Here is a 54,654-nt window from a genome sequence, read left to right on the forward strand (position 1 = left end):
AACCGGGCGGGCAGGCGGGCGGCGAGGCCGTCGCGTTCGAGGGCGAGCAGGCCGGTATCGAGGGCGGCGGCGAGCCGGGCGACGTGGCCGCGCTCGAGCCGTTCGGCCATCGGCACGACGACGACACCGCCATCGGCCTCCGCCAGAAGGCCGCGCTGAACCACAGGCTGGCCAGCCTGCAAGGTCGCCGGCAGGTCGAGGCCGCCGATCAGCCGGTCGTCGGCAATGCCCGGCGGCATCCGCCGGATCGGCCCGGTGAAGTGTTGTCGAAGGGCATCGAGCCAGAGATCGCGTACCGGGCCGGCCCCGGCCCGCAGGACGATGCCGCCGAGGCCGTGCGGGTCGGCGGCGAACAGCGCGGCCGCGCGCAGGGCGTCGTCCCACGCCCTGGCCGGATCGTCCTGCATCGGGTCGCCCGGCAACCGAACCTCCCCGCTGGTGGCGCGCTCCCGGCCGGATGGACGATCAGCGCTTGAACATCGCGTGCTCGACCCGGTCCCCCGCCCGGATGCCGAGCTTGGCGGCGGTGCCGGCATTGAGTTCGAGCACGGCGAGCACCGGCTCGCCCGAGGGGATCACCTTGGTCGAGAGCGGCTCGGTGTCCGGGGCGATCCGGGCAATCGTACCGTCGGAGCGGATGAACACCATGTCGAGGGAGAGGTAGGTGTTCTTCATCCACATGGTGACCGGCATCGGCCGCTCGAAATCGAACAGCATGCCGTGGTCGGGCGCCATGGTGCGGCGATACATCAGCCCCTTGGCCCGTTGGGCATCGTTGCGCATCACCTCGACCTGGAAGGCGTGGCGGCCGCCCTTGGAGACGATGCCCAGGGGCTCGGTCGCGGCCTGCGCGGCGGGTGCGGCATCCTGGGCGCGGAGGGGAGAGACGGGGGGCACCGCCAGCACGGCGAGGCAGGCGGCCAGACGGAAAGCCTTGGACACGGTCGAGAAAACGGGCACGCGGATCACCGTCAATGGGAGGCCGGGAGCGCCCCGTCGACGAGGCGGACTTCCGCCGCCATAGCACCCTTCGAGCCGTCGCCGTAGCGCACCAGCACCTGCTCGCCCGGCTTCAATTCGGCGATGCCGTAGCGGCGCAGCGTCTCCATATGCACGAAGATGTCCGGCGTGCCGTCGCCACGGCTGAGGAAGCCGAAGCCGCGCAGGCGGTTGAACCATTTCACCACCGCGACTTCGAGGCCGCTCGTCGGCGTCACGCTCACATGGGTGCGCGCCATCGGCAGTTCGGAGGGGTGGAGCGCGGTCGATTGATCGAGGGAGATCACCCGGTGTGCCTGCCAGCCGCGGGCACGCTGCACCGCCTCGACCACGATCCGCGCGCCCTCGCTCGCCGCCTGATGCCCGTCGCGCCGCAGGCAGGTGATGTGCAGGAGAACGTCCGCCGAGCCGTCGTCGGGCAGGATGAAGCCGAATCCCTTCGAGACGTCGAACCACTTGATGCGGCCGGCGATCTCCACGAGTTCGGCGGGCTGCTCCACCTCGCTCTCCCGGTAGGCCGTGCGCTCCCGCGGTTCCGCGGTTTGAACCCCGAGCGGACTGAGTTCGTGTTCGTTCGACATGTAAGCAACCCGTGCCGAATCGCGCCGCGCAATTCCGGCTCTACGTTAACAAAGTCACGAATCGCGGGAAGCCCGTTTGACCGGCAATGGGACACGGCAGAGGCGCATTTTCCGGCGGCCATGGCAGTCTTGCCTCATGCGTCGGTGAGACGTCGACCTGAGCCGTTTCGATCTGCCGCAGGAGCGCCGGGCGCGGGCCGCGCACGCGCCCTCCCCTCGTCGCCCTCGCTCGGGAACGGTGATAGGGCGGCCGGGATGACCACGCTCACTTCCTCGCCGCCCAGGTCGGGCCGGCGCATCGACGCCCTCGATCTCGCAAGGGGGACGGCGCTCGCGGCGATGGCCGCCTATCATGCGCTGTGGGATCTCGGCTTCCTGCAGCTCACGCCGCAGAATCTCGCGCTGACGCCCCCGGGGCGCCTCGCGGCCCACGGCATCGCCGGCTCGTTCCTGCTGCTGGTCGGAGTCGGCCTCGTGCTGGCGAATGGCGACGGCATGCGCGGGCGGCCCTTCGCGCTGAGGATCGCGCGCATCGGTGGCGCGGCCCTGCTCATCACCGTGGCGACGTGGTTCGCTTTCCCGCAGAGCTACATCTTCTTCGGCATCCTGCACTGCATCGCCGTCTCGAGCGTGCTGGGGCTGCCCTTCGTGTTCCTGCCGGCCTGGGTGACGGCACTCGCCGCCGGCGCCGTGCTGCTGGCGCCCCACGTCATCGCCCATCCGCTGCTCGACGCGCCGGAACTCTTCTTCCTCGGCCTCGGGCGCACCCTGCCGGACACCAACGATTGGGTGCCGCTGTTTCCCTGGTTCGGTCTGGTGCTGGCAGGGATCGCGCTCGCTCGCCTCGGCCGGCCGCTCCTGGCCGGCTCACGGCTCGCCCGCTGGCGGGCCCGGAACAGGATTGCGCGCGGGGCGGCCTTCGCCGGGCGGCACAGCCTCGCCGTCTACCTCGTCCACCAGCCGGTTCTGCTCGCCCTGTTCACCGGGCTCGTGACCCTGACCGGGCCGCATCCGAAGGCGGGGGAAGCGAGCTTCCGCAAGGATTATGCGGGGCATTGCACCCGCACCGGAGGAGAGATCCGGGCCTGCCGGATCGCCGCCCGCTGCACGGCCGACGCTCTCCGCCGCGAGGGGTTGTGGGGCCTTGGCCAGCCCTACACGGCGGAGGAGCGGGCCAGGGCGCAGAACCTGTCGCAACATTGCTACGAGGCCGCGGAAGGAACCGCGGCCCCGCCATGACGGGACTCATACCAAATCCGGCCGATCCCTTCGGGATGGCGGATCTGGGCTTCGCTCAGGCGCCGCGCGGGCTTCCTGATCCTGCCTCCGGTCTGATCGGCCGGAGTCAGGATCAGTCCTTGGCGCGTTCCACGTAGGAGCCGTCCGCCGTCATGATGACGACGCGGGTGCCGGTGGAGACGTGCGGCGGCACCGAGGTCTTGACGCCGTTCGAGAGGATCGCCGGCTTGTAGGACGAGGAGGCGGTCTGGCCCTTGGTGACCGGCTCGGTCTCGACGATCTCCAAGGTCACGCGCTGCGGCAGCTCGATGGCGAGCGGTACGCCGTTATGGGTCGAGAGGGTCACCGCCATGCCCTCCTGCAGGTAGGGGGCGGCATCGCCGATCACGTCCTCGGGGACCGCGATCTGCTCGTAGTTCTCGGGGTTCATGAAGTGATACCCCTCACCGTCCTGGTACAGGAAGGTGTGCTCCCGGTCCTCGACGAAGGCGCGCTCGACCTGCTCGGTGGTGCGGTAGCGCTCGGAGATCTTCACGCCGTCGGTGATGCGGCGCATGTCGAGCTGGGTGACCGGGGTGCCCTTGCCGGGGTGGATGTTCTCTGCCGTCAGGATGACGTAGAGCTTGCCGTCCTTATCGACGACGTTGCCCTTGCGAAGGGTACTGGCGATCACTTTCACGAGCGTGGACCTTGGCTTGACGAGAACGGCGGCTCTTCACCGGCATATCGGCCGGACGAGCGGAATCATCCGCGAGGCCCTACCCTATCCGCGGCTCGGTTGCCAGCCGGAGGCTGTTTTCGCGTGAGCAACGAGTCCTCGCCCTGGTGGCATCCCGGCATCCATGCGGATCGCCGGCCCCTGCTGCTGACCCGCAACCGCATCCTCGCCGGCCTGCGTAACTGGTTCGCCGCCGGCGATTTCGTCGAGGTCGAAGCCGCCGCGCTTCAGGTCTCGCCGGGCAACGAGGCGCATCTCTCGGCCTTCGCCACCGAGGCGATCCTGCCCGATGGCGGGCGGGACCCGCTCTACCTGCACACCTCGCCGGAATTCGCCTGCAAGAAGCTGCTGGCCGCCGGTGAGCCGCGCCTGTTCAGCCTCGCCCACGTCTTCCGCAACCGCGAGCGGGGGGCGCTGCACCATCCCGAATTCACGATGCTCGAATGGTACCGGGCGGGCGAATCCTACGAGGCGCTGATGGAGGATTGCGCCGCCCTGCTGGCCCTGTCCGCCGAGGCGGCGGGAACCCGGCGCCTGAGCTTCCGCGGGCGCGAGGCCGATCCCTTCGCGCCCTTCGAGCGGCTGACCCTGGCGGAGGCGTTCCACCGCTTCGCCGCCATCGACCTCCTGTCCACGATCTCGCCCGAGGGCGCGACCGACCGCGATGCCCTGGCCGATGCGGTGATGACGCGCGGCCTGCGGGTGGCGCGGGACGATACCTGGGCCGACCTGTTCAGCCGTGTTCTGGTCGGGTTGATCGAGCCGCATCTCGGCCAGGGCCGGCCGACCATCCTGTGCGAATATCCCGTCAGCGAGGCGGCTTTGGCCCGGCCGAGCCCGCGCGATCCGCGGGTGGCCGAGCGCTTCGAGCTCTATGCCTGCGGCGTGGAACTCGCCAACGCCTTCGGCGAGTTGACCGATCCGGCGGAGCAGCGCCGCCGCTTCGAGGCGGAGATGGCGGAGAAGGTCCGGGTCTATGGCGAGCGCTACCCGATCGACGAGGACTTCCTCGATGCCCTCGCCATCATGCCCGAGGCGAGCGGCATCGCCCTCGGCTTCGACCGGCTGGTGATGCTGGCCACCGGCGCCCCGCGCATCGACGACGTGATCTGGACCCCCGTGACCCGAGGCCGGGGACGGTGAGCGCCGCGCTGAAGAGCACGGCCGCGCTGGCCCGTGCCGGGCTGATCGACGCCGCCGTCTTGCCCGTGCTGGAGCGTGTCGCCGCCCGCTACGCCGTCTCGGTCACCGCCGACATGGCCGAGTTGATCGAGCCCGGCCGCCCGGACGACCCGATCGCCCGCCAGTTCGTGCCGCGCGCGGAAGAGCTCGAGACGAACCCACGGGAGCGCGCCGACCCCATCGGCGACGACGTGCATGAGCCGGTGCCCGGCATCGTCCACCGCTATCCCGACCGGGTGCTGCTGAAGCCGCTGCATGTCTGCCCGGTCTATTGCCGGTTCTGCTTCCGCCGCGAGCGGGTCGGCCCCGAGGGTCAGGGCTCGCTGAGCGAGGCGGAATTGGCCGTGGCCTATCGCTACATCGCCGATCACCCCGAGATCTGGGAGGTGGTGGTGACGGGGGGCGACCCCTTCGCCCTCTCGCCCCGCCGCCTCGCCGGAATCGCCGAGGCGCTGGCCGCCATCCCCCATGTGCGGGTGCTGCGCTTTCACACCCGCGTGCCCATGGTGGAGCCCGCCCGCATCGACGAGCGGCTGGTCGCGGCGCTGAAGCGGTTCTCCGGCGCGGTGTTCGTGGCGCTCCATGCCAACCATCCGCGCGAGTTCACGCCGGCCGCCCGCGCGGCCATCGCCCGGCTCGTCGATGCCGGCATCCCCATGGTCAGCCAGAGCGTGCTGCTGCGGGGCGTCAACGACGATGCGGACACCTTGGAAGCCCTGATGCGCGGCTTCGTCGAGAACCGCATCAAGCCCTATTACCTGCATCAGGGCGATCTCGCGCCGGGCACCGGCCACCTGCGCACCACCCTCCCCGAGGGGCAGGCGCTGATGCGGCGCCTGCGCGGCCGGCTATCCGGCCTTGCTCAGCCGCTTTACGTCCTCGACATTCCCGGCGGCTACGGGAAGGTGCCGGTGGGGCCGGGTTATCTCGACGGGGCGGATGGCGCGTGGCGCGTCACCGATCCGCAGGGCGTGGCCCATGCCTATCCTCCCGACCGGGACGAAGACGGGAAACACGACGGATGACGCGGAAGCTGTGGGGGCGGGCAAGCTCCGGGAACGTTCAGAAGGCGCTCTGGGCCCTCGATGAGCTAGGTCTGCCCTACGAGCATATCGAGGCGGGCGGCGCGTACGGCATCGTCGGTGACGCCGCCTATCGTGCGCTGAACCCCAATGGTCTGGTGCCGACCCTGGACGAGGACGGCTTCGTCCTCTGGGAATCGAACGCGATCCTGCGCTACCTCGCCCATGCCTATGGCGGGCCGCTGGCCCTGCCGGCCGAGCCCCGCGCCCGCGCCCTGGTCGATCAGTGGCTCGACTGGCAGGCCACCGCCTTCACCCCGGCGATGCGCGACGCCTTCCTGCAACTCGTCCGCGTCGCCCCCGAAAAGCGCGATGCGGGCATGGTCGAGGCGTCGCGGGTGAATTCCGAGCGCTGCGCCGCCCTGCTCGACCGGCATCTCTCCGACACACCGTTCGTGGCGGGCGCGGGCTTCACCATCGCCGACATCGCGGTCGGCCTGGCGGCGAATCGCTGGTTCCAGCTTCCCCTGGAGCGCGAGGAGCGGCCCGCCATCCGGCGCTGGCTCGGCGTGCTCGCGCAACGTCCGGCTTCCTCGGCGGTTCTGTCGCTGCCGCTCACCTGAGCCTCACTCCGGCGGAAGGTCGAACCGTGACGGACGCCGTGCCTGCCCCAGGACGAAAGAAGACGATGTTCTTCCCGCTCTCGAAGCTGATCTTCTTCGTTCTGACGCCGTCGAACTTCCTGATCCTGCTCGGGCTCCTCGGCTGCCTGCTGCTCTTCACCGAAGCCGGCCGGGAATTCGGCCGGCTGCTCGCCAGCGCCGGCCTGCTCGGCCTCCTCGTCGCCGGCCTCTCCCCGCTCTCGGCCTGGACGCTGATGCCGCTGGAGAACCGCTTCCCCGCCTTCGCCGAGGACGGCGCTCCGGTGACGGGCATCATCGTGCTCGGCGGCGCGGTCGAGGCCGATACCTCGATCGGGCGCGACCAGATCACCGTCAACGATGCGGGCGAGCGGGAGATCGCCCTCGCCGACCTCGCCCGGCGCTACCCCCAGGCCCGCCTCGTCTTCTCGGGCGGAGCCGGCAGCACCCGCGAGGATGCTGTCTCCGAGGCCGAGATCGTCAGCCGCTTCGCCGATACGCTCGGGGTGCCCCGCGACCGGCTGATTCTCGAACAGCAATCGCGCAACACCCACGAGAACGCGGTGTTCTCCGCGCGTATGACGCAGCCGAAGCCGGGGGAGCGCTGGCTCCTCGTCACCTCCGCCTGGCATATGCCCCGGGCGGTCGGCTGCTTCCGCAAGGCGGGCTTCACCGTCACCGCCTACCCGGTCGATTACCGCACCAACTGGCCGCGCGATGCCTATCGCTTCGCCAGCTTCGCCTCGGACGGTCTGTCGGAACTCGATATCGGCGTGAAGGAATGGATCGGGATGATCGCCTACAAGCTCGCCGGCTATACCGACGAGGTCATGCCGAGGCCGTGACGGAGCCTCAGCCCGGCGGCAGGCTCAGGCGGTAGATCCCACGGAAATCGTCAGGGTCCGCCACCGGCTTGCCCTTGCGCAGGATCTGCACCCGCCCTTCCTTGGTCAGCCGCACGGCGACCCGCCGCACCGGCTGCATCAGGGGCCCCCAACCATCCGGATGAGGGCCGCCGAGGGCGCGGGCGACCTCGGAGGGGCAGCAGGTCTTCGCCGATCCGCGCTCGTTCACGAGACGCAGCATCGTCTCCTCGATTACCGCCTCATCTGCCATCATGGTCCTCCTCGGCGAGCAGGGCCGCGCGGATCGGCGAGGCGAACTGGCGTCGCCACATCACCCAGACCACGCTGGCGGTTGCCAGCATCATCACCGGCGCGCTCACGAACCAGCCGAGATAGGCCAAGGCGAACAGGAAGGCACGCTGCCCTTTGGCGAAATGCGAGCCCGCCGCCACGTTCATCGCGCCGGCCCGCTCGGCGGCACGGCGCATCACCTCGTCGGAGGCGCCCGAGCCCTTGGGCGGCACCGCGCCGATCAGGATGGCGCCGTAATTGAACAGCCGGTAGGCCCAGGCGAATTTGAAGAAGGCGTAGACGAACACCACCGCGAGCCCGGCGATCTTGATTTCCCAGGTCTGCCGGGTGGTGCCCGCGCCGAAGGGTAAAGCCGAAAACAGGTTCAGCACGTCGTCGCCGGAGCGCGACAGCGTCAGCACCGAGCCGAGCGCGATCAGAGAGGTCGAGGCGAAGAAGGCGGTGCCGTTCTGCAGCGAGGCATTGATCGTGGTGTCCACGACGCGGTTGTCGCGGCCGATCATCTGGATTGCCCAGTTGCGCCGCTGCCGGTTCATGATCTGGGTGAGGCTGAGGCGGTCGCCCCGCCGCCGCTGCACGGCATAGGCGTAGCCGACCCAGCACGCGACGAAGAACACGAGCGCCGCGAGGTCGAGCGGGGAGAAGGCGGGGAAGTCCCACATGATCAGGGCCTCGTCTCGCCGATCCGGATCGGAAGTCACGAGCCCGGCGGCTACAATCAGGACGCCCGGCCGGCAAGCCCCGGCGGTTTCTATCTGAGGATCTCGAAACCCTCTGCCTCGGACGGTTCGGCCTGCGTCACCGCGATGTCGTCGACCCGGGCCGCGAAGGGACCGCGCCGGCATTCGGCGAGCAGCGCGTCGACCGCCGCCGCAGGGCCGGAGAACAGGGCCTCGACGGTGCGGTCCGGCCGATTGCGGACCCAGCCGGCGACGCCGTGCAGATCCGCCCGCTTCTTGGTCCAGGCGCGATAGGACACGCCCTGTACGCGGCCGTGGATCACCGCGCGGATGGTCTTTCTGTCGGTGCTCAAGACGAAAAAGTCTCCCGGTTTCCTGCGAAGCCGGGAGCTCTTGCGCTTCCGGCCCGAGCATCGCCCCGGACGCGAAATCCGGGACGACGCTCCAAGCCGTTGTCTGACGCTTCGTCCTGTTCCGAAAGCCGGGAGCCGCCTTTCGGGGCGATGCTTCAGCGGGCGGCGATCGCCGCCGAGGCCGGCGCGGCCTCGACCCGGCTCGCGGCCACTGCCTGCGGACGGTAGGTGAGGTACCATGCCAGCGAGATGAACAGCACGCCGCCGACGAAGTTGCCGAGCGTCACCGGGATCTGGTTCCAGGCCCACCATTGCTCGAAGGAGATGGGGGCGCCGAGCATCATGCCGGCGGGGATCATGAACATGTTCACGACCGCGTGCTCGAAGCCCTGGGCGAAGAACAGCAGCACCGGCAGCCAGGCTCCGAAGATCTTGCCGAAGGTCGAGGTCGACATCATCGCCATGGTCACGCCGAGGCAGACCATCCAGTTGCACAGCATCGCCTTGACGAAGCAGGTGATCATGCCCGCCGTGCCGAGATTCTCGTAGGCGAGGGTCTTGGCCTGGGCGATGTCGAGAATCTTCTTCGCCACAGGGTTGGCATCGGCGCCGGTGTGCCAGAAATTCGTCAACGCGATCACGAGCAGCAGCGCGTAGAGCAGGCTGCCGATCAGGTTGCCGAGGAAGCTCCAGCCGAAATTGCGCATCATCGGCTTGAGGCCGATCCGCCCTTCCATCGAAGCGAGGGCGAGAATGCCAAAATTGCCGGTGCAGAGTTCGAGCCCGAGGCAGACGATCATCACGAAGCCGACGGGGAAGACGAGGGCGCCCGCGAAGGGCACGCCGGTCTGCACCGCCGCGGTGACGGCGAGGCTGGTGGCGATGCCGAGGATGGCGCCGGCCATCATGCCGCGCACGAGCATGTCACGAACGGACAATTGCGCCCGTACGACGCCGGAATCGCTCATGGCCTTGGCCATCTCGACCGGTTTCACGAAATCCATGGAGACCTACCCTGACGCGATGACTTTTCTTGGTCTTCATCGACAGAGCAGGTTCGGTGCCAACTGGGCGCAAGAGACTTGCGCGCAACGCGGATCAGGCCGGAGCACGGCGCTGCCAGCCTCGGATCTCCTGAAGATAGGGGCCGGGCAATTGCGCCGCCTGACCCGCCGCCAGCACCGCTTCGAGATAGCCCGGCCGCGGCAGCCCGGCGGCTTGGCTGCGGCCGAGATAGATCAGGGCGCGCTTCACCCCGGTCTCGGTGACGATGGGCTGGGTGGCCTTCACGTAGAGGCCGCCGGCGACGCCCTCGTAGCGGTCGAGGGCGGGCACGTCGGAGAGCGCAAGCTCCCACAGCACGCCCCAGACGACGGCGCCGGGGGCGCGCACGACGGAGGCCCAGCCCTCCTTCATGATGATGAAGCGGTGCCGCTGCAGCCGCCCGCGCCCGATCAGCTTCGAGGCCGGACAACGCTGGGCCATGGCGGCGGCGTCCATGTTGGCGCCGTAGGCGAAGTAGAGCGGCATTCTTTTGAGACCGGCGGGAGCCCCTCGCGGCTGAGGGGATTTCCGCGCGTATAAGGGCGGAGGGTGCCGGAGAGGGCGGTCGGCCGTACCCGGTGCCGTCGCGGTGCTTCGGCGAGAGCCGTCAGGCAAAGCGATCCGTGCGCGCCGTCATTTCCGACGGGCGCGGCAGGACCGCTTCGCTCACAGGGGAATCGCGCCGATCAGGCGAATTCCAGGATCACCGCATCGACGGCGAGGCTGTCGCCTTCCTTGGCGGCGATCTTGGAGACGGTGCCGTCGCGCTCGGCGCGCAGCACGTTCTCCATCTTCATGGCCTCGACGATGGCCAGCGGCTCGCCGTTCTTCACCTCCTGGCCCTCGGTCACCATGATCTGCTTGACCAGTCCGGGCATCGGGCAGAGCAGCTGCTTGCCGGAGCCGGCATTCTCCTTGACCGGCATCAGGGCGGCGAGTTCGGCCTCGCGGCGGGTGAAGACCCGGGCCTCGGCCGCCGCGCCCGCATGCTGCAGGAACACGCCGTTGAGGAGCGGGCGCACCTGGATCGCCACGGTCTCGTCGCCGACCGTGCCGGCCCAGACCGGATTGCCGGGGCGCCAGTCGCTGCGCACAGGCACCGCTTTGCCGTCCTCACCCGTCACCAGCAGGGCATCCTCCGCCGTATCGACGGTGACGTCGAAGCGCTGGCCGGAGAGCACCACCACGCGCTCGCGTTGGAAGCTGAGCAGGCTCGGATCGCGCATCTGGCCGGAGATGCCGCGCTTGCGGATGTTGAGCTTGTGGTCGATCGCCGCCGCCACCGCCGCCAGCCGCAGGGCCACCGGGCCGACCGGCTCGGGAGCGGTGAAGCCCTCCGGGAACTCCTCCTTGATGAAGCCGGTCGAGAGCCGGCCCTCGCGCCAGCGCGGATGGGCCATCAGGGTGGCGAGGAAGGGGATGTTGTGGCGGATGCCCTCGATGGCGAAGGCGTCGAGGGCCGTCGCCTGCGCCTCGATGGCCTCGATCCGGGTCGGCGCCCAGGTGACCAGCTTGGCGATCATCGGATCGTAGTGGATCGCGATCTCGCCGCCCTCCTCCACGCCGGTATCGTTGCGCACGATCGCGTCGCCGAGCGGGCCCTCTTCCGGCGGCAGGTAGGTGGTCAGCCGGCCGATGGAGGGCAGGAAGTTGCGGGTCGGATCCTCGGCGTAGACGCGGCTCTCCACCGCCCAGCCGTTGAGCTTCACGTCCGATTGCGTCAGCGGCAGCGCCTCGCCGGCGGCGACCCGGATCATCAGCTCGACGAGGTCGAGGCCGGTGATCATCTCGGTGACCGGGTGCTCCACCTGCAGGCGGGTGTTCATCTCGAGGAAGTAGAACGACTTGTCCTGGCCGGCGACGAACTCGACGGTGCCGGCGGAATCGTAGTTCACGGCCTTGGCCAGGGCGACGGCCTGCTCGCCCATCTTGCGGCGGGTCTCCTCGTCGAGGAGCGGCGACGGGGCCTCTTCGATCACCTTCTGGTTGCGGCGCTGGATCGAGCACTCGCGCTCGCCGAGATAGATCACGTTGCCGTGCTTGTCGCCGATCACCTGGATCTCGATGTGGCGCGGATCGGTGATGAACTTCTCGATGAAGACGCGGTCGTCGCCGAAGGAGGAGGAGGCCTCGGACTTGGCGCGGGCGAAGCCCTCCGCCACCTCGTCGGCCGATTCGGCGATGCGCATGCCCTTGCCGCCGCCGCCGGCGGAGGCCTTGATCATCACCGGATAGCCGATCTCGTTGGCGATCTGCACGGCATGCTCAGGGCTCTCGATCACGCCGAGGAAGCCCGGCACCGTCGAGACCTTGGCCGCGGCGGCGGCCTTCTTCGATTCGATCTTGTCACCCATCGCGGCGATGGCGCCGGGATTGGGGCCGATGAAGACGATGCCGGCCTCGGCGAGCGCCTTCGGAAAGGCCTCACGCTCGGAGAGGAAGCCGTAGCCGGGATGGACCGCCTGGGCGCCGGTCTGCTTGCAGGCGTCGATGATCTTATCGATCAGGAGATAGGATTGGGCGGCCGGAGCCGGACCGATATGCACAGCCTCGTCGGCCATCGCCACGTGGACCGCGTCGCGGTCGGCGTCGGAATAGACGGCCACCGTCTTGATGCCCATTTTTTGGGCCGTCTTGATGATGCGACAGGCGATCTCGCCCCGGTTGGCAATCAGGATTTTATCGAACATCGCAGCCGCTTCTTGAGGGAGACTGTGCTGGCCTGCCCCTCCCGAAGGCAAGCCTGATCGCTTCCCGATAAAGCACTTGCGCGGGAGACGGAAGCTGTGCCGCATTCCCCAAAAGGCCAGCGTCGATGAATTCCGGTTGACGCACCCTCAATTCGAATTTCTGCCCCGGCCGGATGTTGCCTCGACCGGTCCAGTGCCGGCGTGGGGCAATCCTGAAACCGTATTCATCATGCAGCGCAGGGCAGGCGTCCGGCGCGGAGCGCGGTGGGCTTGCAGGTCGCGCTGCGGGCCTTCAGGGCAAAGGCGATCAGCATCTCGTCGCTGGTCTCGGCCTCGCGCACGATCTCCATGGCGATGCGGCTGCCGAGGGCGGTCGGACCCTTGCGGCCGGCGATGGAGGCGGCGAGCCACGCGGCCATCTCGCGGGTGATGATGCCGGTCGGGCGCTCACCGTAAACCGCGAAGTTCACGACTTCGGCGGTGACGAAGGCGGCGAAGCCCTCATGGGTGTCGGCGACGGCGCGGTCGAGGGCGAGGAGCAGGTCGGCGTCGGCGCGGCTGACGATCCCGTCGGGCAGGATCTCGCGGGCGAGTTCCCGGACATCGTCCTGGGTGAGCTGGCCGGCATCGACGATGCGGGTGCAGAACAGTTCGAGCGCAGTGTTCGTCATGGTCTGAAGCCTCCCCGGCTCGTTGTCGCCGGTGTTTGTCCGTGTCTGTACTGACATTACGGTCCGGCAACGCTCGAACAGGTTAACGGCTAAATCTGAACCCGTGTTCAGGTAAACGGCTGCTCACGAATGAGCCTTTCGGAAATCTTGCCGCTTGAAAGTAAGACTCTCTTCAGCGCGATTGTTTCCGAAACGCACAGCATGGCGGGGGCCGGCAGCCGAGGCCGGCCGCGCCGGTGCGCAATGCCGAGATCCCCTTTCAGAAGCCGGGATCTGGTCCATGGCGTCGTCCCGCCCCGTTGCGTCCGGCAGGCAAGCGCGACAAGCTCAGGGAAAGAAACGCGGGGACGAGCCGATCTAGGATCGTCGTATCGCGCGAGAGCATCTTCGGGCGGGGTGGTCGTCAACCCGGGCGAAGACAAAGCGTCAAAGCAACAGCTTGGGATGTCCTCCGCGATCCGGTGATCGCGGAGTGCGGTCCGGGCGGGAGGAACGGCCCTGAGCACCCTGTACGTCACCCATCCGAGTGCGCTCGATCATGCGGTTCCGGCCGGCCATCCGGAGCGGCCGGCCCGTATCCAGGCGGTGGAGCGAGCCCTGGAGCAGGAACGCTTCGCGGCCCTCGTGCGCTGTCACGCGCCGAAGGCGGAGGCGAGCGTCGCCGAACTCGTTCACCCGGCCTCCTATGTCGAGAGTCTCGTCGCGGCCTCCCCCGTGGAGGGATGGTTTCAGATCGATTCCGACACGCTGATGTCACCGGGCACGCTCGACACCTGCCTGCATGCCGTGGGCGGCTCGGTCCATGCGGTCGATGCGGTGATGAAGGGGGAATGCGCCAACGCCTTCGTCGCCATGCGCCCCCCGGGGCACCATGCCGAAGTCGCCCGCGCCATGGGCTTCTGCCTGTTCAACCACGCGGCCATCGCCGTGCAGCACGCGCGCAAGGCGTTCGGGGCCTCCCGCGTCGCACTGGTCGATTGGGACGTCCATCACGGCAACGGGTCGCAGGACATCTTCTGGGCCGAGCGCGACGTGCTGTACGCCTCGACCCACCAGATGCCCCTGTTCCCCGGCACGGGGGCGGCGGGCGAGCGCGGCGACCACGACACCATCGTCAACGTGCCGCTCAAGGCCTTCGACGATGGCGAGGTGTTTCGCGAGGCGTTCGAGCAGCGGATCCTGCCGCGGCTCGATGCCTTCGCCCCTGATCTCATCGTGATCTCGGCGGGCTTCGACGCGCACAAGCTCGACCCGCTCGCCAATCTCCAGCTCGACGAGGCGGATTTCGGCTGGGCGACGCGCCGGCTGATGGAACTGGCCGACCGCCACGCCAAGGGCCGGGTCGTGTCGATCCTGGAGGGCGGTTACAGCCTCGACGGGCTCGCCCGCTCGGTCGCGGCGCATGTGGACGCGCTGATGGGGCGGTGAGACCGCACCGCCCCGGAGGTTTCGTTCAGCGCTGCGACAGGATCAGCGTGATCAGCACGGCGGCGGCGCTCACGAACATCACGCTGCCGAGGATGATTCCGGCCACCGCATTGGCGGAGACATAGGTTCCGGCGACACGGCCGAGGATCGGCACGATTGCGTGCCGATCCTGTCGGCTGCCGGGATGCCCACAGGAGGGGCAGGCGAGAGCCTTCTCGGAAATGCGATGATCGCAGGCGGGACAAGCGACGAGGACCATGCGTGCTCCTTTCCGCGGCGGCGGCCGGAGAACCGCCTCCACAACGAGCTGGGAACGGTCGCGCTTGCGCGCAAGGGCCTTTGCGCCCCCGAGCGGCCGGAAAGCGGCCCTCACCTCCCCTCACGCAAGGCTTCGTCCCATCGCCGCCCACCCTCAGATGACCTCAGAGAAATTTCTGAAAGTCTTAATCAATCTGCATCACTGGAATTAGGACGTTCGTGCAAGAATTTGAAATATAATTCACTGGTCTGCAACAATGCTTGGTTCTATCTCCATTAAGCGCAAGCTCATCGCGTGCTTCGGGCTGATGTTCGCTCTCGTCGCAGCCCTGACGTGCCTTTCGTTCTACCAGATTCGTGTCATCAACGATGCTGGCGAGGATCTCGGCGGAAATCGGCTTCCGGCCACGCAGGCGCTCGGCCGCATCCAATCCCTGGCACTGCGGATCCGCGTCAATGGCGGCCGCCTCCTCTCCTCCAAGACGCCGGAGCAGCGCGTGGCTGCCCTGACCTCGCTCGACGAGCGCCTGGCGGAACTCACGGCGCAGAAGGCCGCCTATCTGGCACTGCCCGCGACGCCGGAGGCGCTCGCCCTGTTCGCGGCATTCGAGCAGCAATGGTCGGCTTATATGGCGCTCCACGCGGAGACGGTCGCCCAGGCGGATCGCGGTGATCTCGCGGGGGCGAGCACCCGCTACGACACCGTGATGTCCGATGCGATCCGCAAGGTCATCGCCACCTTGGGCCAGATGACGGATTTGAACGACACGCTCGCTATGGCGAGCCGCGAGCGGGCGCGGGAGGCGAACGAGCGTGCGCAGATCCAGCTGCTCGGCTTCCTCGGCCTCGCCATGCTGCTCTCGGTCGCCGCCGCCCTGCTGCTGATCCTCGAAGTCAGCCGGCCGCTCGGCCGGATGACGGCGGCGATGCATCGTCTCGCCTCCGGGGATACCGCGACCGACATCCCCGCCATCGGCCGCCGCGACGAGATCGGCGGCATGGCCGGAGCCGTGCAGGTGTTCAAGGACAACATGATCCACGCGCAGGCCCTGGAGAAGGAGGCTGCCCTGGCCCGGGCCGGCGCGGAGGCGCAGCGCAAGGCGGTGATGGCCGAGCTGGCCGACAGCTTCGAGCGGGCGGTGGGCGGCATCATCGGCTCGGTCACGAGCGCCGCGACCGAGCTTCAGGCCACGGCCGAGAGCATGACGGCGACGGCGAACCACACTGCGCGCCAGTTCTCGACGGTCGCGACGGCCGCCGAGGAGACGGCGGTGAACGTCAACACCGTCGCGAGTGCCGCCGAACAGCTCGGATCCTCGGTCGAGGAGATCGGCCGTCAGGTCGAGGGGTCGGCCGGCCTGTCCCAGGCCGCCGTGGCGGAGGCCGATCAGACCGCCCTGCTGGTGCAGGAACTCAGCGCCGCCGCCGCCCGCATCGGCGACGTGGTGGCGATGATCTCGACCATCGCCGGCCAGACCAACCTGCTCGCCCTCAATGCCACCATCGAGGCGGCCCGTGCCGGCGAAGCCGGGCGCGGCTTCGCGGTCGTGGCGGCGGAGGTGAAGGAGTTGGCGAACCAAACCGCGCGGGCAACCCAGGACATCGCCGATCAAATTGCCCGCATTCAAGGCTCGACCGGCCAAGCGGTCAGCGCCATCGGCGCCATCGCCGCGCGGATCCAGGAGATCAGCGGCGTCGCCACCAGCATCTCGGCCGCCGTCGAGGAACAGGGGGTGGCGACGCGGGAGATCGTGCGCAATGTCAGTCAGGCGGCGAGCGGGACCAGCGCGGTGACCGCGAACATCGCCGGCGTGGCCGAGTCCGCCGACGAGACCGGCGCGGCGGCGAGCCAGCTCCTCGCCTCCGCCTCCGATCTGTCGCGCCAATCCGTCCATCTCGACGAGGAGGTCCGGCGTTTCCTGGCCACGATCCGCGCCGCCTGACCGTGCGCTCCGCCCGGCCGGAGACGGCCGGGCGGATTGTCAGCCTTCCAAGGGCTCCTCGCCGACCAGCTCGATGCCGAAGCCCGACAGGCCGACATAGGAGCGCGAGGAGGAGGACAGGTTGCGGATCGAGACGACGCCGAGATCGCGCAGGATCTGGGCGCCGAGACCCACCTCGCGCCACTGGCGCACGCGCTGCGCCTCGGCGCCCTCGTCGGCGTAGCGGTTGAGCGGCACGCCGGCCGTGCCGTCGCGCAGATAGACCAGGATGCCCCGGCCCTCCTTGGCGAAGCGGCGCATCACCGCCTCGATCTGGCCGCCGCCCTCGATCACGTCGGCGACGACGTTGGAGCGGTGCAGGCGCACCGGCATGTTGCGGCCGTCGCCGATGGCGCCGTGCACGAAGGCGAATTGCTGGATCGGTTCGAACGGCGTGACATAGGCGTAGCCCGTCATCGCGCCGAACTCGGTCTTCACCGGAAACGAGCCGACCCGCTCCACCAGCCGGTCACGGGCCTGGCGGTAGGCGATCAGGTCGGCGACCGAGACCCGCTTGAGCCCGTGCTGCTCCGAGAACGCGTCGATCTGCGGCCCCTTCATCACGGTGCCGTCGTCGTTGGCGAGTTCGCAGATCACGCCGACCGGGGGCAGGTTCGCGAGCCGGCACAGATCGACCGCAGCCTCGGTATGGCCGGAGCGCATCAGCACGCCGCCGTCGCGGGCGATCAGCGGGAAGACGTGGCCCGGCCGCACGAAGTCGCCCGCGCCCATATTGCCGTTGGCGAGCGCCCGCACGGTGTTGCAGCGCTGCTCCGCCGAGATGCCGGTGGTGAGGCCGTGGCGCACATCCACCGTGACGGTGAAGGCGGTGCCGAGCGGCGCGTCGTTCGAGGCCACCATCGGATCGAGATGCAGCCGGCGCGCCTCCGCCAGGGTGATCGGCGCGCAGACGATGCCGCAGGTGTTGCGGATGATGAAGGCCATCTTCTCCGGGGTGCAGAGCGAGGCGGCGACGACGAGATCGCCCTCGTTCTCACGATCGTCGTCGTCGGTGACGACCACGATCTCGCCGCGGGCGAAGGCCTCGATGGCCTCGGTGACGCTGCAATGGGGCACGGGCTTCGTCTCGTTCAGCAGTTCCAGAAAGGCGCCAGGGAAGGCGGCCGGCGGCTTCAGCCGACCTGCCCGCGATGGCGGAGATAATGATCGGCCAGCACGCAGGCCATCATCGCCTCGGCGACAGGCACGGCACGGATGCCGACGCAAGGGTCGTGACGACCCTTGGTGACGAGGTCGATCTCCTGGCCGTCCCGGTTCACGCTCCGGCGCGGCGTCAGGATCGATGAGGTCGGCTTCACCGCGAAGCGCACCACGACCGGCTCGCCCGAGGAGATGCCTCCCAGGATGCCGCCGGCATGGTTGGCGAGGAAGCGCGGGCGCCCGTCATTGCCGGCGCGCATCTCGTCGGCATTGTCCTCGCCGCGCAGGGCCGCCGCCGCGAATCCGTCGCCGATCTCGACGCCCTTGACCGCGTTGATCGACATCATCGCCGCCGCGAGGTCGGCGTCGAGCTTGCCGTAGATCGGCGCGCCGAGACCGGGGGGCACGCCCTCGGCCACCACCTCGATCACCGCGCCGACCGAGGAGCCGTCCTTCCGGATTCCGTCGAGATAGGTTTCGTATTCGGCGGCCCTCTGGGCGTCCGGGCAGAAGAAGGGGTTCCGGTTCACCTCTTCCCAATCCCAATTGGCCCGGTCGATGGCGTGCGGGCCCATCTGCACCAGGGCGGCGCGGATGGTGATGCCGGGGATGACCTTGCGGGCGACCGCGCCGGCCGCGACACGGGCGGCGGTTTCCCGCGCCGACGAGCGCCCGCCGCCGCGATAATCGCGAAGGCCGTACTTGGCGTCGTAGGTGTAGTCGGCGTGGCCGGGGCGGTAGCTGTCGCGGATCTCCGAATAATCCTTCGAGCGCTGATCGGTGTTCTCGATCATCAGCGCGATCGGCGTGCCGGTGGTGAGCTGGCGCCCGCCGGTGCGGTCATCGGCGAAGACTCCGGAGAGGATTTTGACCTGATCCGGCTCGCGGCGCTGGGTGGTGAAGCGCGACTGCCCGGGCTTGCGGCGGTCGAGCTCGGCCTGGATCTCCTCGGCCTCCAGCGGCAGGCCGGGCGGGCACCCGTCCACGACGCAGCCGAGGGCGACCCCGTGGCTCTCGCCGAAGGTCGTGACGCGGAACAGATGGCCGAAGCTGTTGTGCGACATGGTGAGCGTGCCTTAGCGCGGGATGCCGGCCCGCACAAACCGGACTCTCGCGGCGGTCATTAGCTCCGCCCAAAACGCATACCTCATCCACGGCATTGCCAGATTGTAGCCCATAGGCTACATTTCAGCATGCCGGAAATCGTCCGCACCCGACACTTCGCCGAGTGGCTGAGCGATCTTCGGGACGCTCGTGCAAAGGCGCGGATCGCGGTGCGGATTGATCGTCTCGCGCTCGGCCATGAGGGTGATGCAAAAGCGGTCGGAGACGGTGTTTCCGAATTACGGATCGATTACGGGCCCGGCTACCGCGTTTACTTCACGTATCGCGGAAAGGCTCTCATTCTGCTGTTATGCGGTGGGGACAAGGCCAGTCAAAAGCGCGACATCATCCGGGCCAAGGCGCTCGCTGCGACGCTGGAAGGAAGCGAACGATGACGGAACTCGGCCCCTACGATTCGGCTGAATTCCTCGACACGGACGAGGCCGTTGCCGAGTATCTCGCTGCGGCCATTGAGGAGGGGGACGCCGTCCTATTCCGCCGCGCGCTCGGTGTCGCGGCACGGGCGCGCGGCATGACTCAGATCGCTCGTGAAGCGGGTCTGTCGCGGGAAAGCCTGTACCGGGCCTTGTCGGATGACGGCAACCCGAGCCTCGATACGGCCCTTCGGGTTCTCAACGCTCTCAATGTCCGGCTGACGGCCTTTGCCGTCACGCCTCAGTGAGGTCCAGCCCGCCCCGCGCCTTCAAGGCGCGGTAGGCCGCGATTCCTGTGGCGAGGTCGGTACGCAGGCGCCGCTCGTCGCCGAGGGCGTCGAGATCGTAGCTCAGGCCGAGGATATGCGCCGCCTCGTAACCTTCGGGCAACTCGCCGACGCTGCCGAGGCCGATCTCCGTCACCGGCAGCTTGTCCGCGAAATCGGACAGGCGCGCCCGCAACCGGTCGCCGCTCGCGCGCAGATGGCGGCCGGCTTGCGCTCCATGCTCGCGGATCGCCGCCACAGTCCCTTGAGCCAGGGAGAGATGCACCGCCTCCCGATGCGCGGGGAACAGGTAGACGAGGTAGAAGCCCCGCGTCGCGCTCGTCGTCACCGCCGGGTCGAACACCGCGAGCCAGGGGACGGCGGCCCAATGCGTGCCGCGGCCGGGGCTTCCCTTGACGAGGAAGGGGCCTCCGAGCGGATCGAGCGCCCGGCGCAGCTCGTCCGGCGCACCCCTGCGGATCACATGCGCCAGGGGATGGCCGGCGGGCGGATCGAGGCGGGCGAGCGGATAGCCCTCGACGATGCGGCGCAGGGCGTGGCCGAGGCTCACGGTTCGGAGACGATCCCGCCGGTGACCGGTGCGGCGACGCCCGTGGTCGTCGGAAAGGTGAGCGGCAAGCCGTCGAGGGCACGCAGGGCGAGGTAGGCAAAGGCTTGCGCCTCCAGAAAATCCGAGGACCAGCCGATCGCGTCGGCGGTCGTCACCTCGGCCTTGAGGAGCCGCTCCAGCATCGCCATCAGCGTCCGATTCTTCGCGCCCCCGCCCCCGACGATCCATCGGGTCGGGCGTTCGCCGGCGAAGGCGAGGCTTCGGGCGACCGCGTGGGCGGTGAAGGCGGTCAGCGTCGCCGCCCCGTCCTCGATCGTGAGATAGCCGGCGAGTTTGTGAGAGAACCAGTTCCGATCCAGTGATTTCGGCGGCGCGCGCAGGAGTAGCGGGTGGCCGAGCAGATTGTCGAGCAGCGCCTCGTCCACCGTGCCGCGGGCGGCGGTGTCGCCGCCGTCGTCGAAATCCCGGCCGGCGCGCTCCTTCATCCAGTCGTTGATCGGCCCATTGCCCGGCCCGGTATCGAAGGCGAGCATGCCGCCGTTCGCATCGATCAGGGTCACGTTGGCGAGCCCGCCGATGTTGAGGATGCCGAGCGGACCGGTAAAGCCGGCGGCCTCCGCCAGGGCCCTGTGGAACACCGGCACCAGCGGGGCGCCCTGGCCGCCCTGGGCCACGTCGTTGGCGCGCAGATCGGACACGACGCGGATCCGCAGGCGCTTCGCCAGGGCCGCGCCGTCGCCGATCTGGACGGTCAGGCCGAGCTTGGGCCGGTGGATCACCGTCTGCCCGTGGAAGCCGACGACGTCGATCTCCTCGGGGCTCAGGCCGTTCCGATCCATGAAGCTTTCGACGGCCTCGGCATGGGCGCGGGTGACGAAGTCCTCCGCTTCCGCGAGGCGGCCCGGCCGGTCGGCGCGCGCCCGGATGCCCTCGGCATCGCGGGTCGCCTCGCGCAGCAGCGCCTTCTCGGCCTCGCCGTAGCCGCGATAGCCTGTCGGCCCGAGGGGCGCGACGAGACCGTTGGCGGATTTCACGACGCGCACGCGCTCGCCGTCGCTCTCGATCAGCGCCACGTCGATGCCGTCGAGGGAGGTGCCGCTCATCAGGCCGATTGCGCGCCTCATCGCCATGCCAGCCGTCTCCGGTGTCCTTCCCCGTGCCTTTCGTGGCCCGCCCTGCTAAGAGCGCGCGCGAGCGCTGGCCCATACGGGGGCTAGCATGCCGGGCGCGCCCCTGTCGCGCCGCTTAAAAAAGCCCGAGACCGAGCCTGACGATGACCGCCGAGAGCTTCGCGCCGAAATCCGACTTCATCCGGGTGCTGCAGGAGCGCGGCTATATCCACCAAGCCTCCGACCTCGCCGGCATCGACGCCCTGGCGGCGGAGGGTGGGCTCACGACCTATACCGGCTACGATTGCACGGCGGCCTCGCTCCATGTCGGCCACCTGCTCTCGATCATGATGCTGCACTGGCTGCAGCAGACCGGCGGCAGGCCCGTCGTGCTGATGGGTGGCGGCACCACCCGCGTCGGCGACCCGTCCGGCCGCGACGAGACCCGCAAGATCCTGACCCTGGAGCAGATCGAGGCCAACAAGGAAGGGATCAAGAAGACCTTCTCGCGCTTCCTCTCCTTCGGCGAGGGCGGCGGCGAGGCGGTGATGGTCGACAACGCCGAGTGGCTGACCAAGCTCAACTACATCGAGATGCTGCGCGACATCGGCCGGCATTTCTCCGTCAACCGCATGATGTCGATGGACAGCGTCCGGCTTCGGCTGGAGCGCGACCAGGAACTGTCGTTCCTGGAATTCAACTACATGATCCTTCAGTCCTACGACTTCGTCGAGCTGAACCGCCGCTTCGGCACCCGCCTGCAGATGGGCGGCTCGGATCAGTGGGGCAACATCGTCAACGGCATCGACCTCGGCCGCCGCATGGGCACGCCGCAGCTCTACGGCCTGACCTGCCCGCTGCTCACCACCGCCTCCGGCGCCAAGATGGGCAAGACCGCCGCCGGCGCCGTCTGGCTCGATGCGGGCATGCTCAGCGCCTACGATTACTGGCAGTTCTGGCGGAACACCGAGGATGCGGACGTCGCCCGCTTCCTCAAGCTGTTCACGCTGCTGCCGCTCTCCGAGATCGACCGGCTCGCCGCGCTTCAGGGCGCCGAGATCAACGAGGCCAAGGCGATCCTGGCCACCGAGGCGACGCGGCTGATGCACGGCACCGAGGCCGCCGAGCAGGCGGCCGAGACCGCCCGCAAGACCTTCGTCGAGGGCACGCTCGCGGCGTCGCTGCCGAGCGTCGCCGTCCCGCGGTCGGTGCTGGAGGCCGGTCTCGGCGTGCTCACCGCCTTCGGCCCGGAGCATGCCAAGCTCGTCCCCTCGACCAGCGAGGCGCGCCGGCAGATCAAGGGCGGCGGCCTGCGGGTCAACGACGTGCAGGTCAGCGACGAGAAGGCGGTGCTGGGCCTCTCCGACCTGACGGCGGAGGGTGTGATCAAGCTGTCCTTCGGGCGCAAGAAGCACGTGCTGCTGCGGCCGGAATAGGCCGGGGCCGGCCTTCCGGCCCCACGCCAGCCCCTCCGGGCGCCGGCCGACGATGGGGCTACTGCCCCTCCTGAGACCCGCCATTGGCGAAGGCGTCGCCGCCGCCCGCGCCGAACAGCTTGCGCAGGAAGCCGGGGGCCACCGCCGAGAGCGGGTTCACGCTCACCGTCGGCTTCGCGATCGGTCCCGACACGGCGAAATTGACCGCGAACAGGCCCTCGTTGCTGCCGCCCGCCAGCAACGGGCCGAACAGCGGAACCTGGGCCACCACGTTGTTGAGCCCGTAGAGCGGCACGAAGGTGCCGTCGATCTGGGTGCGCTCCTTGGCGGTGTCGAGCCATCCGCTCGCGGTGAAGCCCATGGCCGGGTTGGAGATCGCCGCATCGGTGAAGCTGACCCGCGAGCCGGTGCGGGTGAAGTTCGCCCGCATCTTGTCGAAGCCGACATCGTTGGCATTGGCCGCCGCCCGCCGTCCGTCCGCGGGCGGCGGCGCCTGGGCGACGATGCTCGACAGGGCGGGCTCGTTGCGCAGGGCGAAATCCTTGATCTGCACCACGCCGGCCTGCGGGCCGTCGGTGAGATAGACGTTCAGCATCAGCCGGCCACCATACATCCGCTTGTAGATGTCGAGGAAGCGCAGCGTCGCGCCGGAATCGGCGGATTCGAGGGTGAGCAGCGGCTGCCCGCGCTCGGCCCTGACCACGGCGTTGAGCGGAGACGCGCCGAAGCGGCCCTTGAACTGGGCGCTGCGCAGGTCGCCGCTCTTGAAACTGGCTTTGAGGGTCGCGTTGGTGAGCGACTCACCGTTGAAACCGGCGAGGATGCTGGCGGCGACGTCGGCCTCGATATCCTTGCCCGCATCCTTGCCGCCCTTCTCGTCCGGGCCGGTCATGCTCTTGAGGAAAGGGCGCGCGTCGATCACGGCGCCCTTCACCGCCACCTTGTAGGACGAGCCCGCCCGGTCGAGGCTGACCCGCATGTCGTCCCCCGGCGAGAGCTTGAAGGTGGTGAAATCGGCCCGCTCCAGATTGCCCTCGGCCGAGATCGTGGCGCTGCCCCGCGCCTGGGCGGTGCCCGCGTCGAGGGCGATGTCGCGCAGTTCCATTAGGCCGCCGGCGGCCTCGGTCAGGGTGAGGCCGAGGCGCGCGGCCTTGCCCGAGGGTTTGCTCCAGCCGGGGACGAGCCCGTTGATCGAGGCCCGGGTCAGGTCCGCCTCGATCCGGGCCGGCGCCTTGCCGGCGGAAGCGGGACGTCCCACCGGCACCACCACCCGAGCCGGGATGACGCCGCCGAGCTGGGGCGCCGTGGGCAGGCCGCGCTTGGCGCGGAAGGCGTCGTCGAGGCTCGCGGTCACCACGGCCTCGCCTGGGCTGCCGGGCTTGGGCTGCTTGAGATCGATCGCGATCGGCGCGCCGAGCAGCCGGCCGTCGCCCTTCAGGGAAAAGCCGTTGCGGTCGTAGGACAGGGCGAACCGGCCCGCCTCGAAACGATCCTTGCCGAGCGCCTTCTCCATGCTGAGGTCGGTGAGCGTGCCGGTGAGCGTCACCGGCATCTCGGCGAGGTCGGGGACGTGCTTGAGGTCGATCGGCACGTCGATACGCAGATCCGCCCTGCCCCTGATCGCGGCGGGATCGATGTCGGCGCCGGTCAGACCCTTGAACATGCGGGTTTCGAGGAGGGCGGCCAGCGAATCGGCGCTGCCGGAGAGGCGCAGGCCGAGCTGGGCGAGCACCTTCTCCGGTTGCGGGTCGCGGATCAGGAAGGAGGCGTCCGAGATCGTCAGCACCCGCGTGTCCGACAGGCGGATCTCGGCGGTGGCGTTCTGGATCGTCGTGGTGCGCCCGGTGACGAGGCCGGAGACCCGGCCGCCGCTCAGGGGCGGCGCGTCCTGCGAGATGGCGAGCACCGCGTCCGACATCGCGAAGCTGGCCTTGAGCGCCTGGTCCGGCATCGGATCGCCGCGGGTGGCCGCGGCGAGTTCCGGGCCGCTCATATCGACCTGGATGTCGGCCTGCTCGAGCCGCCCGCTGCGCAGCTCGGCGACGAGATAATTGCGCACGGCCGGCGCGATGTTGTCCGGCCAGAGCCGCAGGGCGGTGCGGCCATCGGTGTCGCTGGCGGCGATATGCAGGGTGAGGCCGTCATCGTCGGCGGTCGTGCCGACCGTGCCGCTGAGGCGGCCGTTCACGCCCTTCCCGGTGAGGGTGATCGCATCGATGTTCACGCCGCCGTTGCGGCCGCTGAATCGCCCCGTGACCTCACCGATGCGGAAGGACGGGTCGGTTCGGGCGGCGCCGCGCAGCAGCACGTCCCGCCCGTCGATCGCCAGGGTCCACGCCTCCTCTGCGCCGTGGGGGCCGATGGCGAAGGCGCCGGTGAAATGGGCGTCGTTGCCGCCGCCCTTGTAGTCGATGGCCGAGATGTCGAGGGCGCGCCGGGTCTCGTCCCAGCTCGCCTCGGCGCGCAACTGGTCGATGACGACAGGGTTGAAGTCCTTCTCATCGATGAGGAACAGGCCCTCGCCGGTCTTCACCTCCGCCTTCATCGTCTCCAGGCGCCCGCCGGCCAGCACCACATCGGCCTTGGCCGACAGCTTCAGGTCGGTCTCCACCGGTAGCTTCGAATGGCCGGAGAGCAGCAGCAGATCGCTGACGGGCAGGTCGTCCAGGGTGATGACGCCCGCGCGCCGCCCCTCCCCCGCCTCGTGGACGCGGCCGCCGAAGCGCCATTCACCGTTGGGTCCGTCGATGCGCAGCTCGAACACCCGCGCGCCGTCATTGGCGCCGCGGCGGAACAGGCCGTTCACCCGCTCGAAGCTGGCTTGGTGGCGGGCATCGTCGACCAGCGTCAGGCGCCCGTTGGTGATCCGCGCCCGGTCGAGGGCGCCGATGACGCCGGCCGGGTCGAGAACCACGCCGAAGATCGAGGCGACCGCCGCCGAGACCGGCGAGACCGTGCCGCGGGTGGCGTCCACGCTCGGCAGGGTGTGCGGCTTGGCCGCGTCGGCCTGGGTCGGCGCCGAGGCGGCGAAGGCGATCGAGCCGTCGTCATGGACGAGGGCGGTCATCTGGATGTCGCGGAACTCGATGGAGCGCGGCTGCACCGAGAGGCGCAGCAGGGCCCAGGTGTCGAGGCTGACCACCGCCAGGGGTGCGCGCACCACCAGGGCGCCTTCCGGATTGTAGACGTCGAGTCCGCCGACCCGCAGGGCGAGGGAGGATTCGGAATCGAGTTCGAGGGCGCTGTCGCGCAATTCCACCCGCCAGCCTTCGCCGAAGCGGCCGGCAACCGCCTCCGACACCTGACGGGTCAGGCCGTCGACGCGGACCGGCCCCTGCGACAGCCGCAGGACCAGAAGCCCGCTGCTCAACCCGACGAGGAAGACGAGGAGCATCGCGCCCCACAGGAGCGGGCGCCGCCGCCGCGGCGCCTTGCAGGGAGGCGGTGCCTTCTCCACCGCCGCCTGGAGCAGGGTCCTGGCCGTTTCCTGATCCATCACTCGTTCGCTGCTGCACCCGTTGGGTCGGGCGGAGGTCGGTTCGCCGCGGCGTTCTTTCCTCAGGATTCGGCCTCTCCGGCATGGCGTGTCCGGAGCGATGCGTGCATCAGTTCAGGCACACCATCAATCGGCCGAAAGGAAGGCGAGATGCCGCTTGAGCCCGGCGATGCCGCTCCACTATTCTCGTTACCCGGAGCTGGGGGTGAGACCATCTCCCTGGAAACTCTGCGCGGTCACAAGATCGTGCTTTATTTCTACCCCAAGGACGACACCAGCGGCTGCACCCTGGAGGCACAGGGTTTCAATGCCCAGGCTGAGGCCTTCGCCGAAGCCGGGGCGCGGGTGATCGGCGTCTCGCCCGATTCCGTGAAGAGCCACGACAAGTTCCGGGCGAAGTACGGACTGACCTTTCCCCTGGCTTCCGACGAGACCAAGTCGATGCTCGAGGCCTACGGGGTCTGGGTCGAGAAGAGCATGTATGGCCGCAAGTATATGGGCGTGGAGCGCACCACCCTGCTGATCGACCGCGAGGGCGGCATCGCGCGGATCTGGCGCAAGGTGAAGGTGCCGGGCCATGTCGAGGAGGTGCTGGAGGCGGTTCGCGCCCTGGCCTGATTCCGTCTCTTGGCGTCCCGGCTCTCGTCCGGGCTGCCGGAATTCAGTCTCAGCCTTCCTTAACCCTAATCGAGTGTGATCGTCGGACGTCCTCGAACGTCCGACGCGTCATGCCATCGACTGCCTGGGCCGGCCGCGCCACCGGCTTCCGCCTTCCCTCCGAGCGACTCCTCGTCCGTCTCCTCGGCATCGGTTTCGCCCTCGCCATCCTCTGGGCGGGAGCGGCGAGCTATTACCTCGTCTTTCACGACGAGATGCTGGCCCGCTTCGTCTCGCGCCAGAGCGCGATGCAGTTCGCCTACGAGGAGCGCCTCGGCGCGCTGCAACGGGCCCTCGACCGGTCGGCCCTGGACCGTCAGGCTGCCCGGGGCAGCCTTGAGAGCCGTCTCGCGGCGCTCGCGGAGCGGCAGAGCCTGATCGAGGCCCGCCAGGGCCAGATCTCGGGGCTCGTCGGTGCGGTGGCCCCAGTCGAGACGGTCCAGCCCCTCTCGTCGGCGGCGGCCGAGTCGGCGCCGCGCCACTTGAAGCCGTTTCCGACGCCGGACCTTCGCAAGAGCGCGGATGACCGGGCCGAGGCCGCCGAGCACGGATCGGCCGTGCGCCTGACCCGGCTGGAGCAGGCCCTCGACCGGGTCGCCACCGCGCAATCCCACGCCGTCGCCGAAGTCGCGCGCCGGGCCGGATCCAGTGCCGGACGCTTTCGCGATCTGATCGCCCGCACCGGTCTCTCGCCGGCAAGGTTCGAGTCGCAGGCGGCAGGAACCGGTGGCCCACTGGTGCCCCTGAACGGTGATGCCTTCGACCGGGGCCTGGCCGATGCCCGGCGGCAGATCGAGGAGGAGACGCATCTGCGCCGGGTCGCCGCCGCCCTCCCCTTCCGCCAGCCGATCCCCGGTGATCTCGCTTTCACCAGTGCCTTCGGGGCGCGACTCGATCCGTTCACCCGTGGTTATGCCCTGCATACCGGCGTGGACATGCGCGCCGAATCGGGGGCTCCGGTTCGTGCCACCGCCGCCGGCCGGGTGACGGCGGCCGATTATGCCGGCGGCTACGGCAACATGGTCGAGGTCGATCACGGCCGCGGGCTCGTCACCCGCTACGCGCATCTGTCGGGCTACGCCGTCTCGGTCGGCCAGCGTGTCGAGGCGGGGACGGTGGTGGGCTTCGCCGGCTCGACCGGCCGCTCCACCGGCAGCCACCTGCATTACGAGACCCGCATCGACGGCGAACCGGTCGATCCGCAGCGTTTCCTGCAGGCCGGGGCGCAGCTGGTTTTCGCGGATTGAGGCCGCTCGGCCTCACGCCGCCATCGCAGCCCCCGTCATCGCTTCGTCTTCGTCTCGCGTTACCTGAGGCGGATCCCGACACAGAGCCGGGATCCGAACTCAGCTCCGGCCTCAGTCGATGTCCTCGACCGCCTCGCTGCCGCCATAGACGCGCTGCGCCAGGGAGGCTTCCATGAACGGGTCGAGGTCGCCGTCGAGCACCTCGTCCGGGTCGGTCGATTGCGTGCCGGTGCGCAGATCCTTCACGAGCTGATAGGGCTGCAGCACGTAGCTTCGGATCTGGTGGCCCCAGCCGATATCCGTCTTGGCGGCAGCCTCGGCGTTGGCCTTCTCCTCGCGCTTCTTCAGCTCCAGCTCGTAGAGGCGGGCGCGCAGCATGTTCCAGGCGGTGGCCCGGTTCTTGTGCTGCGAGCGCTCCTGCTGACAGGCCACCACGATGCCGGTCGGGTTGTGCGTGATGCGCACCGCCGAATCGGTCGTGTTGACGTGCTGGCCGCCCGCGCCCGACGACCGGTAGGTGTCGATGCGGCAATCGGATTCCTTGATCTCGATCTCGATCCGGTCGTCGATCACCGGATAGACCCACACGCTCGCGAAGCTCGTGTGCCGGCGCGCATTCGAATCGTAGGGTGAGATGCGGACCAGCCGGTGCACGCCCGACTCGGTCTTGAGCCAGCCATAGGCGTTGTGGCCCTTGATCAGGAGCGTGGCGCCCTTGATCCCGGCCTCTTCGCCGTCGGTCATCTCGACGATCTCGACCTTGAACTTCCGCCGCTCGGCCCAGCGGGCATACATGCGCTGGAGCATGTTGGCCCAGTCCTGGCTCTCGGTTCCGCCGGCGCCGGCATGGACTTCGAGATAGGTGTCGAAGCCGTCGGCCTCGCCGGAGAGGAGCGTCTCGACCTGACGGCTCGCGGCCTCCTTCTCGACCGCCTTGATGGCGGCCTCGCCCTCGGCGATGGAGGCCGCGTCGCCCTCCATCTCGCCGAGTTCGATCAGGGTCGCGGCATCCTCGAGATCCTGCTCGAGCTTCTTGATCGCGGTCACGGCCTCGTCGAGCTGCTGGCGCTCGCGCATGACCTTCTGCGCGGCCTCCGCATCGTTCCAGAGGTCGGGGTCTTCGGACGCGGCGTTCAGCTCCGCGAGACGTTTATCGACTGTATCCCAGTCAAAGATGCCTCCTCAGCAGCCCTATAGACTGCTTGGCGGCATCCGAGGCCTGTTCGATCTCGGCGCGCATCTGGTGTGAAACTCGTATGGCGGTGTGGCCGGGGGTGATACCGGGCGCCTTCCGCCCTGTAAACCGCCGTCCCACGATGCCCGACCTTCGAACCCGCCGCTCTCACCTGCTTCTCGCCACCGCCGCCGTGATCGCCGCCGGTCTCGCCATCCGCCTGACGCCCCTCGGATGGCCGCCGATGGTGGTGAAATATGCCGGTTCGATCCTGTGGGGCGCGATGGTCTACGGGCTCGTCGCTTTCCTGCGCCCGGCCGCAGAGACGGGCAGACTCGTGGCCCTCGCCGGGCTCATCGCCGTCGCCGTCGAGCTGTTCCGTCTCATCCATGCCCCCTGGCTCGACGCGTTCCGCCTCACCCTGCCCGGCCAGCTGCTCCTCGGCCGCCTTTTCTCGGTGTGGAACATGCTGGCCTACGCGGCCGGTATCGCGGCGGCCGCCGGGCTCGATGCGGCGGCCCGGCGCGCCTGAACCCCATCGCTCCAACAGATCGAGAGGTCCCAGGGGACCGTTCCGCTCGCTCAAGAGTTGCCGGCGGTGAGTCGCGGCAGCCTCGGCAACCGGGAGCGGACATGGCGGACAGGCAGGGCAGAACGGTCGTCGTCACCGGGGCGAGCGCCGGTGTGGGGCGCGCCGTGGCGGTGGAATTCGCGCGCCGCGGCTGGAACGTCGCGCTGTTCGCCCGGGGCGAGAAGGGCCTGCGCGGTGCCGTGCGCGCGGTCGAGCAAGCCGGCGGCCGGGCCCTCGCCTTCGCTGCGGATGTCGCCGATGCCGAGGCTGTCGCCCAGGCCGCCGACGAGACCGTGGAGCGGTTCGGCGGCATCGACGTGTGGGTCAACAATGCGATGGTGACGGTCTACGCCCCCGTCCACCAGATGACCGCGCAGGAATTCCAGCGAGTCACCGACGTGACGTATCTCGGGCAGGTCCACGGCACGATGGCGGCCCTCGCGCATATGCGCCCGCGCGATGCCGGCACTATCGTCCATATCGGCTCGGCGCTCGCCTATCGCTCGATCCCGCTCCAATCGGCCTATTGCGCCGGCAAGGCGGCCGTGCGCGGCTTCGTCGATTCGCTGCGCACTGAATTGCGGCATGACCGCAGCCGCGTCCGCGTGACGACGGTGCATCTCCCGGCGGTGAACACGCCGCAATTCGACTGGGCCCGCTCGACCCTGCCGCGCCGCCCGGAGCCGGTGCCGCCGATCTTCCAGCCGGAGGCCATCGCCCGCCATGTCTACCGGGCGGCGCGGGACGCGCCTCGGGAGCTGTGGATTGGAGCCTCTGCCTGGCAGGCGATCCTCGGCAACATGCTGATCCCCGGCCTCATCGACCGCTATCTCGGCCGCTACGGCTATCAGGACGAGATGACGAGCCGCGCGGCGATTCGCGGGCGCGCCGACAATCTCGACGAGCCGGTCGATACCGATCCCGGTGCCCATGGCCGTTTCGATGCGCGTGCGAGCGACCGGGTGGTGGCCGTCGATCCGGTCTGGTTGCGGGCCGGCGCGGTGGTCGCGCTCGGGGCACTTGCAGGCGCTGCCTTTGCGGCTGGCGGGTCAGAGCGGGCTCGACGGCTGAAGCGCGTGGAGAGGGCCAGCTCAGCCCGTAGGGGCTCGAGCCCACAACCCTGAAGGCTTGATGCTGCTGGGATTGAAGATGTAGTAACGTTCCTACATCGTGCGCGGAGAACCAGCGCCATGCCTATCACGACGTTTTCAAGCCGAGAACTGAACCAGCACGTCACGCAGGCCAAGGAGGCGACAAGGGACGGGCCAGTCTTCATCACCGATCGCGGCAAGCCGTCCCATGTGCTGCTGAGCATCGAGGAATATCGGCGGCTGACGGAGCAGCGACGAAACATCGCCGACGCTCTGGCGATGCCTCGCCGAGAGGATGTTGATCCAGAAGACATCGACTTCGAAGCACCGCGCTTGAACATCGCGATCGAGCCCGCCGATCTCTCATGATGTACGTGCTCGATACCAACGTCGTATCGGAGTTGCGAAAGGTCAGATTCGGCAACGCCCATTCCGGTGTCGCCGCTTTCGCTGCGGGAGTCGATGCGGCGGCTCTCTTCGTGTCGGCGATCACGATCATGGAGCTTGAGCTTGGCGTTCTTCTGGCCGAACGGAGAGATGCCAAGCAGGGCGCAAGACTGCGTGATTGGTTGGAGCGGCAGGTTCTGCCCGAGTTCGACGGTCGAACGCTTCCTGTCGATAGAGCCGTCGCGCAGCGATGTGCTCGCTTGCATGTGCCCGACAAGCGTGGCGAGCGGGACGCGCTGATTGCCGCCACCGCGCTTGTCCACGGCATGACGGTCGTGACGCGCAACGTCGCCGATTTCCGTCCGACCGGTGTCGGTCTCCTCAATCCCTGGGACCAGTGACGGCTCAATCCGAGCCGAACCGGCGTCGGACAAAGCGGCGGGGGGCCTGCCGTAGCCGATGGGCTCCCCCGCTCATCTCAGACATCCCTACTCCGCCGCAGCCTTGCGACTCGCGAGGAAGGCCTCGTGCTCGGCCACCAGCGCGCCGCTCAGCGCCTTCTCGATCAAGGCCCGGGTGCCCCCCACGCCGTAGAGGGCGATGAACGAGCCGAAGCGCGGGCCCTGCGCTTCACCGAACAGCACATTGTAGATCGAAGCGAACCACGTCTTCGACACGCCAGGCCGTCCGTCCGGGCTCTTGGCCTTGCCGGACAGGTCCGGGAAATGGCGCCGGCCGACCTCGTAGACGATGGCCTGCAGGGCTTCCGGATCGGTCGAGCCCTCGTGCTCGGCGAGCGTCTCCGAGAGGTCGCGCAGGGCTGCCGCCTCCTCCTCGGTCGGGGCGCGGTACTGCTTCTGCGGGCGCACGAAGTCCCGGTAATAGGCGAGCGCCCGGGTCACGAGGCCGGCGAGCTTCGGATGCGTCTCCGGGCCGACCTGCGGCGCGTAGCGGCGGATGAAGCCCCACAGCACCGCCTCGTCCTCGGCATTGGCCACCGCCACGAGGTTGAGGAGCATGCCGAAGGAGAGCGTCGTGCCGGCCTCGTCGATGGTTTCGACGGCCGGCGGCTCGCCCGCGTGAAGGTGCCAGACCGGATTGCCGAGGCGGTGCTTCGCCTCCTGCCCGGCGAAGCGCCCGAGGAAGTTGTCGTATTCGTCGACGTTGCGCGGAATCACGTCGAAGAACAGGCGCTTGGCCTCGCGCGGCTTGTTGTACATGAACAGGGCGAGCGACTCAGGGGTGGCGTAGGTCAGCCACTCGTCGATGGTCAGGCCGTTGCCCTTCGACTTCGAGATCTTCTGGCCCTTCTCGTCGAGGAAGAGCTCGTAGTTGAAGCCTTCCGGCGGCTCGGCGCCGAGCGCGCGGGCGATCTGGCCGGAAAGCTTGACCGAATCGATCAGATCCTTGCCGGCCATCTCGTAATCGACGCCGAGCGCCACCCAGCGCATCGCCCAATCCGGCTTCCATTGCAGCTTGACGTGGCCGCCGGTGACCGACGTCTCGTAGGCCTCGTTGGTGTGCGGATCGCGCCAGACGATGGTGCCGGCGGAGGGGCGCACCTCGTCGATCGCCACCTGCATCACGTGGCCGGTGACCGGATGGATCGGCAGGAACGGCGAGTAGCTCGCCGAGCGCTCGGCCCGCAGCGACGGCAGCATGATCGCCATCACCGCCTCGTAGCGCTCCAGCACGAGGCGCAGGGTGTCGTCGAAGATGCCGGACTTGTAGCACTCGGTGGCCGAGCGGAACTCGTAGTCGAAGCCGAAGGCGTCGAGGAAGCGGCGCAGCTCGGCGTTGTTGTGGTGGCCGAAGCTCTCATGGGTGCCGAACGGGTCCGGCACCTTGGTCAGCGGTAGGTTGAGGGCCTCCCGCAGCATCTCGCGGTTCGGCACGTTGTCCGGCACCTTGCGCAGGCCGTCCATGTCGTCCGAGAAGGCGATCAGCCGGGTCGGCACCGCGTCCTTCGTCAGCACCCGGAAGGCGTGGCGCACCATCGAGGTGCGGGCCACCTCGCCGAAGGTGCCGATATGCGGCAGGCCCGAGGGACCGTAGCCCGTCTCGAACAGGACCTCGCTCTTCGGCTTCTTCTCCAGCCGCGCCACGAGCTTGCGTGCCTCTTCGAAGGGCCAGGCGGCGGCGGAGGCCGAGGCCTCCAGAATGTCGGGATCGAGGCGAAGGGGCGCGGACATCGGACAGACTTTTCGGGGTACAAGACAGGCGCCACGCTGGCCCTGCGAGCCGGGGCGCGAGAGCGGGCAACCTATGGAGCGGGGCGGCGCGGGTCAACGCGGCCAACCTGTCCGACGGCGCGGGATCCTGTGAAGGGCGAGAATCGGGGCGGGTGACCGCCCCGGATTATCCCCGCCCGAGCACCAGCAGCCAGCCTAGGGTGGTGGCGGTCGCCGCCAGGGTCGAGACCAGCACGGCGGCGGCCACCAGCCCCTGCTCGCTCTTGTAGCGCGTGGCCAGCAGGTAGGCGTTGATGCCCACCGGCATCGCCGCGAACAGCACGGCGACGCCGGCATAGGCCGGCGGCATGGTGAAGACGTGGAAGGCCAGGAGGTAGACGGCGAGCGGGTGCAGCCCGAGCTTCAGCGCCGCGACGATGCTGGCGCCGGGCAGATCGTGCAGCACCTTGTAGCGGGTCAGGCCCGCGCCGAGCGCGATCAGGGCGCAGGTCGAGGCCGTGCCGCCGAGCGCATCGATCAGCGCCTTCGGGATGCCGGAGGGTGACAGGCCGGCCGCCTTCATCGCCATGCCGACGACGAGCGCCAGGAAGATCGGGTTCCGGGCCAGCACGAGGCCGAGGGTTTTCAGCCGCTGGCCTAGGGGCCGCCCGCCCTCCGATTCGATCAGGAAGGTCGCCGCGCCCATCATCAGAGGCAGGTGGACGGCGAGCAGCATGAACAGCGGGAAGGCGCCCGATTCGCCGTAGGCCTGGAGAATCATCGGGACGCCGACGAAGACGGTGTTCGACTGGCTCGCGGCGAAGCCGTGCAGCACGGCCCCGCGCCGGTCCACCCCGGCGGTTCGCCGCCCGATCAGCGAGCCGGCCGCCCAGGCGATGGCCGCGCCGCCGAAATAGCTCGCCCAGTAGCCCCAGGCGATTTCACCGGACAGGCCGGGGCGGGTCAGCGTCGAGACGATCAGCGCCGGTACCGCCAGAGAGAAGACATATTCCGACAGGCCGTCGCCGACCCGCTCGGAGATGATCTTCGTGAGCGAGGCGAGCCATCCGACCAGGACGAGGCCGAAGATCGGGATGATGAGGGTGAGCGCCGTCATCGGCCGCAACTGCCCTGTCAATATCTGTCACAGATCTCCGCAACGCCGTCGCGGCTGCCGGAGCTTCTGAAGGCCGGGAGTTCCGTGAGATGTCCTCGAACGGCGAAGGCCACCGGACGTCCGCGTCCGGTGGCCTTCTCATGTCTGACGAGGAAGCGCGGGCGCTAAGACACCCGCGGGACCTTACGCGGCGGCGGGGGCCGCGACCTCGGCGATCTTCTTCTCGATCTCGCGCTTCAGGAGGCGGGCCGTCTGCGACAGCTCGATCTCACGGGCCTTGACGAGGAAGGCGTCGAGACCGCCGCGATGCTCGACCGAGCGCAGGGCGTGCGCGGTAACGCGCAGGCGGACGCGGCGATTGAGGGCATCCGACTGCAGCGTGACGTTGCAGAGGTTGGGCAGGAACCGGCACTTGGTCTTCCGGTTCGAGTGGCTCACGAGGTGACCGACCTGAACGGCCTTGCCCGTGAGTTCGCAGCGACGCGACATCGTTACAGTCCTGTCAACGTTAGGCCGGGTCTCGGCGCTGAAGCGTTTCGGCAATGCCACACGGCTCTCGCGCCGAGGGCGTCGAACCCTCGCGACAATCGATACCGGCGGAGTCCTATGGAAGTGGCGAGCCTATAGGGGAGGCGCCCCGGATTCGTCAAGGTCGGTGAGCGATATTCCGGGCTCCGGTGCAGGCCGAGATCCGGAGATCCCGCCCGTCACCCAGGGATATCACGGTACTGCCGTGCGAGCGAGCTGACGCCCGGGCGCCTGAGCCGACTTCGCCGCGCTGGGCCGCGTGGCCACGGCACGGAGCGCGGTCATGTTCGCGGCGACCTCGGCGGGGCCGAGATCCTGGGCAAGCACCCGCTCGGCCTCGTCGTAGCGGCCCCTGAGTCCCAGCACCAGGGCGAGATTGCCGCGCACACGGGCATCCGCCCTCGGCTGCGCGGCGGCGAGGCGCAGGGTCGTCTCCGCCTCGTCGAGATGGCGGGACAGGGCGTAGGACAGGCCGAGATTCGACAGCACCCGCGGCTCGTTCGGGACGATCTTGAGGGCGGCGTCGTAGAGGCTCTGAGCCCGGGCATGATCGCCGGTCTGGTCGGCCACCATCCCCTGGGCCGAGAGCACGCGCCAATCGGGCTGGGCCGGGCTGTGCGCGTTCTGGAGGACCTCGGTGGCCTCCTGATAGCGCCCGGCCTCGGCGAGGCTCTTGCCGTAGGCGGCGAGCACCGCCTTATCCTTGGGATTGCGCAGGGCGACCTGCTGCAGCACGGCCGCTGCCTGGGTTTTCTGGTCGGTCGCCCGCAGGGCCTCGGCGTAGCGCATGGCATTGCGGGTATCGTTCGGATCCGACGCGTAGCGCGCGGCCAGGGCATCGATTTCGGCGCGGGGAGACCGCTCCGTCCGTCCGCCGAGAAGGTTGAGGCCGCCGATCGAGCCGGTCGTTTCCGGCGAACGGCTGTGGCATCCAGCCAGACCGAGGCCGATCACGGCCGCAGCGAGCAGGCGGCGCGCCCGGACCGCTGCCGGCAGGCTCGGGGCCGGGCCGGACCCGCCGGTCCTCTCGGAGTGGCACGCAAAACTCCCGGTCACCGGTCGCCCTCTCTCTGATCGCGACAGCGCGGCGGGAGTTTCGTGAGAGACACGCCATCGTCTCCCGCCCTCCGGCCGGCTTGCGCCATGCCGATGGCGGAGTGATAGAGCGTTAACCCTAATGGCCAGTTAAGCTTACCTCTCATGCCCCTTACCAGAGCCTCCGACGGATCCCTGCTCATCGCCGCGACCCCGGAGGCGGTGCCGATCCGCCCGGTGACGGCGGAGAACTGGAACGCGGTCGAGGCGGCGCTGCCGGAGCCGCAGCGGAGATTCGCCGCCGCCACCGGTTTCACGCCCAAGGCCGGGCGCATCGCGCTCCTGCCGGGCGAGGATGGCGGCCTCGCCTGCGTGCTGTTCGGCCTGGGCGATGCGGGGGCTCCGTCCCGCGACCGCTTCCTGGCCGGCAAGCTGCCCGCCGCCCTGCCTCCGGGCGATTACCGCTTCGAGGCGAGCGACGGTTTCGATGGCGCCGAGGCGGCCCTGGCGTGGTTGCTCGGTGGCTACCGCTATGAGCGCTACCGCAAGCCCGGTGAGCCGCGTCCGCGCCTCGTCGCCCCCGAGGGGGCCGATGCGGCGGCCATTGCCCGCGTCGCGGCGGCGGTCGCGGCCGGGCGCGACCTGGTCAATACGCCCGCGAACGATCTCGGCCCCGCCGAGATCGAGGCGGCGATTCGGGATCTGGGCGCGCGCTTCGGCGCGACAGTCGCGGTCACCCTGGGCGAGGAATTGGAGCGGGACTTTCCCCTCGTCCATGCCGTCGGCGCCGCCTCGCCGCGGGCGCCGCGGCTCATCGACCTGACCTGGGGCAAGGCGGAGAATCCGCTCGTGACGCTGGTCGGCAAGGGCGTCGTGTTCGACACCGGCGGGCTCGACATCAAGCCGGCGTCCAACATGCTGCTGATGAAGAAGGATATGGGGGGCGCCGCCGCCGCCCTGGCCGCCGCCGAGATGATCATGGGCGCGGACCTGCCGGTGCGGCTGCGGCTGATCGTGCCGAGCGTCGAGAACGCCATTGCCGGCGAGGCCTTCCGCCCCGGCGACGTGATCCGCTCCCGTGCCGGCCTCACCGTCGAGATCGGCAACACCGATGCGGAGGGGCGCCTGATCCTGGCCGATGCCCTGGCGCTCGCCGATGCCGAGGAGCCGGACCTCATCATCGATTTCGCGACCCTGACCGGTGCCGCCCGGGTGGCGCTCGGCCCCGACCTGCCGGCCTTCTTCACCGAGGATGGGGCGCTGGCCGAGGCCGTGGCGGAGGCGGGCGAGCGCGTGAACGATCCGGTCTGGCGCCTGCCGCTGCACGCGCCCTATGCGAGCCTGCTCGATTCGAAGATCGCCGACCTCAACAACGCGCCGGGCGGGCCCTTCGCCGGGGCCATCACCGCCGCCCTGTTCCTGCGCCGGTTCGCGCCCCGCACCAAGGCGCATGTGCATTTCGACCTGTTCGGCTGGAATCCCTCGACCAAGCCGGGCCGGCCGGAGGGCGGCGAGGTCCAGACCGCCCGCCTCGCCTACGCGCTGGTGGCCGGGCGTTATCCGGCGCGCTGATTGAAGCGCCGGCGGCGTCAGCGTCTCCCGGCGGGGCGCGACGCCTCCGGCCGGTGGCGCTCCTGCGCCCGCGCCACGCTCGGCGGAAGCCTGTCTTCCGGCTTTCCCGCGCCCGCCTGCGCCGGCCCGAGGGCCGAGGACGAATCTCCGCCCCGCTCGAAGGCCCAGCCGGCATTCACGCCCGCATAGAAGCCGGTGAAATCCTCCGCCGCGGCGGGGGCCGCGCTCAAGAGGAGCAGACCGAGCACGCTCGCCGTCCGCCGCATCGCCTCACCTTCGCTCACACCCGCTGTTGGGCCTGCCGCCCGACAGCGGCAAGGGGCCAAACGAAAACGGCGGCCCTGAGGCCGCCGCTTCGTCATCGCGTGATGCGCCGATCAGTAATCGACGTTGATGCTCTGAGCCTCACGGCCCTTCTGGCCATCGACCACGTTCAGCGTGACCTGCTGGCCCTCGGCCAGCGAGTCGAGGCCGGCGCGGGACAGGGCCGAACGGTGGACGAACACGTCCTTGCCGCCGTCGTTCACCGACACGAAGCCGAAGCCCTTGGCCGGATCGTACCACTTCACGGTGCCGGTCATCTCGACCGACGGGCCGCTGGCGACACGGCCCCCACCGCCGAAGCGATCACGACCGCCACCACCGAAGCGGTCGCCGCCACCGCCGAAGCGATCGCCGCCGCCGAAGCGGTCACCACCGCCGAAGCGATCGCCGCCGCCGAAGCGCGGGCCAGCTTCGCGCCGGGGCGGAGCCGCCTCGGCCGTCGAGGTGTCGACGCTGGTCACGGACGTGACCTGCGGGCCCTTCTGGCCCTGCGCCGTCTGAACCGTCAGACGCGTGCCGGGCAGGAGGTCGTCGTGGCCGGCCGCCTCGACCGCGCGGATGTGGAGGAAGGCATCACCGGAGCCGTCGCCGAGCTCCACGAAGCCGAAGCCCTTCTCCTTGTTGAACCACTTGACCGTCGCATCACGCTCCGGGCCCGAGGGGGCGACGGGAGCACGAGCCGGGCCGCGGTCGAAGCCGCCGCCACCGCCGCCGCCGAAGCGGTTGCCGCCGCCACCGAAGCGGTCACCACCGCCCGGAGGGAGTTCGTCCGGCCACCGCGGCTCAGCACCCCCATCGTCGAAGCCGCGCTTCTGCGGCCCCCTGAAATCACGACCACGTCCCATTGAAAGCTCGCAAAAACCGTCCGCTCGCCAAGTCTCGAATACCGCGTGCGCGCTATCTCGAGACAGCCCACGCCCCGCACTATCATCCCCCCGGCTGCGGCCACCGGAAGCAACGCCTTAGGTCTGACGCAATCCTGCCGATACCGCAAGGATCTTCTAACCGGAACGTGCCTCGGGCTCCCCTTTTTCGCGCCGAACGGGGTCGGTGAGCCTCCTGGGCCGCCCTCGGCGAAGCCGGGCGGCAATTCCGGCTTACGTATGATGGTCACCCGGAGGGCGATTCTTCCCGGTACCCGCCGTTACCCGCGAGAGTGACGCGCGGTTTTAGGAAAACGAAAACCGGCGCCGGGCTAGAATCGCCTCGAAACGCTCCGGACCTGCCCTGGGCGCGCCGCCGCCAATGATCGCAACCCCGACCTTCCCGGATCTCTCCGCCCTCGTCGTGGACGAGAGCCTCTATATCCGTCGCATCGTGCGCGACATGCTGATGCGCGTCGGCATCAAGCGCGTGCTGGAGGCGCCCGATGGCGCCGAGGCGCTGGGTGTGCTCGCCGAGAGCAAACCGGATCTCACCATCATCGATTGGGATCTGGCGATCCTGTCGGGGGAGGAATTCATCCGGCTCGCCCGCACCCCGGCGACCTCGCCCTCGCCGACGGTACCGATCATCCTGATGCTGGCCCAGCCGCGCCGCAACGTGGTCGACCGGGCGATCGCGCTCGGGGTCAACGAGATCATCGCCAAGCCGTTCTCGCCCAAGACCCTGTGGTCGCGCCTGGACGAGGTCATCAACCGCCCCCGTCCGTTCTCGCAGGTGAAGAGCCTGCTGCGCCCTCTGCCCCGCACCAGCAGTCTGGCCAAGATGGGCGTCGCCTGACGCAGATTCAGGCCCGGCGCAGGCGTCGCCGATGCACGTGCCCGATCCGGTCGGCCGGCGGCATTGCGATGTCGAACCCCGACAGTTCGGCGATGCCGCCTTCCTCGTCCAGGCCGCGCTCTGTCACGGAGATGCGAAAGCCCTCCCCGTCCTGCGCGATCGTGTAGAGGTAGTAGGAGGCGCGCCGGTTGCTGAGCAGCGTGCGCGCCGAGGCCGAGGGCGCGCCCACCACCGGCACCGGCCGCCCGTCCGGCCCCGCGATCCGGGCCACGCTGCCGACATGGTTGTGCCCGTGCAGGATCAGGTCCGCTCCGGCCCGGCCGATCATGGCGGAGAAATTGGCGGCATCCTTCAATTCCCGACCCGCGGCCGCCCCGCCTGGATGGGGCGGATGATGGATCATCACCACACGACAGGGCCGCTCGGCTTCCGCGCCGAGACCATGCAGCAGGCGCTCGGCCGCCTCGATCTGTGCCGGACCGAGGCGCCCGCTCGCGGCGAAGGGCTTAGTCGGAATCGCCGAGGAGAGGCCGACCAGGGCGAGCGGCCCGCGCCGCCGCAGATAGGGAAAGCTGCGGGCCTGCCCCGCATCGTCCTCGGTCCAGCCGCCGCAGGCGGCGAGCAGGCCCTCCAGCGAGCCGCGGACATAGGCGTCGTGGTTGCCCGGCACGAAGCTGACCCGGTCCGCCGGGCCCAGGGCTTCGAGGAAGACACGGGCGGTCTCCCACTCGTCCGGCAGCCCGAGATTGCACAGGTCGCCGGTGCAGGCGACGTGATCGACCCCCTGGCCGTGCAGGTCGGCGACGAGGGCGCCGAGCAGATCCATGTCGTGATGGCGCCCGCGCCCGCGGCGCCAGTTCACGTAGCCGGTGGCCCGCTTGCTGAGCAGCTGGCGCAGGCGCGGGCGCGGCAGCGGCCCGATATGCGGATCGGTGAGATGGGCGAGACGGAACATGTCGCCGCCTCGCATCGCGGGAACGCCCGCCGACGTCAATATCGGGCTGCCTGTCGGGCGATCCGCCGCAGCGGGACGGCCCCGCAGGACGCCGCATTTCTAAACATACATTTACGGATCGCATCCAATCCGTTGCTTCGGCCGCGCGGTCGAGGCTAGACAACGGCCATCCGGCAAGCCTCCCGCCCCCGGCTGGGGAGTGGCCGTAGCCCACGATCAGCGAAGCGGGACAGAGCTGTCCGAACCCCCATGGGCCTCATCAAGACCATCGGCCGCAAGCCGGGCGTCCAGCGGATCCTCGGCGTTGCCGCCGCGGGCTATCTCCGGCTCGTGCGGCGCACCAACCGCTTCACCGTGGAGCCGGAGGGCGCCTATGGGCGCCTCGACGCGACGGGTCCGTTCATCGCGGCGATGTGGCACGGCCAGCACATCATGATCTCGTTCATGCGCCGCCCGCAGGACAGGGTGGCCACGATCATCTCCCGTTCCCCCGACGGCAACATCAATACCCTGGCCCTGACCCGGCTCGGCGTTCGGGTGATGCGCGCCTCCGGCGCCCGCGGCCGCGCCGTGCGCGACGCCCGCGCCAAGGGCGGGGCCGAGGGGCTGCGCGCCATGGTCAAGGCGCTGAAGGGCGGCGAGACCGTCGCCTTCTCGGCGGATGTGCCCAAGGTCTCCCGGATCTGCGACGCGGGCATCATCATGCTGGCGCGCTTCTCCGGCTGCCCGATCGTGCCGGTGGCGGTGGTGACGAGCCGGCACATCCGCTTCAATTCCTGGGACAGGGCCTGCCTCGGCCTGCCCTTCGGGCGTGGCGCCATGGTGTTCGGCGAGCCGACCCATGTCCCGCGCGACATCACCCCGGAAGAGGTCGACGCCCTGCGCCAGCGGGTGCAGGCGGAACTGAACCGCGTCCACGACCGCGCTTACACCCTCGTCGGCCGCCCGGACCGGGTCGGTGCCTTCCCGGCGACGCGGACCGACCCGCAGGGTGGCCTGGCGTGAGGGTGCCGCCGCTCCCCATCACCCTGCGGGCCTATCGCTGCGGGCTCTATCTCGGCGAGCCGGCCGTGGCCGGGCTGCTGGCGTGGCGCTCGCGCCGGGGCAAGGAGGATCCGGCCCGGCTGCCGGAGCGCCGCGGCCTGCCCGGGCGGGCGCGGCCGGTGGGGCATCTCGTCTGGATGCACGGGGCCAGCATCGGCGAGGCACTCTCCCTCGTCGGGCTCATCGAAGGCATGATCGCCCGGGGCTGCTCGGTGCTGGTCACCACGGGGACGCGCAGCGCCGCCGACCTCCTGAGCAAGCGGCTGCCGGCGGGCGCGGTGCATCAATACATGCCCCTCGACGCGCCGCGCTGGGTCGAACGCTTTCTCGCCCATTGGCAGCCGGATCTCGCCATCGTCGCCGAATCCGAGATCTGGCCCAACACCGTCGTCTCGCTGCACCGCCGGGGCATCCCGCTCGTGCTCGTCAACGGTCGGATGTCGGAGCGCTCGTTCAAGGCCTGGGCGCGCTCGCCGCATACCGCCCGGGCCTTGCTGTCGCGGATCGCGGTCTGCCTCGTGCAGACCCGCGAGGACGGGGAGCGCTTCGCCCGGCTCGGGGCGCCGCGGATCAGCGTTGTCGGCAACCTCAAATACGATTCGGCCGTGCCGCCCGCCGATGCGCAGCAGCTCGCCTATCTCGGCGACATGATCGGCGACCGGCCGGTCTGGGTGGCGGCGAGCACCCATCCCGGCGAGGACGACATCGTCGCCCGCGTCCATGCACGCCTCAAGGACCGTTTCCCGCGCCTGCTGACGGTGATCGTGCCTCGCCATCCCCGCCGCGGCGAGGAGGTGGCGCAGGCCGCCGCCGCCGCCGGCCTGCGGGTGGCCCGCCGGTCGAAGGGCGGGCGCCCGCTGCCCTCGGTCGATCTCTACGTGGCCGACACCCTAGGCGAGCTCGGCCTGTTCTACCGGCTCTGCCCGCTCGTCTTCCTCGGCGGATCGCTGGTGCCCCACGGCGGGCAGAATCCGATCGAGCCGGTGCGCCTGGAGAGCGCGATCCTGCACGGGCACTTCGTCTTCAATTTCCGCGAGCCCTACGCCGCCCTCGACGCGGCGGGCGGTGCCCGTTTCGTGGCGGACGAAGAGGCGTTGTGCGCGAGCGTCGCCGACCTCGTGGCCGATCCGCACGCTCTGGCCGCGATGGCCCGGAAGGGACAGGCGGCGCTCCTGCCCTTCGAGGGGGCGGTGGCGCGGACCTTCGCCGTGCTCGAACCCTATGTCGTGCAGATGAAGCTGTCCGCCCGCGAGCGGGACTGAGCCGGCATGCATCCGCCCGGCTTCTGGTCCCGGCCGCCCGGTCACCCCCTCGCCCGGCTGCTGGCGCCGGCCGGCCGCCTCTATGGCGGCCTGGCGGCGAATCGGATGGACCGTGCGGGCGCCGTGCCTCCCTGCCCGGTTCTGTGCGTCGGCAATTTTACCCTGGGCGGTGCCGGCAAGACGCCGACCGCCCTCGCCCTCGCCCGCCTCCTGCGCGGGCTGGGACGAAACCCCGTCTTCCTCAGCCGAGGCTATGGCGGGCGGGCGGCCGGCCCGCTCCTCGTCGATCCTGCCCGGCACGGTGCGGCGGAGGTCGGCGACGAACCGCTGCTGCTGGCGGCCTTCGCCTCCGCCGTCGTCGCCCGTGACCGGCCGGCCGGCGCCCGTCTCTGCGTCGCGGCCGGAGGCGACGTGATCGTGATGGATGACGGGCTGCAGAATCCGAGCCTGTCGAAGACCCTGGCGCTGGCCGTGGTCGATGCCGGCGCCGGGATCGGCAACGGTCAGCCCTTCCCCGCCGGGCCGCTCCGTGTGCCGCTCGCCCGGCAATGGCCGCATGTCGCCGGCCTCGTCCTCGTCGGTGAGGGAGCGCCCGGCGAGGGAGTGGCGGCACAGGCGCGGGCGCGCGGCCTGCCGGTCCACCGCGCCCGCCTCGCACCGGAAGAGCGAGCGACCTGGGCCGGGCGCCGAGTCGTCGCCTTCGCCGGAATCGGACGGCCGCAAAAATTCTTCGAGACCCTGCGCGGGCTCGGGGCCGAGATCGTGGCCGAACGGGCTTTCCCCGATCACCACCCCTATCGGCCGGCGGACCTGACGGGCTTGATCGCCCTCGCGGCGCGCGAGGGCGCATGCCTCGTCACGACGGAGAAGGACGCGGTGCGCCTGCCCCCGCAGGAGCGGGAGGCGGTGCGGGTGCTTCGGGTCGCGCTGTGCTTCGCCGACGAGGACGGCCTGCGGCGGCAGCTGGCCGACGCGCTCAGCGCGCCGCGCGAAGCTCCTTGAGGCGCTGCATCGCCGCCTCGGGGGTGGCATAGGCTTCCTGGCGGTCGACGTTCCAGTAGCGCAGGGCGTCGAGGGCGATCGGCTCGCCGGTCACCGCGCAGCGCACGAAGGTGCCCGGCTTGATCACCCGCATGGTGCCGTCGCCGTATTCGACCTTGGCTTCGCCGCCGGTCGCTCCCCGTTCATAGCGTCCGAGCATGAGTTTCGGGCTCCCGCTGTCGTCCTGTCCGCGTCCCGTCTGCTTAGAGCGCTGCCCGCCGGAGGGGAAGCCGGTTCGGCACGGGGGCGCGGTAGGATGTGTCCGCAGGTCACGATTGCCCCCTCGACACGGGCCCGAGCCTCGGGTCAAACCGAGCCATGTCCTGTTCTTCCTTGACCCGGCTGCGCCCGTGACCGAGCCCGCTCTCGACGCCTTGTTCGAGGCCGCCGCCGCCGTGCGTGGCCGCGCCCACGCGCCCTATTCAGGCTTCGCCGTCGGCGCCGCCCTGACCGACGAGGACGGACGCATCCATGCCGGCTGCAATGTCGAGAACGCCGCCTATCCCGTCGGCACCTGTGCCGAGGCCGGGGCCATCGCCGCGATGATCGCCACCGGCGGCCGGAGGATCCGCGCCATCCTCGTCCTGGCCGAAAGCCCCGCCCCGGTGACGCCCTGCGGCGCCTGCCGCCAGCGCATCCGCGAATTCGCCGGCCCCGACACGCCGATCCTCTCCGCCGGCCCGGATGGAATCCGCGCCCGCTTCACCCTGGAGGAGTTGCTCCCCGCCTCCTTCGGCCCGGAGCATGTCGTCCATGGCGCCTGAGGACGCCGCCATCGCTTTCCTGCGGGCGGAGGGCTTCGAGGGGCCTTACGCCTGCGCCATCGTCACCGGAACCGGGCTCGGGGCCCTGGTGGAGGCGGTCGAGGATCGCGTGAGCCTCGGCTACGACCGCATCCCCGGCTTTCCCGCCCCCGGCGTCAGCGGCCATGGCGGCCGGCTGCATCGCGGGCGCCTCTCGGGCCGGCCGGTCCTGGTCTTCGAGGGCCGAGCCCACGCCTATGAGCGGGGCGATGCGGCGGCCATGCGCGTCCCCCTCGCCGCCGCGCGGGCGCTCGGGGCCGGCGGGCTGCTGCTCACCAACGCCTCCGGCTCCCTGCGGCTGGAGGCCGGCCCCGGCAGCCTCGTGATGTTGACCGACCACATCAACCTGTCGGGCCTCAGCCCCCTGATCGGCGAGCCGAGCGATGCCCGCTTCGTGCCGATGACGGATGCCTACGATCCCGGCTTGCGCACGAAGCTGCTCGCGGCGGCCGAGGAGGCGGGCCTGCCGCTTCAGGCAGGCATCTACGCGTGGTTCTCCGGTCCGAGCTTCGAGACGCCGGCTGAGGTCCGCATGGCCGGCATCCTCGGCGCCGACCTCGTCGGCATGTCGACGGTGCCGGAGACGATCCTCGCCCGCTTCCTCGGCCTGCCGGTCGCGGCGGTTTCCGTCGTCACCAATCTGGCGGCTGGGATCGCGGGCGGCGCCCCCCACCATGCCGAAACCAAGGCGGTGGCTGCCCGCGCCGGGGCGGACCTCGCGCGCCTCGCCGCCGCCTTCGTCGCCCGCCTGCCCGACCCGCAAGGACACGGATGATGGCTGCGAACCCCCTCTCCTCCCAGGATGCGGCCGGCATCGCCCGTCGGGCCCTGCCGCTCCTCGACCTCACCGACCTGAGCGAGACCTGCACCGAGGCCGCGGTGGCGGATCTGTGCGGCAAAGCCCGCGCCAGCGCCGTCGCGGCAATCTGCGTCTGGCCGCGCTTCGTCGCGCAAGCGGCGGGGGTGCTGGCGGGCAGCGGCGTGCGGATCGCCACCGTGGTCAACTTTCCCGAGGGCGGCGAGGACCGGGAGGGCACGGTCGAGGAGACCCGCGCGACGCTGGCGGAGGGCGCCGACGAGATCGACCTCGTCCTGCCCTACCGTGCCCTGATGCGCGGCGATGCCGAAGCAGCCCGTGCGATGGTCCATGCCGTGCGCGAGGCCTGCGGCGGCAGTCTCCTCAAGGTCATCCTCGAGACCGGCCGGCTCGAGGAGCCGGACCTGATCGCGCAAGCGAGCCGCCTCGCGCTGGAGGCCGGCGCCGACTTCATCAAGACGTCCACCGGCAAGACACCGGTTTCGGCCACGCTCCCCGCCGCCGAGATCATGCTGCGGGCGATCCGCGATCATCGCGGCCATCGGCCGGCGGGGCTCAAGGTCTCGGGCGGACTGCGCCGGGTCGAGGATGCCGCCGCCTATCTGGCGTTGGCCGACCGGATCATGGGGCCGGACTGGATCGGTCCACACAGCTTCCGCATCGGCGCGAGCGCGCTCCATGCGGATCTCGTCCGTGTTTTGGAGGCGGGTCGATGAGGCTTCCCCAGGAGATCATCCGCGACAAGCGTGACGGGCGTGCCCTGTCGCCTTCCGACATCGCGGGCTTCATCGACGGGCTGGCGCGGGAGCGCGTCACCGAGGGGCAGGCGGCCGCCTTCGCCATGGCGGTGTTCTTCCGCGGCCTCGCCCTCGACGAGCGCGTGGCCCTGACCCGCGCCATGACCGAATCGGGCACGGTGCTCGCGTGGGACTTGCCCGGACCGGTGCTCGACAAGCACTCCACCGGCGGCATCGGCGACACGGTGAGCCTCGCCCTCGCCCCGATGGTCGCGGCCTGCGGCGGCTACGTGCCGATGATCTCGGGACGAGGGCTCGGCCATACCGGCGGCACCCTCGACAAGCTCGCGAGCATCCCCGGCTACGACGTGGCGCCCGGCCTCGACCGCTTCCGCGCGGTCACCGCCGAGGTTGGCTGCGCCATCATCGGGCAGACCGCCGACCTCGCCCCCGCCGACCGGCGGCTCTACGCGATCCGCGATGTGACCGGGACGGTGGAATCGCTCGATCTCATCACCGCGTCGATTCTCTCGAAGAAGCTCGCGGCGGGGCTCCAGGGCCTGGTCATGGACGTGAAGACCGGCTCCGGCGCCTTCATGGCCGGGCACGCGGAGGCGCGGGCGCTCGCCGAGAGCATCGTCACGGTCGCCAACGCGGCCGGGCTGCGCACCCGCGCCCTCATCACCGATATGGACGCGCCGCTCGCCTCCGCCGCCGGCAACGCGGTCGAGGTCGCCTATGCCGTCGATTATCTCACCGGACGGGTCCGCGAGCCGCGCTTCCACGCGGTCACCCTGGCGCTCGCCGCCGAGATGCTGGTGATCGGCGGACTGGCCGCAGACGTCGCGGAGGCGGAGGGCCGTCTCACGGCGGCGCTCGACTCGGGCCGGGCCTGCGAGGTGTTCTCGCGCATGGTGGCGTCGCTCGGTGGCCCGGCGGATTTCGTCGAGGCGGCGGAACGCCAGCTGCCACGGGCACCGGTGGTGCGGCCGGTGACGGCGGAGACGGCGGGTTTCGTGGAGGCTGTGGATACCCGCGCCATCGGCCTCGCCGTGATCGCGCTGGGGGGCGGCCGTACCCGGCCGCAGGATGCCATCGACGCCGGTGTCGGCTTCACCGGGCTGGTGCGGCCCGGCGACCGCGTCGCATCGGGCGAGCCGCTCGGCCATGTCCATGCGGCAGACGAGGCTGCGGCGGATCGGGCGGCGGCGGCTGTGAGGGCCGCCTACCGCATCGGCGAGGCGCGGCCGGAGCCGCGCCAGGCCGTGATGGAACGGTTGGGCTGAGGGCTTCCGCCGGTTTGCGGCCGGGAACCCTCGTCAACCCCTACCAGTGGTGATGATGGCGATGGCGGTGGCCCCAGCCGTGGTGATGGCCCCAGTGCCGGCGGTGATGCCCCCAATGGCCGCGATGATGGTGGCGGTGGCCCCAATGGCGCGGATGGTGGCGATGGCCGAAATGGTGGTGGTGCCACTGCACGGTTTCGACGGTCGCGTCCGAGGCGAGCGCGGCGGCCGGCGCGGCCTGAAGCGGGGCGGCCTCAGCGGAGCCGCCACCGATCAGCCCGCCGGCCATGAGAGCGAGCGCGGCGAGCGCGAAGCGGGACCGACGCGTCGAGGATGAAACCGACATACGTAACCTCCGTTCGTCCGGCCGTTTGGAACGGCCCTGGCGGCAAAACTAGGCGCTGCCGGATGAACGGGTACTGAGCACTCTGCGCACAAACGGAAATGTAGATTGCGCCTCGTCCCAAGGGGGGACACGGCGCTCCATTCTCCCGATCGACACCGCCTTATCGCGGGGCATCGACCACGACGCGCAAAAACGCTTCGACATGGTTTCCGGTTGGAGGCTGTGACCTTTCCCTACGTCATCGCGAGGCGAAGCCGTGGCAATCCAGGGCACGGGACTGTCCGGAAAGGTTGCGCCGGATCGCTTCGCTGGCGCTCGCGATAGACGATCAGGGCGTCGCGGGTTTGCTCGCCTCGGGACGGCGATAGACCCAGACGCGGGCCGGGGGCAGGTTCAGCCAGACCTTGTTGGAGCGGCTCGCCGTGTAGCTGCCCGCCTCGCACCGCGCGGGGATCGGCGGCACCACCGCGTAGGTGAACTGTACGAAGGGCGCGCCCGGATGCATCAGGTCATGGGCACCCTGCAGCAGGTCGAGGCGCTGCTCCAGGGGCTTGGTGAACAGCGGCAGGCTGGAGATCGTCGCGGCGCAGGGACGGTCGAGCAGGCCGCCCAGGGTCTCGCGGATGCGGTAGGCATCGCCGCGAATGACGGTGGTGCGTGGGAAGCGGCGCTGCAGCAGCCGGCAGAAATCCGGGTTGAACTCGACGAGGATCAGCCGCTCCTGGTCGAAGCCCCGGCGGATCAGCGCCTCGGTCACCGGGCCCGTGCCCGGGCCCAGTTCGATCACCGGACCGTCGACACTCGGGTCGGCATAGGCCGCCATGGTCCGGGCCAGCATCCGGCCCGAGGGCGTCACGGCCCCGGTGACGAGGGGGCGCTCGAACCAGGATCGCAGGAAGCGCGCCTCATCCTCCAGCGGATCTTTCCGCTCGCGGATGACGCGTGTCGCGGCGACGGCCTTGGCGCTGGAACGGCGAAGCGGCGGCACGACCGATGGTCCTCGGCTCATCATGGGTGGGAGAGGCTAGACGACGAAAACCGGCAGCCAGTCAAGCTCGCAGCTCTGTACGACCCGTATGAGGGCGCACATTGCCGCGACGACCGCCGCCCGACGGGCCGCGGTCGTAACCGGCCGGAGCGCGGGTTTGATCCCGCGCGGGCCATGATCACGTCCGCGCCGAGCCGCTGACGAAGAAGTCGCGCACCTTCGAGAAGAAGCCGGCGCTTTCCGGATGGTTCTCGTCCGAGGCACTCTGGTCGAACTCCTGCAGCAGCTCGCGCTGCCGCTTGGTGAGGTTCTGCGGCGTCTCGACGGAGACCTGGATGTAGAGGTCGCCGACTTCCCGCGAGCGCAACACCGGCATGCCCTTGCCCTTGATGCGGAACTGCTTGGCGGTCTGGGTGCCGGCGGGGATGCGGACCTGGGTCTGCGAGCCGTCGATCACCGGAACGGTGATCTCGCCCGAGAGCGCCGCCGTCACCATCGAGATCGGCACGCGGCAGAACAGGTCGGCCCCGTCGCGCTGGAAGAACGGGTGCGGCTTGATCGAGAGGAAGACGTAGAGGTCGCCGGAGGGACCGCCGCGCAGGCCGCTCTCGCCCTCGCCCGCCAGCCGGATGCGCAGGCCGTCATCCACACCCGCCGGGACGTTGATGGAGAGGGTGCGCTCGCGGTTGACCCGCCCGGCGCCGGAACAGGCGGTGCAGGGATCGTCGACGACCTCGCCGCGGCCGTGACAGTTGGGGCAGGTCCGTTCGATGGCGAAGAAGCCCTGCGCCGCGCGGACCCGGCCGTAGCCGCCACAGGTCGGACAGGTGCGCGGCTTCGAGCCGGGCTTGGCGCCGCTGCCGGAGCAGGCCTCGCAGGCGATCGAGGTCGGGATGCGAATCGTCTCGGTCTTGCCGGAATACGCCTCTTCGAGGGAGATTTCGAGGTTGTAGCGCAGGTCCGCCCCGCGCTCCCGGCCCGGAGCGCCGCCGCCCCGCCCGCGACCGCCGCCCGGCGCTCCACGGCCATCTCCGAAAAAGTTCTCGAAGATGTCCGACATGAAGTCGCCGAACTCGTTGCCGAATCCGGGGCCGCCCCCGCCGCCCTGGCTGAAGGCGGCATGGCCGAAGCGGTCATAGGCCGCGCGCTTCTGGCCGTCGGAGAGGCATTGATAGGCCTCGTTGACTTCCTTGAACTTGATCTCGGCTTCCTTGTCGCCGGGATTGCGGTCCGGATGATGGACCATGGCGAGCTTGCGGAAGGCAGCCTTCAACTCACCGTCCGAGGCCGTCTTCGCGACGCCCAAGACCTCGTAATAGTCCCGTTTCGACATTCCCGGCCTCTGGAGCCTCTCGTTTGCGTCGGCGACCGGCTTTCCGCCGGGCTTCGGCCGCGCCGCGATCCGCCTCCCGACTCGAACGGGATGGATCGGCCATCGCTTCTCACGGACGCCCGATACGGTTGATCCCCGAGCCTTGCCCGAGGATCAAGCCGTCCGTGCCGTCCTGGCGTCAAAAAATGCCGGGAGCGGTGCCGGCGCACCGCTCCCGAACCGTCACGGTGACTTACGCGCGCTTCTTGCGCTCGTTCTCGTCCACTTCCTGGAAGTCGGCGTCGATGACGTCGTCCTTCTTCTCGCCCGAGGCGGAAGCCCCCTCGGCGCCCGGCGCGCCCTCGGCCTGGGAGGCGGCGTACATCGCCTCGCCGAGCTTCATCGAGGCCTGCATCAGGTCGTTGGTCTTGGCCTTGATGCCCTCGGCATCCTCGCCCTCCAGAGCCGTGCGGAGCGCGGCGATGGCCGTCTCGATGGCGCCCTTGTCGGCGGCCGAGACCTTGTCGCCGTATTCCGACACCGACTTCTCGGTGGCGTGAATCAGGCTCTCGCCCTGGTTCTTCACCTCGACCAGCTCGCGGCGCTTCTTGTCCGCCTCGGCATTGGCCTCGGCGTCCTTGACCATCTTCTCGATGTCGGCGTCGGACAGGCCGCCCGAGGCCTGGATGCGGATCTGGTGCTCCTTGTTCGTCGCCTTGTCCTTGGCCGTGACGTTCACGATGCCGTTGGCGTCGATGTCGAAGGTCACCTCGATCTGCGGCATGCCGCGCGGGGCCGGCGGGATGCCGACGAGGTCGAACTGGCCCAGCAGCTTGTTGTCCGCCGCCATCTCGCGCTCACCCTGGAAGACCCGGATGGTGACCGCGTTCTGGTTGTCCTCGGCGGTCGAGAAGACCTGGGACTTCTTGGTCGGGATCGTGGTGTTGCGGTCGATGAGCCGGGTGAACACGCCGCCCAGCGTCTCGATGCCGAGCGAGAGCGGGGTCACGTCGAGCAGCAGCACGTCCTTCACGTCGCCCTGGAGCACGCCGGCCTGGACCGCGGCGCCGATGGCGACGACCTCGTCCGGGTTGACGCCCTTATGGGGCTCCTTGCCGAAGAACGCCTTCACGACCTCCTGCACCTTGGGCATGCGGGTCTGGCCGCCGACGAGCACGACCTCGTCGATCTCGGAGGCCGAAACGCCGGCATCCTTGAGCGCCTTGCGGCAGGGCTCGATCGTGCGCTGCACGAGGTCGTCGACCAGCGACTCGAACTTGGCGCGGCTGAGCTTCAGCGCGAGGTGCTTCGGGCCGGAGGCGTCGGCGGTGATGTAGGGCAGGTTGATCTCGGTCTGGGTGGCCGAGGATAGCTCGATCTTCGCCTTCTCGGCGGCCTCCTTGAGGCGCTGGAGGGCGAGCTTGTCCTTGGTCAGGTCGATGCCCTGCTCCTTCTTGAACTCGCTGGTCAGGTACTCGACCACTCGGTTGTCGAAGTCCTCGCCGCCGAGGAAGGTATCGCCGTTGGTGGACTTCACCTCGAACACGCCGTCGCCGATCTCCAGGATCGACACGTCGAAGGTGCCGCCGCCGAGATCGTAGACCGCGATGGTGCCGGACTTCTTCTTGTCGAGGCCATAGGCCAGGGCGGCGGCCGTCGGCTCGTTGATGATGCGCAGCACTTCGAGGCCGGCGATCTTGCCGGCATCCTTGGTGGCCTGACGCTGGGCGTCGTTGAAGTAGGCGGGCACCGTGATGACGGCCTGCGTCACCGGCTGGCCGAGATGCGACTCGGCGGTCTCCTTCATCTTCTGAAGGGTGAAGGCCGAGATCTGCGAGGGCGAGTACTTCTTGCCGTCGGCCTCGACCCAGGCGTCGCCGTTGTCGCCACGGGCGATCTTGTAGGGCACGAGGCCCTTGTCCTTCTGCGTCAGCGGATCGTCGTAGGTCCGGCCGATCAGACGCTTGATCGCGAAGAAGGTGCGTTCCGGATTGGTCACGGCCTGCCGCTTGGCGGGCTGGCCGACGAGGCGCTCCCCGTCGTCGGTGAAGGCGACGATGGACGGGGTGGTGCGGGCGCCTTCCGCGTTTTCGATGACCCGCGGCTGCGTGCCTTCCATGACGGCCACGCAGGAATTGGTGGTGCCGAGGTCGATACCGATCACTTTACCCATGGTGGGATCCCTCTGTTGGATTTTTCAAGCAGACCGCCGAGCCCCGAAGCAGCTCGACCCATGGCGGTACAAAACATCTGGTTTGAGAACGGGATGGATCCAAGCGCCAAGGCCCTTGCGGGCTGTGCTTCCAAGGCCTCGTCCCGTGTCCCGCCGCATATAAGAAGACGGCTACGCCGCCGCAAGAACGCGGACCGGGCCGTTGGGCGGCCGCCGTCATCCTCCGCCGTGCCGAGGCCTTTTTCCCCGTGCGGTGCAAGGGGCGCGACGGGACCGGAGACCCGCCTTGTTGCCAGGCTGCCACGTCCGCGCCATGCCTGTCATGCTAGGACAGCATGATACTGCCCGTGACGGGGCGTCAAACCGGGATACCGACCGCCCGATGTTCCTGCCCGACCCCGAGGGGATCCCCGTGAGGAAGATCCGCCCGCCGCGTGCCGCGACGGGGATGCTCCTCGCCTTCGCCTGCCTGACGGCACTGCCGTCCACGCCGGCGCGGGCCCAGTCCTTCTTCGAGGAATTGTTCGGCATCGGCCGGGCGGCCCGGCCGCCGCAGCCGCCGCGCAACGTGCCGGTCCCGCCGCCCCAGCCCGTCGATCCCGGCGCGCCGGCGGCTCCATTTCCCGGCGAGGGCGCGGAGACCCGGCCGAGCGTCCCGGCCCAGCCCAGGCAGCCGGTGGTGCTGCGCGTGCCGGCCGAGGACAACGTGGCGGGGCAGGAGCTGCTGCTCAACGGCCTCAACGGCTCCCTGAAAATCGAGCGCAACGGATCGGCCTATACGGCGCTGCTGACTCTGCCGGGTACCAAGATCTCGCAGCCGACCGAGAGCTGCACGGTGAAGCTCGACGGCGGCAAGCCCGTGCCCCTGGCGGCGGAGGGGCGTGCCCAGGGCGTTTCCCGCTTCGCGGCGTCCTCCGCCGAATGTCCCCTGCGCTTCGAGGTGCTCGACGGCAGCGTGCTCGCCACGCCCCTGGGGGCCGGCCGAGCCTGCACCTTCACGGCGGCCGATTGCGAGACCACGCCCGCCGGTCTGTGGGGGCCCGCTGCGGCCTCGCTGATCCCGCAGGCGGCGGAGTTCGACACCGCCCGCGGCGTGGCCGACAGGGCCGTGCGCGACAATTACAAGATCATGACCCAGCGCGCCCGTGGCAGCGATGTCCGCCCGATCGTGCAGGAGCAGGCGGCCTTCTCCTCGGACCGGGAGCAGACCTGCCGGACCTATGCCCGCGAGGGCGTTCACGGCTATTGCCATCTGCGCTTCACCGAGGCGCGGGCCATCGCCCTGGCGGCGCGGCTCGGGGCCAACACCGCCACGCCCACGGCGGCCAACGCTCCGCCGCGTCCCCGCCGTCCCCGTGCTCCAGTGGAAGGGATGAATCCCGACGCGGCCGGAGCGGAGCCTTTCGCCGATCAATAGGGTGCGCGGCAACCGGGGCTGAGCCATCGTCGCACGGGCGGAACCGTGCGCGGGCGCAGGTGTTGCGCCGAGGTCAGCCAGAGCGAGCCCGGCATGCCCGACCAGAAGATCGAAGCCTATACCGACCCGGCCGGCGGATGGGGGTCGGCCCGCTCCCTCGTCGACATCCTGACCCGCGAGGAGATCCCGGCCTCCGGCGCGGCCATGCTGATGAAGCAGAACAAGCCGGACGGCTTCATGTGCGTGTCCTGCGCATGGTCGAAGCCGGCCAAGCCCTCGACCTTCGAATATTGTGAGAACGGCGCCAAGGCGACCGCCTGGGAGCAGACCCGCAAGCGGATCGGCCCCGATTTCTTCGAGCGCTGCTCCGTCACCGAACTCCTCACGTGGTCCGACTACGACCTGGAGGAGAAGGGGCGCCTCACCCACCCCCTGCGCTACGATCCGCAGCGCGACCGCTATCTCCCGGTCTCCTGGGAGGAGGCCTTCGCCGAGATCGGCCGTGAGCTGAAGGCGGTGCGGGAGACCGACCCGAAGGCGGCGGTGTTCTACTCCTCTGGCCGGGCGTCGCTGGAGACGAGCTACATGTACGCGCTGTTCGCGCGGATGTACGGCAACAACAACCTGCCCGACTCCTCCAACATGTGCCACGAAT

Annotated in this window: 56 protein-coding genes and 1 pseudogene (1 of these 57 only partly in view); 27 read left to right on the forward strand and 30 right to left on the reverse strand. The window is 69.6% G+C overall.

What is annotated here, in order from left to right; all coding sequences use genetic code 11:
* From bchD to MZTS_RS10405, 3 genes and pseudogenes are all read right to left on the reverse strand, one after another.
* Window positions 1-407 (reverse strand): annotated as a pseudogene (bchD, locus tag MZTS_RS10395) (magnesium chelatase subunit D); the annotation flags it as partial.
* A gap of 58 nt (window positions 408-465) precedes the next feature.
* Window positions 466-975 (reverse strand): DUF192 domain-containing protein, encoded by a 510-nt coding sequence (locus MZTS_RS10400; protein WP_192283759.1) that lies wholly within the window; start codon window positions 973-975, stop codon window positions 466-468.
* Complete coding sequence (locus tag MZTS_RS10405) at window positions 972-1,580, reverse strand: cold-shock protein (protein ID WP_009863611.1); 609 nt, start codon at window positions 1,578-1,580, stop codon at window positions 972-974. Before MZTS_RS10405 ends, MZTS_RS10400 begins: the two co-directional genes overlap by 4 nt.
* A gap of 255 nt (window positions 1,581-1,835) precedes the next feature.
* On the opposite strand from MZTS_RS10405, the gene MZTS_RS10410 reads away from it, so the two are divergent.
* The gene (locus tag MZTS_RS10410) at window positions 1,836-2,819 is read left to right on the forward strand and encodes a heparan-alpha-glucosaminide N-acetyltransferase (RefSeq protein WP_192283760.1); all 984 of its coding nucleotides are present in this window, start codon (window positions 1,836-1,838) and stop codon (window positions 2,817-2,819) included.
* A 112-nt stretch (window positions 2,820-2,931) separates the two neighbouring features.
* Here MZTS_RS10410 and efp read toward each other — a convergent pair whose 3' ends face one another.
* Complete coding sequence (gene efp / locus MZTS_RS10415) at window positions 2,932-3,498, reverse strand: elongation factor P (protein ID WP_192283761.1); 567 nt, start codon at window positions 3,496-3,498, stop codon at window positions 2,932-2,934.
* A 123-nt stretch (window positions 3,499-3,621) separates the two neighbouring features.
* Here efp and epmA point away from each other — a divergent pair, with 123 nt between their 5' ends.
* The 4 genes from epmA (at window position 3,622) to MZTS_RS10435 (ending at window position 7,227) form a co-directional block, all read left to right on the forward strand.
* Window positions 3,622-4,680 carry an EF-P lysine aminoacylase EpmA gene (epmA, locus tag MZTS_RS10420; RefSeq protein ID WP_192283762.1) on the forward strand — a complete coding sequence of 353 codons (1,059 nt, stop codon included), beginning with the start codon at window positions 3,622-3,624 and terminating at the stop codon, window positions 4,678-4,680.
* Window positions 4,677-5,744 carry a lysine-2,3-aminomutase-like protein gene (locus MZTS_RS10425; protein WP_192283763.1) on the forward strand — a complete coding sequence of 356 codons (1,068 nt, stop codon included), beginning with the start codon at window positions 4,677-4,679 and terminating at the stop codon, window positions 5,742-5,744. Before epmA ends, MZTS_RS10425 begins: the two co-directional genes overlap by 4 nt.
* The gene (locus tag MZTS_RS10430; protein ID WP_192283764.1) at window positions 5,741-6,364 is read left to right on the forward strand and encodes a glutathione S-transferase family protein; all 624 of its coding nucleotides are present in this window, start codon (window positions 5,741-5,743) and stop codon (window positions 6,362-6,364) included. The genes MZTS_RS10425 and MZTS_RS10430 overlap by 4 nt, the downstream gene beginning before the upstream one ends.
* A gap of 65 nt (window positions 6,365-6,429) precedes the next feature.
* A complete protein-coding gene (locus tag MZTS_RS10435) occupies window positions 6,430-7,227 on the forward strand; it encodes a YdcF family protein (protein WP_192283765.1) in 798 nt (265 codons plus the stop codon).
* 7 nt (window positions 7,228-7,234) lie between these two features.
* Here the strand turns inward: MZTS_RS10435 and MZTS_RS10440 are convergent, their stop codons facing one another.
* From MZTS_RS10440 to MZTS_RS10470, 7 genes are all read right to left on the reverse strand, one after another.
* Window positions 7,235-7,498, reverse strand: coding sequence for a DUF3253 domain-containing protein (locus MZTS_RS10440; protein WP_009865705.1), 264 nt, complete (start codon window positions 7,496-7,498; stop codon window positions 7,235-7,237).
* Complete coding sequence (locus MZTS_RS10445; RefSeq protein ID WP_192283766.1) at window positions 7,488-8,201, reverse strand: DUF599 domain-containing protein; 714 nt, start codon at window positions 8,199-8,201, stop codon at window positions 7,488-7,490. Before MZTS_RS10445 ends, MZTS_RS10440 begins: the two co-directional genes overlap by 11 nt.
* Before the next feature lie 89 nt (window positions 8,202-8,290).
* Window positions 8,291-8,572, reverse strand: a complete 282-nt coding sequence (locus tag MZTS_RS10450) for an acylphosphatase (RefSeq protein ID WP_192283768.1) — start codon at window positions 8,570-8,572, stop codon at window positions 8,291-8,293.
* Window positions 8,573-8,727: 155 nt separating this feature from the next.
* A complete protein-coding gene (locus MZTS_RS10455) occupies window positions 8,728-9,576 on the reverse strand; it encodes a formate/nitrite transporter family protein (protein WP_192283770.1) in 849 nt (282 codons plus the stop codon).
* A 94-nt stretch (window positions 9,577-9,670) separates the two neighbouring features.
* Window positions 9,671-10,102: a gamma-glutamylcyclotransferase family protein gene (locus MZTS_RS10460; RefSeq protein WP_009862299.1), complete on the reverse strand. Its 432-nt coding sequence runs from the start codon at window positions 10,100-10,102 to the stop codon at window positions 9,671-9,673.
* A gap of 200 nt (window positions 10,103-10,302) precedes the next feature.
* Window positions 10,303-12,306, reverse strand: coding sequence for an acetyl-CoA carboxylase biotin carboxylase subunit (locus tag MZTS_RS10465; RefSeq protein WP_192283772.1), 2,004 nt, complete (start codon window positions 12,304-12,306; stop codon window positions 10,303-10,305).
* 227 nt (window positions 12,307-12,533) lie between these two features.
* A complete protein-coding gene (locus MZTS_RS10470; RefSeq protein WP_009863436.1) occupies window positions 12,534-12,977 on the reverse strand; it encodes a hypothetical protein in 444 nt (147 codons plus the stop codon).
* A gap of 498 nt (window positions 12,978-13,475) precedes the next feature.
* On the opposite strand from MZTS_RS10470, the gene MZTS_RS10475 reads away from it, so the two are divergent.
* On the forward strand, window positions 13,476-14,405 hold the full coding sequence (locus MZTS_RS10475) for a histone deacetylase family protein (protein WP_192283818.1): 930 nt from the start codon (window positions 13,476-13,478) through the stop codon (window positions 14,403-14,405).
* A 25-nt stretch (window positions 14,406-14,430) separates the two neighbouring features.
* Here MZTS_RS10475 and MZTS_RS25465 read toward each other — a convergent pair whose 3' ends face one another.
* Window positions 14,431-14,559 carry a hypothetical protein gene (locus MZTS_RS25465; RefSeq protein ID WP_281397032.1) on the reverse strand — a complete coding sequence of 43 codons (129 nt, stop codon included), beginning with the start codon at window positions 14,557-14,559 and terminating at the stop codon, window positions 14,431-14,433.
* A 361-nt stretch (window positions 14,560-14,920) separates the two neighbouring features.
* Between MZTS_RS25465 and MZTS_RS10485 the strand changes: the two genes are divergently transcribed.
* The gene (locus tag MZTS_RS10485) at window positions 14,921-16,606 is read left to right on the forward strand and encodes a methyl-accepting chemotaxis protein (RefSeq protein ID WP_192283776.1); all 1,686 of its coding nucleotides are present in this window, start codon (window positions 14,921-14,923) and stop codon (window positions 16,604-16,606) included.
* A 39-nt stretch (window positions 16,607-16,645) separates the two neighbouring features.
* Here MZTS_RS10485 and ribB read toward each other — a convergent pair whose 3' ends face one another.
* Window positions 16,646-17,722 carry a 3,4-dihydroxy-2-butanone-4-phosphate synthase gene (gene ribB / locus MZTS_RS10490; RefSeq protein WP_192283778.1) on the reverse strand — a complete coding sequence of 359 codons (1,077 nt, stop codon included), beginning with the start codon at window positions 17,720-17,722 and terminating at the stop codon, window positions 16,646-16,648.
* 56 nt (window positions 17,723-17,778) lie between these two features.
* On the reverse strand, window positions 17,779-18,870 hold the full coding sequence (gene aroC / locus MZTS_RS10495) for a chorismate synthase (protein WP_192283780.1): 1,092 nt from the start codon (window positions 18,868-18,870) through the stop codon (window positions 17,779-17,781).
* Between the two features lie 129 nt (window positions 18,871-18,999).
* Here aroC and MZTS_RS10500 point away from each other — a divergent pair, with 129 nt between their 5' ends.
* Window positions 19,000-19,305: a type II toxin-antitoxin system RelE/ParE family toxin gene (locus MZTS_RS10500; protein WP_192283782.1), complete on the forward strand. Its 306-nt coding sequence runs from the start codon at window positions 19,000-19,002 to the stop codon at window positions 19,303-19,305.
* Window positions 19,302-19,592: an addiction module antidote protein gene (locus MZTS_RS10505; protein ID WP_009866265.1), complete on the forward strand. Its 291-nt coding sequence runs from the start codon at window positions 19,302-19,304 to the stop codon at window positions 19,590-19,592. Before MZTS_RS10500 ends, MZTS_RS10505 begins: the two co-directional genes overlap by 4 nt.
* Here the strand turns inward: MZTS_RS10505 and MZTS_RS10510 are convergent.
* Together MZTS_RS10510 and MZTS_RS10515 are read right to left on the reverse strand one after the other, a co-directional pair.
* Window positions 19,579-20,181 carry an MrcB family domain-containing protein gene (locus MZTS_RS10510; protein ID WP_192283783.1) on the reverse strand — a complete coding sequence of 201 codons (603 nt, stop codon included), beginning with the start codon at window positions 20,179-20,181 and terminating at the stop codon, window positions 19,579-19,581. The genes MZTS_RS10505 and MZTS_RS10510 overlap by 14 nt on opposite strands.
* On the reverse strand, window positions 20,178-21,311 hold the full coding sequence (locus MZTS_RS10515; protein WP_192283784.1) for an anhydro-N-acetylmuramic acid kinase: 1,134 nt from the start codon (window positions 21,309-21,311) through the stop codon (window positions 20,178-20,180). Before MZTS_RS10515 ends, MZTS_RS10510 begins: the two co-directional genes overlap by 4 nt.
* A 143-nt stretch (window positions 21,312-21,454) precedes the next feature.
* On the opposite strand from MZTS_RS10515, the gene tyrS reads away from it, so the two are divergent.
* Window positions 21,455-22,726, forward strand: a complete 1,272-nt coding sequence (gene tyrS / locus MZTS_RS10520; RefSeq protein ID WP_192283785.1) for a tyrosine--tRNA ligase — start codon at window positions 21,455-21,457, stop codon at window positions 22,724-22,726.
* A gap of 58 nt (window positions 22,727-22,784) precedes the next feature.
* On the opposite strand, the gene MZTS_RS10525 is transcribed toward tyrS, so the two are convergent.
* Window positions 22,785-26,222 (reverse strand): YhdP family protein, encoded by a 3,438-nt coding sequence (locus tag MZTS_RS10525; RefSeq protein ID WP_192283786.1) that lies wholly within the window; start codon window positions 26,220-26,222, stop codon window positions 22,785-22,787.
* A 150-nt stretch (window positions 26,223-26,372) separates the two neighbouring features.
* On the opposite strand from MZTS_RS10525, the gene MZTS_RS10530 reads away from it, so the two are divergent.
* Both MZTS_RS10530 and MZTS_RS10535 read left to right on the forward strand, forming a co-directional pair.
* A complete protein-coding gene (locus tag MZTS_RS10530) occupies window positions 26,373-26,840 on the forward strand; it encodes a peroxiredoxin (protein ID WP_009863158.1) in 468 nt (155 codons plus the stop codon).
* A gap of 110 nt (window positions 26,841-26,950) precedes the next feature.
* The gene (locus MZTS_RS10535) at window positions 26,951-28,126 is read left to right on the forward strand and encodes a M23 family metallopeptidase (protein ID WP_192283787.1); all 1,176 of its coding nucleotides are present in this window, start codon (window positions 26,951-26,953) and stop codon (window positions 28,124-28,126) included.
* A gap of 111 nt (window positions 28,127-28,237) precedes the next feature.
* Here the strand turns inward: MZTS_RS10535 and prfB are convergent.
* A protein-coding gene (prfB, locus tag MZTS_RS10540; RefSeq protein ID WP_192283788.1) for a peptide chain release factor 2 occupies window positions 28,238-29,366 on the reverse strand; the annotation gives its coding sequence in 2 pieces (ribosomal slippage) (window positions 28,238-29,296 and window positions 29,298-29,366; 1,128 coding nt in all).
* Window positions 29,367-29,442: 76 nt separating this feature from the next.
* Here prfB and MZTS_RS10545 point away from each other — a divergent pair.
* From MZTS_RS10545 to MZTS_RS10560, 4 genes are all read left to right on the forward strand, one after another.
* Window positions 29,443-29,832, forward strand: a complete 390-nt coding sequence (locus tag MZTS_RS10545; RefSeq protein ID WP_192283789.1) for a ribosomal maturation YjgA family protein — start codon at window positions 29,443-29,445, stop codon at window positions 29,830-29,832.
* A 101-nt stretch (window positions 29,833-29,933) separates the two neighbouring features.
* Complete coding sequence (locus MZTS_RS10550; protein WP_192283790.1) at window positions 29,934-30,995, forward strand: SDR family oxidoreductase; 1,062 nt, start codon at window positions 29,934-29,936, stop codon at window positions 30,993-30,995.
* Between the two features lie 66 nt (window positions 30,996-31,061).
* Window positions 31,062-31,331, forward strand: coding sequence for a type II toxin-antitoxin system Phd/YefM family antitoxin (locus MZTS_RS10555; RefSeq protein ID WP_192283791.1), 270 nt, complete (start codon window positions 31,062-31,064; stop codon window positions 31,329-31,331).
* A complete protein-coding gene (locus MZTS_RS10560; protein ID WP_192283792.1) occupies window positions 31,328-31,750 on the forward strand; it encodes a type II toxin-antitoxin system VapC family toxin in 423 nt (140 codons plus the stop codon). Before MZTS_RS10555 ends, MZTS_RS10560 begins: the two co-directional genes overlap by 4 nt.
* 87 nt (window positions 31,751-31,837) lie before the next feature.
* On the opposite strand, the gene MZTS_RS10565 is transcribed toward MZTS_RS10560, so the two are convergent.
* The 4 genes from MZTS_RS10565 to MZTS_RS10580 form a co-directional block, all read right to left on the reverse strand.
* A complete protein-coding gene (locus tag MZTS_RS10565; RefSeq protein WP_192283793.1) occupies window positions 31,838-33,541 on the reverse strand; it encodes a lysine--tRNA ligase in 1,704 nt (567 codons plus the stop codon).
* A 166-nt stretch (window positions 33,542-33,707) separates the two neighbouring features.
* Window positions 33,708-34,637 carry an AEC family transporter gene (locus tag MZTS_RS10570; RefSeq protein WP_192283794.1) on the reverse strand — a complete coding sequence of 310 codons (930 nt, stop codon included), beginning with the start codon at window positions 34,635-34,637 and terminating at the stop codon, window positions 33,708-33,710.
* Between the two features lie 183 nt (window positions 34,638-34,820).
* Window positions 34,821-35,126 (reverse strand): 50S ribosomal protein L28, encoded by a 306-nt coding sequence (gene rpmB, locus MZTS_RS10575; RefSeq protein ID WP_192283795.1) that lies wholly within the window; start codon window positions 35,124-35,126, stop codon window positions 34,821-34,823.
* Between the two features lie 231 nt (window positions 35,127-35,357).
* Window positions 35,358-36,221 (reverse strand): tetratricopeptide repeat protein, encoded by an 864-nt coding sequence (locus MZTS_RS10580; RefSeq protein ID WP_192283796.1) that lies wholly within the window; start codon window positions 36,219-36,221, stop codon window positions 35,358-35,360.
* A gap of 144 nt (window positions 36,222-36,365) precedes the next feature.
* On the opposite strand from MZTS_RS10580, the gene MZTS_RS10585 reads away from it, so the two are divergent.
* The gene (locus MZTS_RS10585; RefSeq protein WP_192283797.1) at window positions 36,366-37,772 is read left to right on the forward strand and encodes a leucyl aminopeptidase family protein; all 1,407 of its coding nucleotides are present in this window, start codon (window positions 36,366-36,368) and stop codon (window positions 37,770-37,772) included.
* 17 nt (window positions 37,773-37,789) lie between these two features.
* Here MZTS_RS10585 and MZTS_RS10590 read toward each other — a convergent pair whose 3' ends face one another.
* Window positions 37,790-38,038, reverse strand: a complete 249-nt coding sequence (locus tag MZTS_RS10590) for a hypothetical protein (protein WP_009866513.1) — start codon at window positions 38,036-38,038, stop codon at window positions 37,790-37,792.
* Between the two features lie 111 nt (window positions 38,039-38,149).
* Window positions 38,150-38,941: a cold-shock protein gene (locus MZTS_RS25470; RefSeq protein ID WP_009866514.1), complete on the reverse strand. Its 792-nt coding sequence runs from the start codon at window positions 38,939-38,941 to the stop codon at window positions 38,150-38,152.
* Window positions 38,942-39,341: 400 nt separating this feature from the next.
* Between MZTS_RS25470 and MZTS_RS10600 the strand changes: the two genes are divergently transcribed.
* Window positions 39,342-39,818 carry a response regulator gene (locus tag MZTS_RS10600; RefSeq protein ID WP_009866515.1) on the forward strand — a complete coding sequence of 159 codons (477 nt, stop codon included), beginning with the start codon at window positions 39,342-39,344 and terminating at the stop codon, window positions 39,816-39,818.
* A 7-nt stretch (window positions 39,819-39,825) separates the two neighbouring features.
* Here the strand turns inward: MZTS_RS10600 and MZTS_RS10605 are convergent, their stop codons facing one another.
* Entirely contained in the window at window positions 39,826-40,773 is a 948-nt protein-coding gene (locus tag MZTS_RS10605; RefSeq protein WP_192283798.1) for a metallophosphoesterase family protein, read from the reverse strand.
* A 249-nt stretch (window positions 40,774-41,022) separates the two neighbouring features.
* Here MZTS_RS10605 and MZTS_RS10610 point away from each other — a divergent pair, with 249 nt between their 5' ends.
* The 3 genes from MZTS_RS10610 to lpxK are packed head-to-tail and all read left to right on the forward strand — an operon-like array spanning window position 41,023 to window position 44,081.
* Window positions 41,023-41,778, forward strand: a complete 756-nt coding sequence (locus MZTS_RS10610; protein ID WP_192283799.1) for a lysophospholipid acyltransferase family protein — start codon at window positions 41,023-41,025, stop codon at window positions 41,776-41,778.
* Entirely contained in the window at window positions 41,775-43,079 is a 1,305-nt protein-coding gene (locus MZTS_RS10615; protein ID WP_192283800.1) for a glycosyltransferase N-terminal domain-containing protein, read from the forward strand. The genes MZTS_RS10610 and MZTS_RS10615 overlap by 4 nt, the downstream gene beginning before the upstream one ends.
* A 6-nt stretch (window positions 43,080-43,085) precedes the next feature.
* Window positions 43,086-44,081, forward strand: coding sequence for a tetraacyldisaccharide 4'-kinase (gene lpxK / locus MZTS_RS10620; protein ID WP_192283801.1), 996 nt, complete (start codon window positions 43,086-43,088; stop codon window positions 44,079-44,081).
* On the opposite strand, the gene MZTS_RS10625 is transcribed toward lpxK, so the two are convergent.
* Entirely contained in the window at window positions 44,056-44,280 is a 225-nt protein-coding gene (locus MZTS_RS10625; protein ID WP_009864826.1) for a DUF2093 domain-containing protein, read from the reverse strand. The two genes, lpxK and MZTS_RS10625, sit on opposite strands and share 26 nt — an antisense overlap.
* Between MZTS_RS10625 and MZTS_RS10630 the strand changes: the two genes are divergently transcribed.
* From MZTS_RS10630 to deoA, 4 genes are read left to right on the forward strand one after another with little or no spacing between them, the layout of a single operon-like run.
* A complete protein-coding gene (locus MZTS_RS10630; protein WP_281397033.1) occupies window positions 44,279-44,884 on the forward strand; it encodes a cytidine deaminase in 606 nt (201 codons plus the stop codon). The genes MZTS_RS10625 and MZTS_RS10630 overlap by 2 nt on opposite strands.
* Entirely contained in the window at window positions 44,874-45,698 is an 825-nt protein-coding gene (locus tag MZTS_RS10635) for a purine-nucleoside phosphorylase (RefSeq protein WP_192283803.1), read from the forward strand. Before MZTS_RS10630 ends, MZTS_RS10635 begins: the two co-directional genes overlap by 11 nt.
* The gene (gene deoC / locus MZTS_RS10640; RefSeq protein ID WP_192283804.1) at window positions 45,695-46,456 is read left to right on the forward strand and encodes a deoxyribose-phosphate aldolase; all 762 of its coding nucleotides are present in this window, start codon (window positions 45,695-45,697) and stop codon (window positions 46,454-46,456) included. Before MZTS_RS10635 ends, deoC begins: the two co-directional genes overlap by 4 nt.
* Window positions 46,453-47,763 carry a thymidine phosphorylase gene (gene deoA / locus MZTS_RS10645; RefSeq protein ID WP_192283805.1) on the forward strand — a complete coding sequence of 437 codons (1,311 nt, stop codon included), beginning with the start codon at window positions 46,453-46,455 and terminating at the stop codon, window positions 47,761-47,763. Before deoC ends, deoA begins: the two co-directional genes overlap by 4 nt.
* Window positions 47,764-47,803: 40 nt before the next feature.
* Here the strand turns inward: deoA and MZTS_RS10650 are convergent, their stop codons facing one another.
* The 4 genes from MZTS_RS10650 to dnaK all read right to left on the reverse strand — a co-directional run bounded on the left by MZTS_RS10650 (window position 47,804) and on the right by dnaK (window position 52,582).
* Window positions 47,804-48,109 (reverse strand): hypothetical protein, encoded by a 306-nt coding sequence (locus MZTS_RS10650; protein ID WP_192283806.1) that lies wholly within the window; start codon window positions 48,107-48,109, stop codon window positions 47,804-47,806.
* Window positions 48,110-48,437: 328 nt separating this feature from the next.
* Window positions 48,438-49,097, reverse strand: coding sequence for a phospholipid methyltransferase (locus MZTS_RS10655; RefSeq protein ID WP_192283807.1), 660 nt, complete (start codon window positions 49,095-49,097; stop codon window positions 48,438-48,440).
* 178 nt (window positions 49,098-49,275) lie between these two features.
* Window positions 49,276-50,430, reverse strand: a complete 1,155-nt coding sequence (gene dnaJ, locus MZTS_RS10660; protein ID WP_192283808.1) for a molecular chaperone DnaJ — start codon at window positions 50,428-50,430, stop codon at window positions 49,276-49,278.
* Between the two features lie 232 nt (window positions 50,431-50,662).
* Complete coding sequence (gene dnaK, locus MZTS_RS10665; RefSeq protein ID WP_192283809.1) at window positions 50,663-52,582, reverse strand: molecular chaperone DnaK; 1,920 nt, start codon at window positions 52,580-52,582, stop codon at window positions 50,663-50,665.
* A 382-nt stretch (window positions 52,583-52,964) separates the two neighbouring features.
* On the opposite strand from dnaK, the gene MZTS_RS10670 reads away from it, so the two are divergent.
* Window positions 52,965-53,999, forward strand: coding sequence for a hypothetical protein (locus MZTS_RS10670; RefSeq protein WP_192283810.1), 1,035 nt, complete (start codon window positions 52,965-52,967; stop codon window positions 53,997-53,999).
* 93 nt (window positions 54,000-54,092) lie between these two features.
* Window positions 54,093-54,654 carry the start of an FdhF/YdeP family oxidoreductase gene (locus MZTS_RS10675; protein ID WP_192283811.1) on the forward strand. 1,754 nt of this gene lie beyond the right edge of the window, so 562 of the gene's 2,316 nt are visible here — the first part of the coding sequence; it begins with the start codon at window positions 54,093-54,095; its stop codon lies off the right edge, out of view.

The organism is Methylorubrum zatmanii (assembly GCF_014845115.1).
Lineage (GTDB): Bacteria > Pseudomonadota > Alphaproteobacteria > Rhizobiales > Beijerinckiaceae > Methylobacterium > Methylobacterium zatmanii.

Excerpts from the sequence above, each read along its gene's own strand:
- MZTS_RS10405 (WP_009863611.1), bottom strand. The coding sequence starts at position 1,580 with ATGTCGAACGAACACGAACTCAGTCCGCTCGGGGTTCAAACCGCGGAA.
- MZTS_RS10410 (WP_192283760.1), top strand. The coding sequence starts at position 1,836 with ATGACCACGCTCACTTCCTCGCCGCCCAGGTCGGGCCGGCGCATCGAC.
- MZTS_RS10430 (WP_192283764.1), top strand. The coding sequence starts at position 5,741 with ATGACGCGGAAGCTGTGGGGGCGGGCAAGCTCCGGGAACGTTCAGAAG.
- MZTS_RS10435 (WP_192283765.1), top strand. The coding sequence starts at position 6,430 with ATGTTCTTCCCGCTCTCGAAGCTGATCTTCTTCGTTCTGACGCCGTCG.
- MZTS_RS10440 (WP_009865705.1), bottom strand. The coding sequence starts at position 7,498 with ATGGCAGATGAGGCGGTAATCGAGGAGACGATGCTGCGTCTCGTGAAC.
- MZTS_RS10445 (WP_192283766.1), bottom strand. The coding sequence starts at position 8,201 with ATGTGGGACTTCCCCGCCTTCTCCCCGCTCGACCTCGCGGCGCTCGTG.
- MZTS_RS10455 (WP_192283770.1), bottom strand. The coding sequence starts at position 9,576 with ATGGATTTCGTGAAACCGGTCGAGATGGCCAAGGCCATGAGCGATTCC.
- MZTS_RS10460 (WP_009862299.1), bottom strand. The coding sequence starts at position 10,102 with ATGCCGCTCTACTTCGCCTACGGCGCCAACATGGACGCCGCCGCCATG.
- MZTS_RS10465 (WP_192283772.1), bottom strand. The coding sequence starts at position 12,306 with ATGTTCGATAAAATCCTGATTGCCAACCGGGGCGAGATCGCCTGTCGC.
- MZTS_RS10470 (WP_009863436.1), bottom strand. The coding sequence starts at position 12,977 with ATGACGAACACTGCGCTCGAACTGTTCTGCACCCGCATCGTCGATGCC.
- MZTS_RS10485 (WP_192283776.1), top strand. The coding sequence starts at position 14,921 with ATGCTTGGTTCTATCTCCATTAAGCGCAAGCTCATCGCGTGCTTCGGG.
- aroC (WP_192283780.1), bottom strand. The coding sequence starts at position 18,870 with ATGTCGCACAACAGCTTCGGCCATCTGTTCCGCGTCACGACCTTCGGC.
- MZTS_RS10500 (WP_192283782.1), top strand. The coding sequence starts at position 19,000 with ATGCCGGAAATCGTCCGCACCCGACACTTCGCCGAGTGGCTGAGCGAT.
- MZTS_RS10505 (WP_009866265.1), top strand. The coding sequence starts at position 19,302 with ATGACGGAACTCGGCCCCTACGATTCGGCTGAATTCCTCGACACGGAC.
- MZTS_RS10515 (WP_192283784.1), bottom strand. The coding sequence starts at position 21,311 with ATGGCGATGAGGCGCGCAATCGGCCTGATGAGCGGCACCTCCCTCGAC.
- tyrS (WP_192283785.1), top strand. The coding sequence starts at position 21,455 with ATGACCGCCGAGAGCTTCGCGCCGAAATCCGACTTCATCCGGGTGCTG.
- MZTS_RS10525 (WP_192283786.1), bottom strand. The coding sequence starts at position 26,222 with ATGGATCAGGAAACGGCCAGGACCCTGCTCCAGGCGGCGGTGGAGAAG.
- MZTS_RS10530 (WP_009863158.1), top strand. The coding sequence starts at position 26,373 with ATGCCGCTTGAGCCCGGCGATGCCGCTCCACTATTCTCGTTACCCGGA.
- MZTS_RS10535 (WP_192283787.1), top strand. The coding sequence starts at position 26,951 with ATGCCATCGACTGCCTGGGCCGGCCGCGCCACCGGCTTCCGCCTTCCC.
- MZTS_RS10545 (WP_192283789.1), top strand. The coding sequence starts at position 29,443 with ATGCCCGACCTTCGAACCCGCCGCTCTCACCTGCTTCTCGCCACCGCC.
- MZTS_RS10550 (WP_192283790.1), top strand. The coding sequence starts at position 29,934 with ATGGCGGACAGGCAGGGCAGAACGGTCGTCGTCACCGGGGCGAGCGCC.
- MZTS_RS10555 (WP_192283791.1), top strand. The coding sequence starts at position 31,062 with ATGCCTATCACGACGTTTTCAAGCCGAGAACTGAACCAGCACGTCACG.
- MZTS_RS10560 (WP_192283792.1), top strand. The coding sequence starts at position 31,328 with ATGATGTACGTGCTCGATACCAACGTCGTATCGGAGTTGCGAAAGGTC.
- MZTS_RS10565 (WP_192283793.1), bottom strand. The coding sequence starts at position 33,541 with ATGTCCGCGCCCCTTCGCCTCGATCCCGACATTCTGGAGGCCTCGGCC.
- MZTS_RS10570 (WP_192283794.1), bottom strand. The coding sequence starts at position 34,637 with ATGACGGCGCTCACCCTCATCATCCCGATCTTCGGCCTCGTCCTGGTC.
- rpmB (WP_192283795.1), bottom strand. The coding sequence starts at position 35,126 with ATGTCGCGTCGCTGCGAACTCACGGGCAAGGCCGTTCAGGTCGGTCAC.
- MZTS_RS10585 (WP_192283797.1), top strand. The coding sequence starts at position 36,366 with ATGCCCCTTACCAGAGCCTCCGACGGATCCCTGCTCATCGCCGCGACC.
- MZTS_RS10590 (WP_009866513.1), bottom strand. The coding sequence starts at position 38,038 with ATGCGGCGGACGGCGAGCGTGCTCGGTCTGCTCCTCTTGAGCGCGGCC.
- MZTS_RS25470 (WP_009866514.1), bottom strand. The coding sequence starts at position 38,941 with ATGGGACGTGGTCGTGATTTCAGGGGGCCGCAGAAGCGCGGCTTCGAC.
- MZTS_RS10600 (WP_009866515.1), top strand. The coding sequence starts at position 39,342 with ATGATCGCAACCCCGACCTTCCCGGATCTCTCCGCCCTCGTCGTGGAC.
- MZTS_RS10605 (WP_192283798.1), bottom strand. The coding sequence starts at position 40,773 with ATGTTCCGTCTCGCCCATCTCACCGATCCGCATATCGGGCCGCTGCCG.
- MZTS_RS10610 (WP_192283799.1), top strand. The coding sequence starts at position 41,023 with ATGGGCCTCATCAAGACCATCGGCCGCAAGCCGGGCGTCCAGCGGATC.
- lpxK (WP_192283801.1), top strand. The coding sequence starts at position 43,086 with ATGCATCCGCCCGGCTTCTGGTCCCGGCCGCCCGGTCACCCCCTCGCC.
- MZTS_RS10630 (WP_281397033.1), top strand. The coding sequence starts at position 44,279 with ATGAGTTTCGGGCTCCCGCTGTCGTCCTGTCCGCGTCCCGTCTGCTTA.
- MZTS_RS10625 (WP_009864826.1), bottom strand. The coding sequence starts at position 44,280 with ATGCTCGGACGCTATGAACGGGGAGCGACCGGCGGCGAAGCCAAGGTC.
- MZTS_RS10635 (WP_192283803.1), top strand. The coding sequence starts at position 44,874 with ATGGCGCCTGAGGACGCCGCCATCGCTTTCCTGCGGGCGGAGGGCTTC.
- deoC (WP_192283804.1), top strand. The coding sequence starts at position 45,695 with ATGATGGCTGCGAACCCCCTCTCCTCCCAGGATGCGGCCGGCATCGCC.
- deoA (WP_192283805.1), top strand. The coding sequence starts at position 46,453 with ATGAGGCTTCCCCAGGAGATCATCCGCGACAAGCGTGACGGGCGTGCC.
- MZTS_RS10650 (WP_192283806.1), bottom strand. The coding sequence starts at position 48,109 with ATGTCGGTTTCATCCTCGACGCGTCGGTCCCGCTTCGCGCTCGCCGCG.
- dnaJ (WP_192283808.1), bottom strand. The coding sequence starts at position 50,430 with ATGTCGAAACGGGACTATTACGAGGTCTTGGGCGTCGCGAAGACGGCC.
- dnaK (WP_192283809.1), bottom strand. The coding sequence starts at position 52,582 with ATGGGTAAAGTGATCGGTATCGACCTCGGCACCACCAATTCCTGCGTG.
- MZTS_RS10670 (WP_192283810.1), top strand. The coding sequence starts at position 52,965 with ATGTTCCTGCCCGACCCCGAGGGGATCCCCGTGAGGAAGATCCGCCCG.